The sequence below is a fragment of the Rickettsia hoogstraalii genome (assembly GCF_000825685.1).
Taxonomy (GTDB): Bacteria; Pseudomonadota; Alphaproteobacteria; order Rickettsiales; family Rickettsiaceae; genus Rickettsia; species Rickettsia hoogstraalii.
Map to the genome: position 1 here is coordinate 288,357 of NZ_CCXM01000001.1, position 57,671 is coordinate 346,027.

A 57,671-nucleotide genomic window follows, 5' to 3' on the forward strand; every position below is an offset into this window, starting at 1 on the left:
TATGATATATGAATATAGCTGCTTGTTACTAAGCAAGTATGTCAGGGAATAAATCGGCTCTATTTCTTTTGCAAATTTAGGATTCGTAATAAATTCAGGATGCGAAATCTACAAATAATGATCAAAAAATTGTACTTTACCGCTAATAATATGCTTTGTTCCGACTTTCAGCTTATTAAAAATAAACGGTGGAGGCTTATGAAAAAACACTAATAACAAAGAACCGGTATCATTACTAGCTGTAATTTTTAAAGGCTGATTACCTTTTTTTGGTAAATTAACACTCTCAATTATAATTTCCGTTTGGATTATTTCACCGTCCCTAACCTCAGTTAAATTAGGCGATAATATTTTATTTTGATATGTAACAGGTAGATAAAATAATAAATCACGAATATTATTAATACCGAGCCTCTTAAGAGCCGATACGGTATCTTCACGTATATTGATGAACGTTTTTACAGGAGCAAATAAAAATTTTTCTAGAATAGTTAGCATATATTTTAAAGAATCTAAAACATATATTCTAAATTATTTTGCTAAGAAAATTAATAAGAATTTTTAGTTTACATAATTATATTTGTTTGCTATTTTATAAAAAAAATTAAATATAGGTTAATATGTTAACTAATTAACAAGGAAATTCATATACTGTATTCATGCAGAATAAAGCTAAAGAATTAGGAAGTAAACTCCAAAAAACAATGAATGAAAATAATGTAGAAGATTTTAAAAAATTAATGTTTGAAATGACTAATTTTATCGATATGTTCGGTATACAGCCGGACTCCATAATATTAGATGAAAAAAGCCTTATAAAAATCGCTAAACTTGATCCTATCATCTCCCTAGCTTTTCTTACTAAGATATATATACCCTCAGAACAACCGCACTCCTCTATTATATACAAAGCTTTAACAGATTGTATCCAATCTCAAGAAATAACAGGGGCCGGCACTTTATTATCATTATTATTCCGCTTAACAAGTAATAACATTCAAGATGTTAATAAATACCTTTATGAAGGAATAAAAACAGGAAATATAGAAATAGTAGATAATCTTTTACGCTACGTTGATTTAAATCAAAATGCATTTAATATAGCTATGGAGAAAGGGGGAGAAATTAAAAATTTTATATGTCAAAGAGATAAAAAATTCTACCAGAGTGAACTTTCTAAGAATTATCTCGCCAGCGAAACACAAGTAGATATTACAGGGGATTCAGAAAGTCATCCGGAATAAATATAGTTGCATTGATACTAAAGTCGTCATTGCGAGGAAATTACAAAGTAATTGACAAAGCAATCCAGTAAAATGCATAGCATTTTTATTATTTTTACTGGATTGCCACGCTCCTTTTAGTCGCTCGCAATGACGGAGCGATATCCACGCGGGCAATGCCGCTTCGCAATGACGTTTTTTGCAATGCTTATAAATCTAATTTTAGTCCTGCTCTTAAGAATAGCGGAAGATTTTAAAGGCATACCTTCGATAAATCCCGCTGTTTTGTAACCACCTGAGCCGACTATCTTAAATGTTTCATTTTAAGCTAAGCTCAAAATTAACTGCCCCAAGACCGCCCTGTTTACAGCTCTCTTTTAAAGGAGTAGCAGTTAACATTTTAGGCTGATTCCAAAATGCCGATTCTAAACCTAAACCGACAAAATCGAATTCGATTAATTTATTTGCTTTAACTCCAACACCTTAAGACTTAAATTTCTGATTTTTGCCGTAATTAATATTAACTTGAATAATATTTATTATCAACAACAAAATGGTTAACTAAACCACGCTCTAAACCATATGGAGCAAGTATCGCTCTAGTCGCAGGTAAATATTATTTAACCGGTCCTAATTCAATCATCGGAATATTATTAAGATCTTGATTCATTACAAATGAATAACCTGAATAAACTAAAAACGGATCAAATAAATCTAAATAAGCATATGAACGAATTTTATTTTTAGTAATATAATTTTTACCGTATATAGAGTTAATCGCTTTTACATATGCATTTATATCATTACCGTCTTTATCTTTACCGTCGTACTAAAAATAACTTGCTTGATCTAGTCTTGTCCATAAATAACCTATACCGTAAGTAGGATTAATTTTGTTACTTGTCATATATCTATCTTTAATATTTTCAGATAACAAATAGCTTGCTTGAATCCCACCTGTATCTATAGCAATTTGCTTATGAACTTGCAAAGAATTAAAATCTTTAGCTTTAAAATATGTTGTACCCTCAAAAGGATCTACTTCATATTTTGTTACTTTTAAATCAAATTCTCTTGCTCTTGCTCCATGACCTCCTATTTCATGATTACCTACCATAATCCAAGATGTAGCAGTAAATCTTGTAATATAACTTAAGATTTTCATAGCTATATTATCTGAATCGGCAAACATAGCATCATCTAATTGACGGTAACCTTCAATCAATGACATAGCAGCATCGCTACTTGCTCTTGAGGACATATCTTTATCATAAGTAATTACATAGCTATAATTTTTTTAGAATTTTCTTGAATTGTCATATCGTCATCAATATTTGATGCAGTTGCTAATACTGATGATGAATATAAAAGACAAGCAGCAATAGTTAAATTTAGTTTATTTAATTTCATAGTATCGTTAATTTTTATTAATCATAAGTAGCTACGGTATATACTATTTTAAATTTGTAAAGTATTTTTTTAATATACCAAACTTGTGTATGTCCTTGACTTCTTTTGAAAATCCTCCTAATTTCTTAAATAATAGATATTAAATAATTTAAAATTTATGAATAAAATCTATCCTTCGGCTGAAGCTGCTCTTGAAGGACTTCTTTATGACGGCATGACTATAATGTCGGGCGGATTCGGTCTATGCGGTATTCCTGAAAATTTAATAAATGCACTTCTTAAAAGCAATGTTCAAAATTTAACGATTATAAGCAATAATTGCGGTGTTGATAATTTCGGACTTGGGCTTCTTCTTCAAACTAAACAAATAAAAAAAATGATTTCTTCGTATGTCGGAGAAAATAAGATTTTTGAGCAACAATATCTTGATAAAGTACTTGAGCTTGAATTAAACCCACAAGGAACTTTAGCTGAACGAATTAGAGCTGCTTGCATGGGAATTCCGGCTTTTTATACTAAAACAGGTATAGGTACAATAGTTGAAGAAGGCAAAGAAACAAAGGAGTTTAACAGCGAAAAATATATCATGGAAACGGCGTTGCAAGCCGATCTTGCTATTATTAAAGGCTTTAAAGCTGATAAAAGCGGCAACGTGATTTACAATAAAACTGCACGAAATTTTAATGCAGTCATGGCAGGTGCCGCTAAAGTTACAGTTTGTGAAGTAGAGGAAATAGTTGAGGTAGGAGAACTTGACCCTAACAATATTCACACACCTAATATTTTTATACAGCGATTAATAGTAGGTGAAAGATATGAGAAACGTATTGAGCAATTAACTGTCAGGGAAAAATAAGATATGGCTTGGAGCAAAGAAGAAATTTATCAAATAACCGCAGAGGAACTTAAAGACGGATTATATGTCAATCTTGGTATAGGTATGCCTACGCATGTAGCAAATTATATACCTAAAGGAGTGAATGTAATATTTCAAAGCGAGAACGGTATGCTTGGTATGGGACCGTTTCCTTACGCAGGAGAGGAAGATCCTGATTTAATTAACGCCGGTAAGCAAACTATTACTGCTATTCCTGAAAGCAGCTATTTCGACAGTAGCTTTTCATTTGGGATGATTAGAGGTTCGCATGTCGATTTAACTATTTTAGGTGCTATGCAAGTCTCACAAAAAGGTGATCTTGCCAACTGGACTATTCCGGGTAAAATGGTTAAAGGTATGGGCGGTGCTATGGATTTGGTTGCTAACACCAAAAGAGTAGTTATTATAATGGAACATAACGCAAAAGACGGTGGTGCTAAATTATTAAAAGAATGCAGCTTTCCGTTAACAGGTAAAAAAGTAGTTAACAGAATAATTACCGATCTTGGAATTTTTGATATTGATAAAGATGAAATGATATTAGTTAGAAAGGCTGACGATGTTACTATTGAGGAAATACAATCTAAAACTGAAGCCGAGTTTATTGTAGGCTTATAGGAGAGAGGAGTTGTTTCGTATATCAGTAGTTTAGCCGTCATTGCGAGCGACTAAAAGGAGCGTGGCAATCTCAAGAAGGTAGTGTAAAATTTCTGAGATTGCCACGTCGCTTCGCTCCTCGCAATGACGATTTAGTTGTAATATTTATATGGAGAATAAAATGGTTAAAGTAGCTATCGTATATTATAGCGGGTATGGTCATACTGCAAAAGTAGCTGAAGAACTACACAAGAGCGTAAAAGAAGCAGGAGCAAATGTTTCTTTAATAAAAATAAATTAAAGACAAGCCAGATAATATTGATTGGGATTTATTAGATAATGCCGATGCTATAATTTTTGGAACTCCAACTTATATGGGTAGTTTAGCCGGTCCGTTTTAAACCTTTATGGAGGCTACCTCAACTAGGTGGGCACAGCAAAATGGAAAGATAAAATAGCTGCAGCTTTTACTAATTCTGCTTCTTATTCAGGTGATAAGTTATGCAGCATCCAACAATTATTTCATTTTGCAATGCAGCATTGTATGATTTGGGTTGGGCAAACTGAAGCAGCCCCGAATTTTGCCGATCATGAGATGCCTGATCCCGACAAAATTAACCGCCTCGGTAGCTGGTCAGGACTTATGACTCAATCTAACCACAAATCTTCTCCTGATATTACTCCTACTAAAGGCGATTTAAAAACTGCTAATTTATTTGGTAAAAGAATAGTTGAAGTAACTAAGAAGTTTAAAGGGTAGACCCCGAATCGTCATTGCGAGGAAATTGTATAGCAATTGACGAAGCAATCCAGTAAAAAATTCTTATTTACAGAATTTTTTTAATTATTTTCTGGATTGCCACGTCGCCTACGGCTCCTCGCAATGACGGCTTAGGTATCCACACAACAAAGCATACTTAAAGATTAACTTCTAACAAATGATGGTTTTTGTGAACTCCTATTACTTAGAATCTTTTGAGCATGCGTAGTCGTTTTAGCATCTCGTTCTCCTCTAGTTTTTAGAGCCTTTGGTTTATTGCTATTAACACTAACATCACTCCAGTTACCACTATCGCTTTCACTGCCACTACTGCTACTACTAATCACTCATCTCCATAGCAACTCTTCGTGCTAAAATTGATGCAACTCCATTAGGTTTGTTAACATTCTGAGCAGGCTTACTATGCGAATGTGCAACCGGTTTTCCTGTATTAGGATCAAACTCAACTTTTCTTAGTTTGTGTTCACCTCTTATAGACTGCAGCAATAAGTCTCTAGAATCTCGTGTCTTAACATCCGTTTTTTCAACTTTTCTTAGATTTTTTGGTCCTGCTATTTCTCTCATTAAATCAGAAGTATCTATAGAAGGACGTGGTTGATTTTCCGGTTTTTTAACCGTAGTAACTCCTACAGGCTTAGATAATATCTCAGTCTGAGCCGGAGCCATAGTAGGCATAGGCGGTGGTGGCGGATTATTTTTCGATAAAGGAGGTGGCGGCGGTGGTGGTGATGGAATATTATTTTGTGATAAAGGAGGCGGCGGTGTTACACTATTTTCCAAAGGTTTAGCTAGGGACGAGTTTGCTAATATTGGTTCTTTTTTTGAAGCCATGTGATTTGTAAGGTTACTTACTATCTTTTGTAACTCCTCATTGTCAGGCAACTTTGCAATTATATTATTAATATTTCTTTCCTTATTTTCAATTAATTCCTCAAATTTATGCTTCGTTTTATATAATTGTTCATCAATCTTTCTAATTGTTCTAGTATTACTTTCTTTGTTTTTTGCTAAAACCTGCTCACTATTATTTACAAAAACATTTTTAACATTTTGCCAAATATTATTTAATTTTTCAAAAAATGTATAAGGTATTTCTTCTCTAATTTCAGCAACCTGTTTTTGTATTTCCTTAAGTTCTTTGATATTAGAATTCTCAGATATTAAATTTTGGATGTTTTGTTTTGTAGCATTTAAAGAATTATATTGTTTCTCTAGTTCTTCAGCCTTAATGAATTGTAAAGGATTTGTCATATGTAGAGCTGAGAATCTTTCAGGTTTACTCTTATAACTAAAATATACTTCCGACAATCTTTCTCTTTGTTCTTTAGATAAATCTTTCTTTGTTAAATCCTTAAAATTTTTTTCGATTTCTTCTTGTAATTCTTGCTTTAAAGGTGCAGATTTTTCCGCTATATTATATATCTTATTATTAATATCTTTTAATATTTTGTTATTATACTTTATTGCTTCATTTGTTAACTGTTCTTCACTTTTTACAAAAATATACTTTACATTAGAAACTGTTTTTACAAGTCTTTTAAACCAAGGCAACGATCTATTATGTTCTTTTTCTAGTTCTTTAGTTTCATTTTGTATTTCGATTAAACCTTGCAACTTCTTATTTTGTTCGCATAATTCATTTACTTGGCTTAATATAGTATTTAAAGCATTATTTTCTTATGCTAATAATTTATTTATATCTATTTCTTTAGCCACGTCATACACCTACTATAAATTAATGTCGGCATTATAGTAAATTTCTTGTACAAAAGCAAAAATAAAGTTAATTTATGTTAATATATTCTCAATAAATGAAAAGTAGATAGACGAGTATAGTTAACGTAATTTTAATGATGATAAGCCTATAAGAGCAAATATAACTGAAATAATCCAAAATCTTATTACGACTTTTGATTCTGCCCAGCCGTGTTTTTCAAAATGATGATGGAGCGGTGCCATTTTAAATATTCTTTTTCCTTTAGTAGCTTTAAAATAATATACTTGTAAAATAACAGATGCCGTTTCAATAACAAACAAGCCGCCGACTATAGCTAAAACTATTTCATGCTTAGTAATGACGCTAATAATCCCAAGTACACCGCCAAGGCTTAAACTACCGGTATCGCCCATAAAAACTTCTGCCGGTTGTGCGTTAAACCACAAAAATCCAAGGCAGCTACCGACGAGTCCTGCACATAACACCGTTAACTCTCCGGTATTCGGTATATAGGTTAGCTGTAAGTAGTTCGAGTAAATTAGATTTCCTACTAAATAACTTATTAAAGCAAAAGAACCAGCAGTAAAGGCAATAGGAACGGTAGCAAGACCATCAAGCCCATCCGTTAGATTCACGGCATTAGAAGAACCGACTATAACAAATATAGCAAAAACTATATAAAAATAACCAAGATCCAAACTTAAATTTTTAAAAAACGGTACGTTAAGTAAATGACTTGGATTTTTATCTAGATATTCTAGTAAAACACATATAATTAAGCTAATAATTCCTTGCAGTAAAAGCTTACTTTTTCCCCTTACCCCGTAATGGTTATTTTTAGTTACCTTAGCATAATCATCCATAAATCCTATAATACCGAAGCTAATAAAACCAAATAACGTAATCCAAATATATTTATTAGTTAAATCAGCAAGTAATAAAGTAGAAATACAACTAGACAAAATAATCATAATGCCTCCCATTGTCGGAGTACCTGCTTTTGTTTGATGCGATTCAGGTCCGTCTGAGCGTATAGGCTGACCGTTTTTTTGAAGAGATCGCAGAAATTTTATTAATATCGGACCCGTGATAAAGCTAAGGCTTAGAGTTATAATAATAGCAAGACCGCTACGAAAAGTAATATAGTGAAATAAATTAGCTATATGTGAATTATGGATGTGAGGAAGTAAAAGATTATATAACATTTGTAGATTTAAATTAAAAAGTGTGTTTTGATGTTGCTCATTGCACGCATGGATACCAAATCTTCATTGCGAGCGGGCATTGTTGCGTGGACCTGTTTATCCGTCATTGCGAGGAAATTGCATAGCAATTGACGAAGCAATCCAGTAAAAAATTCTTATTTACAGAATTTTTTTAATTATTTCCTGGATTGCCGCGTTGCTTCGCTCCTCGCAATGACGGAAAACCAAACCACACAACATTAAAAATATCTTAGTGTATTTATTTATAATAATCAACAATCTTATCAAGTTTTATACCTCTTGAACCTTTTATTAAGATAAGCTCATTACCTTCAAATAAATCCGTGATATGCGTAATTAATTCATCAACATTTTTAAAGTATTTTTTAGCTGTTTTGGGAGGTAGTAAATCATAAATATATTTAGTATTTACTCCTACTAAATAAACTTTAGAACAACCAGCATCTAGTATATAAGGTACTAGTTCTTCATGTAGCGGTTTAGAGCTTTCCCCCAGCTCTAGCATATCGCCTATTATAGCGGTTTTATTCTCGGCAGGTACTTGCTTTAAATATTCTAATGCAGCTTTCATTGACCCTGGACTTGCGTTATAGTAATCACAAATTACACGAGAATTTTGTATATTGATAATTTTCCCTCTTCCTTCGGTCGGAGAAATATTTGCTAAGTGATTTGCAGCTAACTCCATATCTTTACCTAATATATCGATAATTAAAAGTACACCGGTATAATTTTCGGCAAAATGCCTAGGAATGAACGGTATAGTTATCTCTAAGGATTTATTATTTATCTTATATTTTAAATGAACTTGCTCTCCTAGGTTCTCATATAAAACTAATTGTGCAGGTGTATTATGTGATATGCCGAAGTTATATACCCTATCAATAGAAAGGTTTTTTAATATCGATAATATTTTGCTATAACAATTAGTATCAGCATTAATAACGGCAATATCATTTTTGCTAAAATTTTCAAAAATCTCACATTTAGCTTCAGCTATCTCTTCAAGCGAATTAAAAAATTCTAAATGAGCCTCCGAAATATTAGTAATCATGGCAATATTCGGCTTTAATATTTGAACCAGTTCTCTTATCTCGCCTTTATGGTTCATGCCAAGCTCAAAAATGGCATATTCCGTATCATCAGCCATTGATGCAAGATTAATAAGCATACCGAGTTTGTTATTGAAATTACCTCTGCTAGCAAAAACTAGGGAATCATGTTGCAATAATATCTTCAGTGCTTCTTTAGTAGAGGTTTTACCGACACTACCGGTGATAGCTATGAATTTAGCTTTTGAATTCTCTCGTTTATATAAAGCCATTTTTTGTAGAGCCTCAAAACAATCATCAACTAGGATAATTTTATCTTTATCATTTATCTCTACTTGCTTACTAACAATTACGGCTGCCGCTCCTTTATCTATTGCATCCTGAACATAATCATGACCGTCTCTATTACCCTGAAGTGCTATAAATAAGTCACCTTTTTTAACATCTTTGGAGTTGAATTGCACCTCATTACAATTGATAGAATTAGAGATTGTTATACCGAGAGCAGCACTTAAAGTTTTAGAGTTCCAAATCATATATTTTTGTTATTTACGTGTTGTTGTATGGCTTGTTTATATCATTCCCGTATGGCATTGCCCACGTGGATGCTCAACCCGTCATTGCGAGCGACTGTAAGGAGCGTGGCAATCTCAGGATTTTGGCATGGGATTGCTGCGTCAAGGCTTTGCCTTTCCTTGCAATGACGTTAGTTTCCCTACAATTTCAGCATCATCAAAAGGTAATTTCTTATCGCCTATAATTTGGTAATTTTCATGACCTTTGCCGGCAATTAATAAGATATCGTCCTGTTTTAAATTATTTATACCATATTTAATAGCTTCTTTCCTATCAGCTATTTCGATATAATCCGCTTTCTCTATACCGCTTATGATTTCAGCTCTGATTAGCTTTGGGTCTTCATTGCGTGGGTTATCATCGGTAATTATGACGTTATCAGCAAGTTTTGCGGCTATTTGCCCCATAAGACTTCTCTTTGTCTTATCACGATTACCACCGCAACCAAAAACTACGCTTAGCTTACTATCACGTAATTTAATATTTTTCAGTTCCGTTAAAGCTTTTTCAAGAGCATCGGGAGTATGGGAATAATCAACAAAAATATTAGTGTTGCCTATTCGCTCCATTCTGCCTTTTACCGGTTTAACTTGGGTTAGAATTTCGATTATTTTATTAAAATCAAATCCGATATAATGAATGCTAAGAGCGGCAATTAACAAATTGCTAGCCTGAAAACTACCGATTATAGAGGTATTAAAACTACATTCTCTATTATTAAATGCAAAATTAATATTTTGTCCTTTTAAAGAACCATTAATTTTAGTTATTTGTACATCACCTTTTTTTCCAACAGTTATAAATTTAATATTATGGTTATGTAGGTAATCTTTAATAAACTCTATTTCTTCTATATCGGAATTTAATATTGCAAGACCGCCTTGTAATAAATGCTTGGTAAATAATTTCAGTTTGGCTAATAAATAATTTTCTTTTGTATAGTGATAATCTAGATGATCCTGACTAAAGCTAGTAAAACATGCGATATTTACTTTTATTTCCCCAAGTCTTGCTTGATTAAGACCATGACTAGAAGCTTCAAAAGCTAAATATTCTATATTGTTTTCAGCTAAATTATGGGCAATTTTTCTAAAGCTTAAATAATCAAGCGTGGTTAATTCCGGCACATCATTTATAAGATTATCGCAGCCAAAAATCTCTACACCTATCGTACCTACAGATGCGGCTTTTTTCCCAAGTAATGAATATGTTTGAGCTATATAGGACACTACCGAGCTTTTGCCGTTAGTACCGGTTACGGCTATCAAATTCTTTGGTTTTTTAGGATAAAAAATCTCTATAGCTTCATATAAAGCTGCTTGTACATCTTCTACATAGATTACTTTATCTATAGTAGCACTTTTTTCATTGTCCGTAATTACTAATACTGTACCTTTGTTTAAAGCCTCATTTATAAAATCATTTCCATCAACATTTTGTCCTTTAATCGCAAAAAAGACGTCTTTATCCTTAACGGTTTTAGAATTAATCGACAAACCTTTTACGTTATGTTTTTGGAATAATTGTTTTAAGTTATGGGGCATGTTTATTATGTTAAAAAAATGTTACCGTCATTGCAAGAATTGGTTTTCCCGTCATTGCGAGAAGAATTACGCAGTAATTCGACGAAGCAATCCAGTAAAAAATTCTGTAAATCAGAATTTTTTTAATTATTTTTCTGGATTGCCGCGTCGCTTCGCTCCTCGCAATGACGACCTAGGTATCCACACAGGCAACGCAGAGCTAGGAATGACATCGAGTCTACGCCTCCGATAAATTCCAAAGTAACTGATTTGCCTCGGTAATTATATTTTTATCTACTAATTTCTTAATATATACTAATTTATTATCCGGTTTGATTTTTGCCTGATTAGAGTAAGTACTAACGAATTTCAAAATTTTATCGGTCATATCGGCATTTTTATAAAATTTAATCACAAATCCGTTATCTCCTGAATCTAAATTCTCAATATTTAACTTAAAACATAATAGTTTTATTTTTACAATATCAAGTAAATTATTAAATTCAATCGGTAGTGAGCCGAATCTATCAATCATCTCATCTTTAAATTTCTCTACTTCTATCTCGTTGCTTAAATTACCTATTCTTCTATATAGCCCAAGTTTAAGGACTGAATCGGATATATAATTATCGGGAATAAAGACGGATAATCCTAAATTAATAGTCGGAATAAATAGCTGTTCCGAGACAATCGGTTCATCTTTAAAAATAGCTATTTGTTCTTCCAGCATTTCTTGATAGAGTTCCGTACCTACTTCTTTAATTTGGCCTGATTGTTCTTCACCTATCAAATTACCGAAGCCCCGTAAATCCATATCATGACTTGCAATAGTAAAACCTGAGCCTAAAGCACAACTATTTTGTATTATTTCTAAACGTCTTAAGGAGTGCGAGGTCATCTTTTTATGACTTGCTACCGTTAGATAGGCATAGCCCCGCACTTTACCTCGACCTATCCGACCACGCAATTGATATAGCTGGCTAAGCCCCAGCATATCGGCCTTATGTATGATCATGGTATTTGCTTCGGCTATATCAATTCCTGATTCTATAATAGTAGTTGAGACTAGTATATCGAATTTACCGGCATAAAACTCGCTCATAACCTCATCAATTTTACTCGGGGTCATTTTTCCGTGAGCTATTTTATAGCTTAATTCCGGCACGATTTGTTTTAATTGTTTTTCGATATCCTCTATATCTTTAATTCTTGGAACTACATAAAAGCTTCTTCCACCTCTAAAATGTTCGCGTAATAATGCATCTCTGATAATAACGGGATCAAGCGGCATAACCATCGTCCGAACTTCCAACCTGTTTAGAGGCGGCGTTGCAATAATGCTAAGTTCTTTTAAACCGGTCATTGACATTTGCAGCGTTCTAGGAATCGGTGTTGCCGACATTGCAAGTACATGGGAAGAGGATTTTAGCGATTTAAGAAATTCTTTTTGACCGACACCGAAATGTTGTTCTTCATCAATTATTAACAATTTCAAATTAAAGAATTTTGTATTTTTATGTAATAAAGAATGAGTGCCTACTATTATATTTATTTTACCGCTTTCAAGCTCTGATCTTATAATTTTTGCTTCTTTAGAACTAATAACACTAGATAATTGCTTAATATTTAAACCAAATCCCTTAAATCTTTCTATGAACCTTGAAAAATGTTGACTACATAAAATAGTTGTCGGTACAACTACGGCTACTTGAGGTAAATGTTCATTTAGAGATTTTGCTACCATAAAGACGGCACGCATTGCTACCTCTGTTTTACCAAACCCGACATCACCGCATATTAACCTATCCATTAACATACCGTTTCTTAGATCTTCTTTAATATCGTTTATAGCGGTTAACTGGTCTTCTGTTTCGCTGAAAGGAAAATTAGCACAAAATTTATCATATTCTTCAAGGTCAAATTCAACGGAAGCACTGCTATTAAGTTTCCTTTTAGCTGCTATTTGTATTAAATGCAGTGCTATCTCTTTTATACGGTTTTTAAGTTTCGCCTTACTTCTTTGCCATGAGACGCTGCCAAGCTTATCAAGCTCTGCATTATCATTACCGTATTTTTTTATTACCTCTATATTTTCAACCGGTATATATAACTTATCATTGCCGGCATATAAAATCTTTAAAAAATCATGCAGCTTGCCTTTGATTTCTAAAGCTTCTAGCTTTAAAAACTGCCCTATTCCATGATCTTTGTGAACAACAAATTCGCCCTCAACTAAATTATCAAGCTCCAGCAAAATATTTTTAAGTTTTTTGTTAGTGTTTGTAGGACTAGGTTTTTCTTCTAATAATTCGCTAGCGGTAATAAATAAATATTCTTTCGTATAAAAGCTTTGATTTAAAGGAATTATCCCGACATTTATTACTGAAGCCTTAGCCTCATCTAATTTATTTATCTTATTATATTTATATTCATAATTTTGAATTATGCTTTTAATTCTCTCAAGACCACTTAAAGAAGCTGCACCTATTACGGTTTTTTTAGAAGAATGAGCTTTAATAATCTCAAATAATTTATCAAAAACCGTTTTCTTTTCTATAAAACTTGTAGCGGCTATATTTTCAATTAAGCTAGCTTGCTCTGAGTTTTCAAAAGTAAGTAGTATATTATTTTTTTGTTCTAGTAATTCTGTTATTTCAGAAGCGGTAAAATATAAGCTAGTCGGTGAAAGGGTGGGATAGAAACTATTAAATTTAAGTTTATTTGCCTCTGATCTTGCGGAATAAAAATCATTATAACTATGCTCAAACTCTAAAATGGCTTGTTTTGATAAATTATCGAATATGAAAATAGGATCGTTTAGGTAATCTACTAAACTAGAGCAGGAATTATAAAATAGCGGGAGTAATTGTTCATATCCTGCGAATTTTCTTCCAGATATTACCGCCTCATATAAAGGATTATCGGTATGATTAACTCCAAAATTTCGTAAGTAATTATTCTTAAAATTACTGATTGTTTCAGAATTTAAAACTATCTCATTTGCAGGACTAATAACGAGTTCCGTACAAGATTTAGTTGAAATTTGTGTATCAATATCAAATTCTTTTATTGATTCAATATAATCCCAGCTAAAATTAATTCTATAAGCTTTAGGACCAGGCAATATTATATCAATGATTTCGCCTCTAACCGCAAATTCCCCGACATCGATGCTACTCGCATTTCTTGTAAAACTATTTTCTACTAGAAACATAGCAAGCTCATCCGTAGTAAATTTCATTTTAGGGGATAATTTCAAAAAATATTTAGAAAAAAAATCTTTCGGCGGTAATTTGTTTAATAAGTTTGCTGCATGAGTGATGAGTAATTTGCCGTTATTATTATTTGTTGTTAGCTTGGTTAATGTTTCTGCACGTCTAGATAAGATATTTGCATTTGGTGACGTATGGTCATAAGGGATGATATCATAGCTTGGAAAGTAATAGATATTTTCATTAGAAGAAAAAAATAAAGCTTGCTTGTATAATTGCAACGCCTCCTCTTCATTACTCGCACTCAAGATAAAATCTTGCTTAAGATTCTTAGTAAAATTATCGATTGCAAAGAAAGATTTGGCAGCCGCCGGAAATTTTTGTTGTAACATTCTACAGGAGTTTATATTTTTGCTATTTTGCGTAATTTATCAATTATTTCGGCATCTAGATAAGAAGGAGCAGAAGATTTATTATTAATCCAATTATAAAGATCATTATCATTTTGATCAAGTATTAAAGTATAGCCTTCAAGTTTTTTTTCATCCATTAAGGATAGGTACTTTTCGGCAAAGCTACCGAGTATATAATCCATTTCTTTGCAACCGCGGTTTTTACTACGGTAAAAAAGTTTCTTTTGTAAAGAGTTTTTATTTAATTTATTCATCTATAACATCTTGCAAAATTTTTTTATAATAATATTATTAAAATTATCAGATACCAAGATCATTTTAAAATGCTTTAATAATTAAGCACTCTAATAAATCCATTCTACATGGGTAAAATTCTATTAACTTTTATTATCAATAACAGCAAAAAAGCGTAAATATGTCGGTTCAAAATATCTGTTCTACAAAAGCTTATGATATATTAATTTCAAATGATAATGCTTTTCTTGTGGATGTTAGGAACTAAAGAAGAGTGGCAACAAGTTGGGATACCTCATTTAGATAATAAAAATAAGGTGGTCTTTCTAAGTTGGCAATTGAATAAAGATTTTGAAGATAATTTTTTATTTTTTATCTATAATTAAAGATAAAATAGAGGCAACAAACTTCTTACAAACGTCCACTAATAAGGAGGAATTTGAAGGAAACACGGCACGCAGCACCGCAGCGTACAAAAAAGTACGTGAGGATGCGAGTACCGGATTGACGTACAAATTACCCTTAGAAGCAAGTTATGCAAGAAGTTTGTTAATATTTTTTCTGTGCCGTTCAGGATATAGGTCATTTATCGCAGCAAATTTTATAACTAACATAGGTTATAAAAATTGTTATAATATTAGTGACGGCTTTGAAGGAAATAATCAAGACAAAGGCTGGAAACAAAATAACTTACCGTGGCAGTTTTAAGTGAGTACTAATCAAATAATTTTAACGGATCAAGGTGATAATTATGTAAATGTCTGGAGTCACGTGGCTCAAGATCTTTACAATCATTACGGTGAAACTCTATATAATAGCTGGTTTAGTAAAGTCAATTTTATAGAGTCTTCATTAAATACCGTTATTCTTTGTGCCCCTACTAACTTTGTTAGAGATTGGATAAAATCCAAGTACTCTATGGTCATATTGCAACTATTTCAACATTATAATAATACCATTAAGTCGATTGAAATAATTACTAAAGAGCTACCTGGAACAACCCAAACAGTTATAGAATTACCTACTAAGACTTTTGCCGATATCGGCAGTAGTGAGCTTAATTCGGAAAATATCTTTTCAACTCTTGACGTACGGTTTACTTTCGATAATTTTGTGGTTGGAGCCCCAAATGAACTAGCTTATGCAGCAGCAAGAGCGGTTGCGGAATCATCAGGTGCGGTTTCTGAGTCTAATCCGCTTTTTCTATATGGCGGCGTAGGGCTTGGTAAAACTCATTTAATGCATGCAATCGGTTGGTATATCAAGCAGAATAACCCAAGCCGCAAAGTGATATATATGTCTGCAGAGAAGTTTATGTATCAGTTTGTTAAAGCTCTGCGTAATAAAGAAGTAATCTCGTTTAAAGAGAAATTCCGCTCAGTTGACGTGTTGATGATTGATGATATTCAATTTATTTGCGGTAAAGATAGTACGCAGGAAGAATTTTTCCATACTTTTAATACATTGATTGATAATAACCGTCAAATGGTTATTTCTTGTGATAGGTCGCCTTCAGATTTAGATAATATTGAAGATCGGATAAAATCTCGTCTTGGATGGGGCTTAGTTGCCGACGTTCATAGTACTACTTATGAGCTGCGACTCGGTATTCTAGAATCTAAAATTGAACAGATGAACGTTAAAATACCGAAAGACGTAATTGATTTTTTAGCCTCTAAAATCGTTTCAAACGTTAGAGAACTTGAAGGAGCTTTAAATAAAGTGATAGCTCATTCTAATTTTACTTTAAAAGAAATTACACTCGAAAATACACAAAATATTTTAAGAGATTTATTACGTTCTAATGAAAGAATAATTACCGTTGAAGATATTCAGAAAAAGGTAGCTAGTCGTTATAATATTAAATTATCCGATATGTCTTCTTCTCGAAGATTACGAGAAGTTGCAAGACCGCGTCAAATAGCTATGTATCTTAGTAAAGCATTAACACCGAAAAGCCTTGCAGATATCGGTAAAAAATTCAGTAAAAAAGACCACACGACGGTTATGCATGCTATTAAGAAAGTAGAAGAATTACTGGAAAACGATATAGAATTACGCGAAGAGATTAATTTGCTAATGAAAATATTGCAGAATTAGCTGTGATTGCATGAGTTTTTCGTCATTGCGAGAAAAAACTGCAAGTTTTGACGAAGCAATCCAGTAAAAAATGCTAAATTTAGCATTTTTTTATTATTTTTTTTGGATTGCCACGCTCCTTACAGTCGCTCGCAATGACGATTGCGGTATTTTCTGCATAATACAACAAAACACCAAATGCCCTCAAAAAACGATTTAGTAAAAGAAATTTTTTTAAGATTATCCGGAAAATACCGAATTAACAGAATTATAGATAATTATGGTTACGGTGAGGGGATAGCATATTTCCTACTTAAAAGTTTAAATGAATTAATCTATAAAGAGGAATTGCAAATTCACTATAACGACTACGATCATCAAATCCTTGCTAATAAAGAATATAGATATATTTTAGAAAATAATAATATTGTAAAATATTTTGCCAAAGCAGAAAATAGCTTATTTCATCGTTTAGATTTTATAGATAACTCAAGAGCTACAGGTAGCCATTTACGCGGCAGCGATGAATATAATGCTACCTATATATTTTTAAATCCTGATTCTTTTACTCTTAACTACCAAGTTCTAGGACCTCAAAAAGACTATAATATTAATACTGTTTTTAATCGCATATAGTATTAGTATGTTCTCCCATTAGTTTAAAATATTCTTTCATACTATCGTCTATAGCAGTTGTTTCCACAGTTTGATTACTATAATCATCATTTTCATCATATATATCTTTTCTTTTAGAAAAAGAAAGTTTTAATCTCTTTTTAGACGAGGTAGGAGAAATAGTTTGATTAAATTTGGGGGTAATATCTTGTAATACATCTTTGGTATATTCAGGAGTATCAATATCATACCATTCTTTTATTTTAGCACATAAAATTTGTAGAATTTCAGGTAAGATTTTTTTAATTTCTTTCTTGAGAGATGCTTGTTTTTGAGCTAAAAACCCCTCAATATTTTTTAAGCTTTCAGTAAATTCCAAGTAGGTTATTTCAATTAAATCCTTTAAATCTTGAGAAAAATCCTTTTTTTCAAGCAGCTTAGTTTTTGTAAGCTTTAAATTGCGTTCTCCTATATTATTTACTTTAAGAATTAAAGCAGTTAAATTTTGGTCTAATGAATTTAACAAATCCGTAGGACAATGTTCTAATTTATTAACTTGTTCTAAAAAATGTTTGATATCATTGATTTTTATATTATCCATTTTTTTGTAAAATTGCATTGAAGATAAGATGTCAAATATTCGTGCTATATTTGCTAATTTATAATTATTTAATTTTTCACTAAGCCATTCTATTAATATATTACCTTCTTTGATAAGTAATAGATCACCGTTTTGTACATTTGTAATGTCATAATCCATAGAATAAGAATTTGGTAACACATATTTATAGTTTTTAATTATGCCTCTTGTTTGAGCAACGGCATGCTCGGTAGACATAGGAAAAAACTCCTTATTTGATAAAAATATACTATTTTTGTCAATAAGTTCTAGAAACATCGGAGCTGTAAATAAGGTTGCATTATTTCTATATATTTCAACTATAAACAATAAATATGTTAGCTTTTCAGCAAAATAGTTTAAATCACGCGGTAGCTCTTGTATAGTTTGTGAAGCTTCTTTATTTTTTATAACTTCAAATATACGTTCTATAATATTATTTTTATGTTCTAGCCTTTGATTAAATTTAGATAAGATTTCATCATATGTTCCAAAACCCGGTACATCTGTTTGTATATTACCGCTTTTATAATGCATAACATGATTAGCTGTAAATGTTTTTTTCATAGTATTAGGGATATTACATATAGTAGAAGAATTATCATCCATACCATCTAACATTACAGATTTTAGAGTAATTTTAGTTGTTTTAGTAAATGCTAACAACTCTTTAGAATTATGTATTGTAAAATTTAATAAGTTATTACTTATGCTTTTTAAGTTGATATTACTATTTTGCAATTCTTGTAATAATACTTTCTTTGCATACTCAGCAGTAAATACCACCTGCTAAAGTAAATATCTTAGGAATAGAGTAATTTGTATAAAATACACAGTGCAATAGCTTTTGATAATCCGTATCACTTATATTTTCTTTGTTATACTCTTTAAATAATTTATTAAGATGCTTATTAAAAGCAGTTTTTATAATTTGTAAGTTTTTTTGTAAAGACTCATTATCTACAGTTAATATTTCAGATTTAATTTTTTTATAAGTATTTCTAATAGCAGAATATTTAAAAAATCTATCGGCTAAATTATGTAATATTAAACCAAGTCTAAGTTTTAATCCTTTAGAGGTACTTATATAACTAATATCAAGTATATTTCTTAATAAAAAATCAAGATGTTGAGGTGAGGTGTAATTTTCTTTTGACTCTTCCTCAGAAGAGCTGTCTAAGATTTTGTATTTTTAGTGTCATTATTTATAGTAGTAAGGTTTAATTATTTAAAATATATTTTTATAAAGTCGTTTAAATTATCTACAGCATCAGCGAGAGGAATTGTTTCACCTATATAAGGCAGATAATCTACATTAGAAACATGATCATTTTCAGATATTAAATCTTTAACATTCAAAGTTACTCCAGTATTTCCTTCGAATAAATAAAAAAATGCCAAAGCTTTAACTATTTCACCTTTTATAAGATGCTTAGATAATTCTTTTTTTCCATAAGCAATTGTATCTTCAGTACTGTTTAACTCGTTAATTACTGAGGATTCCATTTTCTTTATTTCAGCTGCTAATAAATCGGGATTTACATCGCTATTACTAGGATTACTTAGCATATCTCATACCATTATAGTTATAATATTAGCTATATACTAAAATATTAATCATTAATCAAGCCTTCTTTACTAATAGTTACAATTTTATTTTATAAGTTAAATTTTGTTAAGTTTATACAGATAAATTTATTGACAATTATTAACTTTTGTTATATACTGCCGCACAATGTAAATCTTTGAGGTATTGTTATGGCAGAAAAAATTGATAATGCAAAAACTAATAGAGTACTTGCACTTTCCGGCGGTGGAATTAAAGGTATATCCGAGTTAATGGTGCTTATAGAAATCGAAGAGAGAACAGGAAAATCTATTACTGAACTATTTCCTATTATTTCCGGTACTAGTGTCGGTGGTCTTATCGCCGCATTATTAACAATTCCGAAAGAACCAGGTTCAAAAGAAGCAAAATATAGTGCTAGAGAAGCCCTTGAGATATTTAAGTCGAGTGCAAATGATATATTTCCTGATACTTTCTTAGGTTCAGTTAAGCAGTTATTTACTCATAAATATAGTCAGAAACCTTTAAAAGAATTAATAGAAAAATATTTAGGCGATAATAGAATGGATAATACTACTTCCCGCCTTGTTATTCCAGTAAATGATTTGACTACTAACGGTGGAGAATTGGAAATTTTTGACAGCTTTCACGGTTATAGCCCTCATGTTAGGGTAAAAGACGTATTGCTTGCAACAACAGCTGCACCTACATATTTTAAACCTATTATGGATAAAGCAGCCGTACAAGGATATGATTATGCTTCAGGTACTCCTTATGTATATGCAGATGGGGGACTCGATGCTAACAGACCGGCAAACGAAGTTTTAAAGTTGATCAAAAAAGGTTATATACATAAAGAGCAAAATCATATACGCGAAGAGAAAACCCTCACACGTGAAGAGCAGAAAGAGATATTAGACAATACTATGGTTTGTGCATTCAATTTCAGTAATGACATCGAACCTATGAGTTCCATACCTAAAATCGGCTTTGACGGAGTAATAGGTTGGCTTGTGAAAGGAAAATTAGTAAGCAGGCTTATGAACAATATGGAAAATTCTTCCACTATCGAGGTTAAAAATGATTTACCAGGAGAAGATGAATTTTTTGAAATAGGATTACCTATTACTAAAAAGACTGAAAGTTTAGATGATGCAAGTCCTAAAAATATTGAAAGATTAGAAGAAATAGGACGTAAATATGTGCAGGAGAATAACGAATTAATTCAAAAATTATGCGATAACTTGCTTGATAATTTAAACAAAGAACAAGCAACTAACCAAACTGTAGATCTAATAGATGAAGGCTTTGAAGAAGAGGATATAGCAAACAACGAGGATGCAGTTAATACACCGATAGCTCAAGCTCTAGATTCTAAAGATATAAAAGACATAGAACCTGGAAAAGAAGAATTATTAGCAGGTATCAAGGAGTTTTTTAATCCATTTATCGAAAAAAATCCAGAAGCAAAAGCAGATATAGAGAATTTTTTACACGAAATAAAAAATTGGACATTAGAAGAAATTGAAAATGGTATTGTTAGTTTTAAAGAAGCTAGCTTAAAATGGCAAGCCGAGCAGAATAGCCTTGATGTATTTAGTAGCTGTAGTATGGAAGCCTTAAAGGAAGAGATGGACCTTGAAGGGATAGACGATGAGGTCTCAAACCATGAGATTTTAGCGTAAAAGCAACACTTGTCATAAAGTTAGATTAGTTATAATAATATTCATACAATATTTCCACTTTATAACTTACACAAATTATATGACTACTCTACCGCATACTATATATAAAAAAAGTATCATTTATTTGGGTTCTATGGTTTGTTATAGTTAACAAATCATACATTATGTCTTCCCATTTTCTCTTTGATAAATCTATAAAATTATCAAATGGCGGACGCAGCTTATAATGAAGTTTTTCGGCATCGTGCTTTAAGTCAAAAAATATTAAATTTATTAATTTTCTTTTTTCTTCAGCAATCAAACCTATAAATTTCTGATGAGCTTCAGAAGCAATTTTTACTAAGGAAATCAGTTTTGTAATAAAGCTATCATCTGCTTTATTACATATTTCAATTTTGTTATTTATTTCTTGGTATTTTTGCGTATATTCTAATAGTTTCTCTTCATATTCTTCTTTACTGAGCGTATTATCAAAAAATAAATCTTTTAATCTATCTATACGCATTTTGAATTTGGCACTTTCTGCCTCTAATTCTTTCTTACGTGTTTTATAATATTCTTGCTCTATATCTGTCGAATTTTTTATATAGTCTATTAATTTTTCTAAAAATTCCGGTTCTAATTGCATTTGATGTTAAAACGCTTTCTATATCATCTAGTACTTTTTTTTCTGGTATATATATATATATTGACTTTTTGGGGTTATCCGCATCCCATATTCTTAAGTAGTTCCAAACTCCAACATTACCATTAGCATAAGTTTTTTGTTTAGTATCGGATGTTACAACTTTACCAGTATTAGCACATTTAATTAATCCCCTAAACACACAACCCTTATTACTCTCTTTAAATTTATTTCGTTCTTTTAAAACTATCACACATTGTCAAATAGTTCTTTTGAAATAATAGGTTCATATAAATGCGGATAATATTTATCAGCTTTTTTATAGTACATTACTCCATAATAAAAGGGATTTTGAATAATCTGCAAAAGATGGATTGTGCATAAATAACCTTTATTACCTCTTAAATTGGTTTAACCCCATTCCTTTGTTTTTTCTAATTATTTCAGGCAAAGTATATATGCCTTTAGCATATAATTCAAATATTCGCTTTATAAGCGGTGCTCTATTAGGATCAATAAATATTCTATCTCTGCCTCTTTTAGCTCTATCCCTACTATGTAAATAACCGATAGGAGAAGGAAGACTAATCCATTCACCATGGTGTAATTTATACTCAGTAATGTTATTTACGTTATTACGTGCATCATCAGAACGGTATTGTACGAGCTTTATACCTAAATCCCATTGCATTTTTTCTTGCGATGTTGAGTATTTATGTATAACAAGATTTTGACGACAGAAATGTAGCTCTATTTTTTCATCATCAATAAGTTTCTTAAGCATTTCTAATTCTTTAAAATTGCTACTTTGTAATATATTTACTTCACATTCTACTACTGCTACAATTTCTTTTTGGCTTGCAGCAAAATTGATCGCCTCCATAAATATTTTACGCTTTCCCGTTGTAGCAGATTCAGCCAATTCATAAATTTTTAAAATTTCTAAATTGTTATCTGCACAATATTCCTTTGAGTCTGACGTTTGACCTGTAAGTGAATAACCTGATTGCTGCTGACGTTTAGTTGATACTCTTGAGATTATTATTGCTTTTGCTGCTATTTTTCTTTTTTGCATATTAGGCTCTGCGTATGGAAAATTAATTTAATCTATTTTTGTTCTTTTTGGCTACAAAATTATAATATTCTTTTGAACTAAAAGCAACTTTTTATTGCAAAAATCTTATCAATTTTCACTCAAAAATATCTAGGGACATAAATAATTTAATTTTCCGTACGCAGAGCCTAATACTTAATTTTTGTGTTTTTTCTTATATAAAATCCAAATACAGTAAAATGCAGCAGCAGAGCTAATACTTAAAACGAAGCATAATAAAGCAAAATTGCTTATCGTTTTGCTGTGTATTTTAGAAACCAAATAAGTTACAGCAGCAATAACTACGTAGTATATTGCACCGAATATAGATCCCCTGCCGTACCTGTTACTTTAGCATAATCCTCCAGTGCATAACGAAGCGTCATAGGGATAAGTAGATTATGCCAACCATATGAATCATCATCGGTGCAAATACCATAGCGATTGCAAGACTATGACTCGCTGAAACCACTTCTAATATAAAAGCATTTACCGCAAATAATATACAACCGCACAAACTAAAAATAAATCCTAAACCCATAACTTTTTTATCGTGTACATGGCGTTTTTTTATTAAATACCCTCCTAAAAATCCTCCAAAGATAGCGGCAAAAGATAACAAAAACGCTAATTTACCGTAAAAAGATGGCGAAACTTTCATTTTATCAATAAAAAGGAGCTTCTATGAAAAAACCATAATATATGCCGTTAAATGCACCGATGATAAAAGCATATAACCAAAGAATTTTATCTTTAATAATTACCTGCAAAACCTCAAAATATTTACTGCTTTGTGAAAAATTTATATAAGAATTTGTTTCAGGTAAAACTTTATAATATAAAGCTAGTAATATAGTACCGGTAAGACTAAAAAATACAAAAACATAATGCCAGCTTGAATATTCTATAATATAGCCCCCTATAGATGAACCGAGAGAAGGGATAAATAACAGCCACGGAGATAAGCTAGCATAGACATATGATAACTCTGAGCCTTGATAGGAATCTCTAGCCATAGCCTGCCCAATAACAGAACCAACGCTTACACCGAAAGCTTGTACAAAACGAGCTATCATCAGCATTTCTATATTAACTGCAAAAATGCTAATAATTGAAGATACAACATAAATAAAAAGCCCAAGTAAAGCTATAGGTCTTCTGCCGTAAATATCCGATAATCTGCCAAGCGTTAATATACCGAGAGCAAATCCTAAAAAATATAATGTAGACGTAGTTTGAGTGACACCGCCGTCAATGCCGAAATATTTGGTTAAACTCGGTAATCCTGAAGTATAAATTGTTTCCGCGTAGTCGGTGATAAAATAAATAAGCATAGAAGCATCCATGCCGGGATTTTAGCGATTATTTTCATAAATGATTTTTTTATTTCGGTTCATCGAGTTTTATCGATTAATCCGCTCCAAACAAATTCGTTCCGTAATGTTTTTTAATTTTTCTACTCTCTCAATCAAGTAAAGTAACTGCTCTTTGCTAATTCTATAATTTTTATCATATCTTGCATCAACATATGCTTTTTTTAGTAATTCAAAACATTCTTTTTGTTCTTCATTTGCTTGCGGAAATACTTCCCATAATTCGCTATTATAATTTGCTGTTCTGCCGCCTAATTCCTCTATATCACTTTGGTTTATAATTAGAAAAAACTAATAAAATTGCTACTGTAAAAACTTTCCGTAGCTTGATGAAGATAAAAAGCTGATATAGGATTATCTTTTCTTTCTAGTGGATATTTGGAATCAATAAGAAATCCTTTACCTCTATTGAACCAATAATCATAATAATCTTTAGCAATTTCTTTCATCTCACCCCAAGGTAAATCTTTAGCTTCGCTTAAGGTAAATTCCTTACTATCGTATAAAAGGATGTCTTCTTTTTTAATATCTGTGTAAAAATAACGCCCTATCTCCAACTGTCTATTTACTTCATCAATTGACTCTAGAATTATCGATATTCGTGAATCATATGGGATAATCTGATCTTTTATTACTCCCATCTTTTTTAATCTTGTATATATTTTATCTTTTAATCTTAAAGCAGTGTACCCTTTATATTTACCTTTTTTCAGAATTATCAAAATATCAGTATCGCTATGGTAACCGTTAGGTAGATCACGTACCCAATCACCTCTTGCAAAAGAGCCATATAAGATAATCATAGCAATTTTATCTTGTGCAATATCTAAAATTTGGCTTACTATATAATTAAGCCTAGCTTGGATTTTTAGGGAGCGATCGGGCAAAATTGTTTTCATAATATTACTTTTTATTTCTATGTCGTTTCAGTGTTCTTTATGTCATTCCCGCGTGGATACTGAAGGTCGTCATTGCGAGGAGCGAAGCGACGCGGCAATCCAGGAAATAATTAAAAAAATTCTGTAAATCAGAATTTTTAACTGGATTGCTTCGTCAATTACTTCGTAATTTCCTCGCAATGACAGATAAACCGGTCCACGCAACAATGCCTACGCGGGAATGACATCGGCAGTCTATGGTTAATAAAACAAGTATACTCTGAGGTAAAATAAAAAGTATTATAGACGAAGATCAACTTCAAAAAGAGCAAGGAGTCTACAAGGCGAGGAGCGGAGCGTATACTTAATACGTGAGCACCGCAGAACTTATAAGACGACGTAGCCAATTTTTGAAGTTCATCGAGTATATTAAACGTTAAATCTAAAATGTACTATATCTCCGTCTTGCATTTTATATTCTTTACCCTCTAAACGCATTTTGCCTACCTCTTTGGCTTTTGCCTCACTACCGAGATTTATATAATCTTCATAGCCGATAACTTCCGCTCTAATAAAGCCTTTTTCAAAATCGGTATGAATAATGCCGGCAGCAGCCGGGGCAAGCGTGCCGTCTTTAAAAGTCCAACTATGGGCTTCTTTAGGACCTATGGTAAAAAAGCTTTTAAGGTTTAAGAGATTATACCCCTCTTTAATCACTTTACTAAGCCCCGTTTCCTCTAAACCTATAAATTTTAAGAACTCTTCTTTTTCTTCCATGCTTTCAAGTAAAGCAATTTCAGCTTCTATTTTTGAAGAAATTACGACGCTTTTAGCGTTTTCTTTCTTTGCTCTTTCTGCTACTAATTTCGTAAATTCATTACCTATAGCTGCATCTTTTTCAAGTACGTTATATATATAAAAAACGGGCTTAGAAGTAATTAACTGCAATTGTTTTAAATTATCAGCTCCTAAAATTTCATTTAACACTCTTGCAGGTTTACCGTCTGCCAACACTTTATAAACCTCTTTTAACAATTCTATCTGCTCCGACATTGTTTTATCGCCTGACTTTAAGCGTTTTTCACTTGTTGCTAAACGCTTTTCGACCGATTCTATATCAGCAAGTATTAACTCTGTTTCAATAACCTCAAGGTCATGGATTGGGTCGACTTTGTTATGTACGTGCGTTATATCCTCATCTTCAAAGCAACGCAGTACGTGCAGTATTGCATCGACTTCCCTGATATGAGATAAAAACTTATTACCAAGCCCCTCCCCTTTACTTGCTCCTTTAACAAGTCCTGCAATATCGACAAACTCAATATAAGACGGAATAATTTTTCCGCTTCCTGCTAAGCTTGCGAGTCGTTGCAAACGCTCATCCGGTACTAAAACTTTGCTGCTATTAGGCTCAATAGTACAAAACGGATAATTAGCGGCATCTGCAGCCTGACTTGCCGTTAAGGCATTAAATAACGTCGACTTACCGACATTCGGTAACCCAACAATTCCGAGTTTTAGTGTCATAAATTTTTCCGTAAATAATACATTATAGAATCTTTTTCGTAACCGTGCATAGCAAATTCAATTTTATACCCCAGTTTCTCATAAAACGTTTTTGCTTGGAAGTCCATAGTAACAAGATGAATAAAATTACAGCCTCGTTCACGTGCTAAATCCTCAGCTTTTTGCATTAGTAAAGTACCGTAATTTTGGTTTCTTATATTTTCATTAACAAAAAGTGAATCAATATAAAACCCTCCCCAAGAACTCATACCGCTAATTCCTGCAACAAAATTTTTATCCTGATCTAAACAGGAAAATGAAAAAGATTCAATATCTCCTACTAACCCCTTTTTTTCTCTAGCATCTTTGTTCAAAGCCTCAATAATTATAGTTCTATGAGTTTTATCCATTTCTTCGGCATAAACAATTTCAAAATCTTGTATCATAAATTTTTTCTGTTTAGTTTTAATATATCAAGCTATCTTATTCTTAAATTCTTCTAACTTATTCTCTAATATTAAACCAAAATTATTAACTATTCTATCTATAGCTTGCAACGCTGTTTCATACTCCGGTTTAGAGAAGTTATTAAGTACGTAATCTGCTACATCCTGATTATTTTGCGGTCTACCTACCCCAACCCTAATGCGATTATAATTATTGCCTATAACACCGTCAATTGATTTTAAACCGTTATGCCCGCCGTTACCGCTACCGGTTTTAAATTTTATTCTACCTGTTTCTAAATCAATATCATCATGAATAACAAAGATTTTTGCGGGGTGGATATTATAATATGTTTTCACCGATATCACTGACTTACCGGACAAGTTCATATAGGTAGTGGGCTTTATAAAAATTATCTTTTGCCCATCACTAATAGTTTCAGCAATCTCGCAATTGAATTTTTTCTTTGTACTAAATGATGAATTATATTGGTTTGCTATTTTCTCTATAGCAATAAAGCCGATATTATGCCTCGTATATTGATACTCTTTTCCTGGATTACCAAGACCAATAACAAGAATCATAATAATTTACCTAATAAATAGTAATGGAAAATTTTTGAAGAAATATTAATTTGGAAGAAGTATATGAACATTTAGAATGTCATTCTCGTTTCTAGCGGTATTGCCCGCGTGGGATCGGTTTTCTGTCATACGTAATTCTTCTCGCAATGACAGAAAATCGATACACACAATAAAACCACCGCACAATGACGAAAAAACTAATTGATGCAATGTCCTGTCTAAGCAGCTTACTTCCCTGCTTCAGCGGCTTGTTGTTCACCTTCAGCTTCGGTCTTTGCTCCTCTACGTCCTATAATAGTTGCAAGAACAAATTCTTTTTTAGTAGTAAAACTGCATCCTTTCGGTAATTCTATTTTTGAAGATTTTAGAGAAGTAGCAATAGGCATATTAGTAACGTCGATAGTTACGTTTCTTGGGATATTATTAACATCACATAATAAAGTAACTCTTCTTTTTACTATATTAAAATATCCGCCTCTTTTAACGCCTAAAGCTCTTTCCTTCCCTTCATATACTACAGGTACTTCCATTTTTTGAGTTTTCTCTTCTAAAAAGACAAAATCAACATGGCGTACTATATCCGTAACAGGATGTAACTCCACGGCTTTCGGCAATACTTTATATTTCTTCTTATCAATTGTTAAATTAATTAACTGAGAGATAAAAGCCGGCTTTCTATAATATTTAGTTATTTCCTTTTCTTCCAAAGAAATACTAACAGGGGTTTTACCCGCTCCGTAAATAATAGCCGGAACACGCCCTTCTCTTCTTAATGCTCTTGCTGCTCCTGTCCCGAATTCATTACGGGATTTAGCTTCAAGTTCTAATATTTCACTCATTATTTCAACACTTTAAACTTAAAAAAGATTATAATAGCTTCAATTAATATAAAATTCAAGTATTTTTAAAATACCTGTGCTGGCTTAACGCTTCGATGTCATTCCCGCGGAAGCGGGAATCCAGTACTTAAAAGGTATAAGTAAGGTAAATTTAAAAACTAAAAACTCAATTTACTTTGCTTTTTCCTGGATTCCCGCTTCCGCGAGAAGGCGTTGTTGCGTGGACCGAAAAATCCGTTCGGTGTCATACCGTGGCTTGACCACGGTATCCAAAAAACAATAAAAATATTAGTAATTTTAGTATTTTTAACTGGATCCCGCGATCAAGTCGCGGGATGACAGAGGTGAAATGAGTCCACGCGGGAATGACACAAAACGATCATGATATTATACACTCTCAAATAAAACGAGTATCTTATTCTATACCTAAAAACTTATGAGTTTGCAGAGATAATCTAGCACCGCTTTCTAGTGCTAATTTTACTGCTAACTCATTATTTTCGTCATTAAGTCTTTGATCGTTTTGATCCATAGGTTGAATAAAAACCGGTATATTATAAGAAGTTTGTCCTACTTCCGGTATAATGCTATATTCTGCAATATTTTTAGCAACGATAAATTTCACCGCACTAATTTTAGGCAATAAATCTTCTCTTATTTTACTATAACCGGTTTTACCGGCTTTCGGCGAACAAATTATAGATACCCCTTTTGGCAAAGAGCGATATAACGTACCGTTAGTCTCTATTTGGACTTTTAAATTTTGATCTAGTAACTTCTGACATAATAGCTCTATAGGTTGACGCATCGGCTCACCGCCGGTTATTACTACTAAATTAATCGATTTTTCATTTTTAGAATTTAATGCTAAGCTTTCTACTTTATTTAAAATCTCAGCTATATCTACTAACTCAAAATCTTCAAACTCCGTATCACAAAAATTACAAGCAAGATTACATCCCCCAAGCCTAATAAAAATAGCAGGGCAACCTACAAAAATACCTTCACCTTGTATAGTCTTAAAAATAGACTGCACCTCTAAACTAGTACCGTCACCACTTAATATGCTTCTTTTAGGATTTTGTCCAAACATTATCAATATTAATATGTATTTAGCATTCCCATTATAGCAAATAGCTTAAAAAAATAATAGAGTTGTTTGCTTAATAAAAATTTAATCGAGTTCTGCAATATTATTCATAGGTACATCACCTAAAGGAGTTACCTCTAACTCATCATTCAGCATAAAAGACTGATAACTCTTGCCTGGTTCTAATATTACTGCTTTGGAATTTTTATCACATGTAAATTTAATATAAGGCCTATTTTCAAGCAAACCAAGCATTTCATCATTTACTGTAACGCTACTACCTATAGGGATACGAATTTAATCGGTACTCCATGTGGTATACAGAGATTGAAGTCAGCATCATCAGGAGTCTTAAAAGAATTAGTATTTTTCATAGAATTTTAATTTTAGATTGAATTTATAATAATAAAAATATGAGTTTTTCTTAAAAAATCAATAATTAATTTAAATTTAATTAAAAATTTATTTACAGACGGTCTCTTAAAAAAAAATCTTGCAATAACTAATAAAAAAACTATTATCTAGTTTTCTATCTGTACATGGCTTTGGTATGCCTAATTACAGTTTAAGTCTAGTAAATACCAATTTAAAGGAATAATCATGCCTAAATTAAAAACAAAATCCGCTGTAAAAAAGCGTTTTAAACTTACTGCTAGCGGTAAAGTTATCGCATCCCAAGCAGGTAAAAAACATTTTATGCGTCGTCGTACTAAAGCTCAAATCCGTAACCTTAGAGGAACTACAATACTTTGTCCTCAAGACGGATATAATATTAAAAAATATTTTTTACCGTATGGTATAAATTAATTAATCAGGAGCTACAGCAATGACACGTGCAAAATCAGGAAAAATTTCTAAAAATCGACATAAAAAAATCCTCAAATTAGCCAAAGGCTATAGAGGTAGAGCTAATAGCTGTTTTAGAGTAGCTATTGAAAAAGTAGAAAAAGCTCTTCAATATGCTTACAGAGACCGTAGAAATCGTAAGCGTGATTTCAGAGGCTTATGGATTCAAAGAATAAATGCAGCAGTAAGAGAGCATGGGCTTGTTTACTCTCAATTTATGGGAGCTCTTAAAAAAGCAGAAATCGATATAGATCGTAAAGTACTTGCAGAACTTGCCGTCAATAACAGTGATGGATTCGCAAGTATCGTAGAAAAAGCAAAAGCACATATTTAAGTATTTAATATTCCCGCTTAATGATGTCATTCCCGCGGAAGCGGGAATCCAATAACAATTAATTTTTATTTTCGTTCGGTATAAATATTATGAAACGTACATTTCAACCTAGCAATTTAGTTAGAAAAAGAAGACATGGTTTTAGATCTAGAATGGCTACTCCAACCGGAAGAGCAATCTTAAGAAAACGTCGTGCGAAAGGTAGACATAAATTATCTGCTTAAAATAATCTGACTTATCAAATTGTCTATTACCTCTTTAAAAAATCAAAAAGAATTTGAGCTTATAAATAAGCTTGGAAAGAAGTTCTATGAGAGATATTTTATTTTGGTAATAGCCAAAAAACTTCCTAAAATCTTCTTTGAATCAAAATATAATACTTTTTTAGGGATCAAAGTTAGCAGAAAGCTAAATAAAAAAGCTGTGGTTCGCAATAAAATTAAAAGACGTATAAGACATCTAATTAGAATTATTGTTAGTGATTCTAAGCTTAAAGCTATAAAATTCGCAATGATTATTATTCCAAGAAAAGGATTTGAAGAGATAAACTTCTCACACTTGAATTGTGAATTAAGTAAAATAATTCTAAGAAATATTTAGATTTTATTGAATGGCTTAACATTGCCCGACGTGGAGCGGTTTTTCTGTCATTGCGAGTAGGTATTGCCGCGTGGATACCATACCACCCCGTCATTGCGAGCAGTCGTAGTACTTGCGTGACAATCCAGAAAAATAATAAAAAAAATTCTGTAAATCAGAATTTTTTACTAGATTGCTTCGTCAATTACTACGTAATTTCCTCGCAATGACGACTTGGATATTCATGCAACAATGTCGAGTTTGTAGAGCTTTGTGATATTGTTTATTAAATCTCCGGATCAGTATTTCCTAATATTGTTATATCTGAATTACTATCCGTATTTTCTTCCGTAAAATTTAAATTGAGTGCAATAGTCTTATTTAAAGGAATTTCAGGAGTTATTCCTTTATAATTTATATTTTCTATTATATTTTTTGAAACAATATTTGATCCTAGAGTTAGTGTACCCTCACCTGATATATTTAAAGTGCTTCCTGATCCTATAGTTAGTAGACCGGCGATATTCAAAGATTTTCCTGTTTCTATAATTACGGTAGTATCAGAATTGAATGAGATATTACCAAGAATCACATCTGATGCTATAATAAGTTTAAGAGTATTCATATTCATAGAATCTAAATGAATATCTAAACAATCTTCAATTTTTATTTCTTTTAAATAATTTTCTTGTGCCTCTTGCGACATTTCAAGTAACTCATTTTTAGAAATAGTCATTTTTTCTGCTAATTTATATAGATTTTTATCTTTTAAGAGATCTAATAAAAATTTTTTACTAGGTAACAACTGCAATAGTTCCTTATAAGTTATAGAATCAGAAAACCATTTTATTAACTTCCAATTTTCAAAAAGAATTTTTTATCATTTTCCTCTGTTAGTGTTCTATAGAATTTTATTCGCTCATCATTTACCGTAAAATCATCAGCTAACTTTTTGAGAGTTTCTTCTAACCTACCTAATATTGCTAAATCAAAAAAATCATTACTGCTATGTATTTGGTCATTATTAAGAGTAAGGATTGCACTATTTCCTGCTATTAACTCACATAATTTATCTAACTCATTACCAACTACGTAATCAATATCTTTAAAACTAAGTTGCTTTTGTATAGTTTATTGCTCCAAGTTCATTTATGCCTTTTTGCTTATCATCTTCATAATAATTACGAGCAATTTCAAATAATTTTGTTACTGCATTTGCACTAGCCGTATCATTATAACTATCTAATGTATTTAACAATTCATGATTTGAAATAATAGTTTTCATTTCTTCTGCACTTAATATTTTCTCTTTAACTAAAAAATGATCTTCCATCTTTTCTATTGATGATTTAGCTCTTAACGCTTGTACCTTTGCACCTAATTGTTTAAAACTGTCTATACTTTCCTTATCTTGTTTTTTCTTATAAGCATTTTCTATTTCTTTTTGCCTTAATTCGTTACTCTTACTCCAGTTATAAGCCTCTTTTTCTTCTTCATTTTCAGCTTGACCGTTTTTAATACGCTCTATTTTGTTCTCTATTTCTACAATTTTTTCTTTTATAAATTTAGAAGACTCTATATATATTAACTTCAAAAATTCCTTATCTACATTCCTAACTTTATCTTTAATATATTTTCTAAATTCTGATTTTAATCTGAAAAACTCTTTCATAACCTCAGCATTCTCAATAGGCATTGATTGGTTAAGGTACTTTAAATTATTGTAAATATACTGGAAATTTTCTTTTTGCTTTTCATAGTTAAATAAAAATTCTGCTTTTATATACTCTTCAATAGCATCAATAACACTTACTACAAAACTTGTCTTTTCTACTTCAAAATCTAATTCGCTCATATTCAAATCCTAATTATTATTAATTAAGATAGTGTCAATGTCATATAGTCAATTCAATTGGATTTTTATACAAGGAGCAAGGAGCGAAGCCTATAACTAGTAGGCGAGTCCAAATCAATTGACTATAAAATACGGTCATTGATTTTTATGTAAAATTCTATCAAACTATTATCAATAAAAACTTACAACCACTTCCGTTTCTTAAAATATTTATAGGTAATAATTGTAGATAATAGCATTAAGAATAAGGCTATAGGATAACCATACGGTGATTTAAGCTCAGGCATTACGGTAAAATTCATGCCGTAAATACTAGCTATTAAAGTGGGTGGGAGAAAAAATATAGTAACCAACGAGAAAATTTTAATAATATTATTTTGGCAATCATACCTAGTGCTGCGTCTAGAGTTCTTGCAATCTCACTAGATATAAATTGTGAAAAATTAATTATTGAGTCTACGTCTCGAAGCAATGTATCTAATAGATCCTTAGATGCTTTATTTTGAGTTATTTGTGGAGATTTTAAAATATATTGAATAGCCATAGTTAAAGAAAATAAACACTCACGACTTTTAGAAAGTAAATCACCTTTTCGACCTATTTTCTTTAATACATTGGTATGATCTATACGCAAATCATTAATGTTATTATCAAGTATTAAACGTCCATAATCATCAATATCCATACTAATCGAAATACTATAGAATGTGTTTCAGGAAATTCTTACTCTTTATTAACGAGTTCCGTAATAGTTAGATATAACGCCTCATTTTCAACATATAACCTCTCGGAAATCTCAATTTGTGATATATCCTTTAAAGTCGGTATTTCTATATTTAATGTATTTTTTACTATTACTTTTTCTTCATCGGTTATATTGAATAAATCAATCCATAATGTGGATTCATTAATAATATATTCTTCATTTTTTACTATAGAATTATTTTCCTTTAAATATGTAGTTATCATATAATCTCAAATATGTTTTTGTAGAGATTAACAAACTTCACTCTTTAAAGCAACTTAAAGCTTTTATTCTTGCAGATGATTCCTATTATTAGACTTCTTACATAACCTATCTTAGAAAGAAACACGAAAGCACTTGCCACCGCAGCGTATATAAATACGTTAGGATGCGAGTAGGTATGTTGCGTGGACCGATAAAACTCACTGTGTCACCTAATTCGCTTGCTAACTAGGTCTATAAAAACAATAAAAAATACTAATAATTTTAGTATTTTTAACTGGATCCTGTGGCGGGGCCACGGGATGACAGAGGTGAAATTGATCCACGCGGGCAATGCCTTGTGAGTACCGGATTAACGTACAAATTTACCTTTAGAAAGAGATTATGCAAGAAGTCTATTTTCTAAATAACAAATAATATACAATATAAAACCATCCAAAAAATCCATGAATGATAGCCCATAATATTGATTTATTCACATTAAACGATATTACTATTGCAAGTATTGTTCTAAGAGAAATACCACCATATCCTAAGTAATTCATATATTTTACCCTTAATATTTTTTAATATTATTGTAGGATATTTATTATGTTTTATTAAGATATTTTATGAATTAAAAATAATTAATTTACATATCATTGCTTAAAAACTACTTTATGGAACTGTTAACAAAATAGATTTAATTGATAATATTTTTGAGAGGATATACCCTATTTCAAAAAAACCTTATAATTTGCAGCTAAAAAAAGCAAAGAGTCCACAAGACGAAGAATGACAACAGTTATTAAATGTTCAGCATTCGAGAACTTAAAAAGACATTACCGCCAATTTTTTAAGTTCTATCTGAATATATACGTTCCTTATAAAAGCAGAACTTTATATATTAATTATTTTTTTGCAGTAAGATTCCAAATTTTCTCTGCTTTGCTTCCAAGCCACCAAAAGCTTATTCCTAGAATTGTAAAAAATACTGCTTTATGAGTTGTATTCCAAAAATATTCAAAAAATCTTGTATATAAATTAATAAATAAAAAAGTAACTCCAAATCCTTTAGTTATCGAATTATCTTGTTTTAAACCGTGATAAATAGCTGCTCCGGACATTAAAGCAAATAATAAAGACCAATGAAATAATTCTATCAGCTTTATCGACTTTAAGTAATAATCTTCAGGGTCATAATTTCCAAATATTGATAATAACCACATTGCAATAAATGAATATAATAAACCAATTACAAGAGTTACTTGAGTAAAATGATTGAATTTTTTATTTTCTTCTAAAATAAGAGCAGCTCCTGTTAATACTCCTCCAAATAACACAAAACATAATGGATAATTCATACCTAAGTAATATGCTCCCCATCCTGACATATACCCGGTTTCTGCTCCCATCAAACTACCTAGTGAAATTAAAGCAAAGCACCAAATTAAATTTGATTTAAAGAAATATCCTAATATGGCATAAACAATAAAAGATAAAAGCAATAAAATGGAAAAATGTCCACTCCCTGAATCAAATGCTTTTCCTAGTTGATAAATAGCACAAGCAGTAGTTAAGACCCCTAAAAATAATATTGCCCCATTGCTAAAAATTTTCTCTGGTTTTTGTTGCTGTCTTTTAAAACCAACAAAATAAATTATTCCCGATAAAGTTGATAAGGTAATAAATTTCAGCAGATACGGGGCATTAAAAATATATTCTAATAATTCGCGTAGATACCGATCAGACAAAATAGCACTAATGGCAATAACTATACACATTAGAGAAATCCAAAAAGAATATCTAGCTAATTTCTTCCAGTCGAAACTTAATATTTCTATATTATCTTTAAGTAATATAGTTGTATTATCATCAAGTAAACCGGTGTTATTCCATTCATCTAATGCTGAAAAAAGTATCTATGCCTGTGATTTAGCAACTTTCATAAATTAACCTAAATATCTCCCAAATTTTAATAGAAAGATATTATTAATATAAAAATATGTCAAGAATTACTAGGTTCTGTTGATAGGTATTGCTACTATCAACAGATATCACTATTAGCGAACGAACGTAAGCGTTGTTGTATGATTTATTTATGTCGTTCTCGCTTTCGCAGGAATGACATAAAACGCATTTTTCGATCCATGCAACAACACCGCAAACGTAGAGAGCATGGTAATCCAGAAAAACAATTCAAAAATGCTAGAAATTAGCATTTTAATTAGATTGCTTCATCAAAATTTTCAATTTTTCCTTGCAATTATTTAAAATATAAATAATTTCTTATTTCGCACAAGGAGCAATATTCTCCATTGCTACTAAATAATGAGAAGGATATTTTTTATATGATCCACTTAATGCATCTACAATAAACCCTGGCCAAAACAACACGTTAATAAGAGTTACACTATTAAAATTATCTCCAACAGCAATATTAAGTTGTTTATATCCTTCTTTTTTGCAATCAACTAACACTGCCCCTGAAGTTCTACGTACCTTTACTATCCCTGGATTATTTTGTAAGACATAACTTCCTCCAGTTCCATCGGTAACAGTACATACTACATTTTCTAAAGTAGCGTTATTCTTATTATCTATAACCTTAACATGAATATCTTGAGTCGTACCGGAAAAAATTGTAGCACAACTGCTCAAAGTTATGGTACTTATTAATATAGTAACAAGTTTATAAAGTTTCTACCTTCAAATTAATTATAAAGATTTTTAAGACCTGTAGAAGAAACTGCTTAGTAGTTAAAAGTAAACAATTAGTTAAAGATAGTGACAGTAAATATTTGGACTGAGTAATTACTTATATAAATATAAGCAATATACTAATTTAGTCTTTAAGGAGGTAATCCAGCCGCAGGTTCCCCTACGGCTACCTTGTTACGACTTCACCCCAGTCGCTAATTTTACCGTGGTTGGCTGCCTCTTGCGTTAGCTCACCACCTTCAGGTAAAACCAACTCCCATGGCGTGACGGGCAGTGTGTACAAGGCCCGAGAACGTATTCACCGCGGCATGCTGATCCGCGATTACTAGCGATTCCAACTTCATGCTCTCGAGTTGCAGAGAACAATCCGAACTGAGATGTCTTTTAGGGATTTGCTCCACGTCGCCGTCTTGCTTCCTTCTGTAAACACCATTGTAGCACGCGTGTAGCCCAACCTGTAAGGGCCATGATGACTTGACGTCGTCCCCACCTTCCTCCGGCTTATCACCGGCAGTTTTCTTATAGTTCCCGGCATTACCCGCTGGCAAATAAGAATGAGGGTTGCGCTCGTTGCGGGACTTAACCCAACATCTCACGACACGAGCTGACGACAGCCATGCAACACCTGTGTGTGGTCCAGCCGAGCTGAAGGAAAGCATCTCTGCGATCCGCGACCACCATGTCAAGGGTTGGTAAGGTTTTTCGCGTAACATCGAATTAAACCGCATGCTCCACCGCTTGTGCGAGCCCCCGTCAATTCCTTTGAGTTTTAATCTTGCGACCGTACTCCCCAGGCGGAGTGCTTAATGCGTTAGCTGCGAAACCGAAAGAGAATCTTCCGATATCTAGCACTCATCGTTTACGGCGTGGACTACCAGGGTATCTAATCCTGTTTGCTCCCCACGCTTTCGTGCATCAGCGTCAGTTGTAGCCCAGATGACCGCCTTCGCCACCGGTGTTCCTCCTAATATCTAAGAATTTCACCTCTACACTAGGAATTCCATCATCCCCTACTACACTCTAGATTAGTAGTTTTGAAAGCAATTCCGAGGTTAAGCCTCGGGCTTTCACTTCCAACTTACTAAACCGCCTACGCACTCTTTACGCCCAGTAATTCCGAACAACGCTAGCCCCCTCCGTCTTACCGCGGCTGCTGGCACGGAGTTAGCCGGGGCTTTTTCTGCAAGTAACGTCATTATCTTCCTTGCTAAAAGAGCTTTACAACCCTAAGGCCTTCATCACTCACTCGGTATTGCTGGATCAGGCTTTCGCCCATTGTCCAATATTCCCCACTGCTGCCTCCCGTAGGAGTCTGGGCCGTGTCTCAGTCCCAGTGTGGCTGATCATCCTCTCAGACCAGCTACAGATCGTCGGCTTGGTGAGCCGTTACCTCACCAACTACCTAATCTGACGCGGGCTCATCTATCAGCGATAAATCTTTCCTCCGTAGAGAATATACGGTATTAGCTTTTATTTCTAAAAGTTATTCCGTACTGATAGGCAGATTCCCACGTGTTACTCACCCGTCTGCCACTAACTAATTGGAGCAAGCCCCAATTAGTCCGTCCGACTTGCATGTGTTAAGCATACCGATAGCGTTCGTTCTGAGCCAGGATCAAACTCTCAAGTTTGATTCTGTCAGTTTTACTTTAAAAAATTGACAGGTTTAATTATCACTTTTGTGATATGTACATGTTTACTGTCACTATCTATATCTAATTATTTACTTTTAAAAACAGCTGCGACTTTTCTTCATTTATCGCTTTGGGTAGGTGTAATTATATGCAATATAATCAGCCCTGTCAACTACAATTTTGAAATTATTTTATTTTTGTTCTATATATCTAATTTAGATCTTTCTTTTGCAGCTTATAATCATTACAAAACTTTAGTTAAAATCTAATCACCACTAATGGCTAATATTCTTTAACTGTATTATATACTGTGCAGATATCTATTACTCATTGATATAGTATTTAATAAATACCTATCTCAATCATAACTTTTCATGCTTATATAAAATATCATGATTCATAACTTTTTGCCTATTAGGTAAGTGATCAAGTCGGCGTTGTTGCGTGGATCGATTTTTCCGTCATTGCAAGGAAATTACGTAAGTAATTGACGAAGCAAGGAAGAAAAAAAAATTCTGTAAATCAGAATTTTTTTTAATTATTTTCTAGATTGCCACGCAGCCTGCGGCTGCTCGCAAGGTCTTGTTGCGTGGATACCTATGTCATTCCTGCGAAAGCAGGAATCCAAAAAAAATAGTCTTAATATTTACTAAATAAACCTAAAAAACAAGTTTTTTGTAGATTTTACTGGATTCCCGCTTTTAGCTAAGAATGACATAAAGAACATTTACCGGTCCACGCAACAATTGTATAATTCTAACCTCCGGAACGTTCGACTTTCAAATCCAGCTCTTTTAAATCAAATTTTATATCGATTATTGCCCCCTCTTCTTCTCTGTTCGCTATATCTAGAATGCCGCAATGTTCTTCGACTATTCTTTTAACTATAGCAAGCCCTACCCCCATACCTTTACTGCTGGTCGTAACATAGCTTTCGGTAGCTTTGCCTATTAGCTCAGGCGGGAATCCTTTACCGTTATCTATTACAATAACGCTAATAAAATCGTCTTTAGCATCTATAGTAACTTCTATTTTTCCGGATTCTCGCCCTTCTATTGACTCTTCTGCGTTTTTCAACAAATTGATCATAACTTGATTTATTTGTGTAGCATCACACATAAAATCAAATTGATCTACGTTAGACTCAAATTTATATAAAATATTATCATTAAGTAATTTACGTGCTTCAACAATATGCTTAACTAAATAAACTAATTCACTTTTCGTAAATTTAGGAGCAGGAAGACGTGCAAAAAGAACAAATTCGGACACTATATTTTTAATATCGTTAGTATGACGAATAATCATTTTTAAATAATTTTCAAATTCTGCCTTTTCCTTAATTTCAGGACTAAATTTCTTAAGCAATCTTTCAGAAGCAAGTAAAATAGGAGTTAACGGGTTCTTGATTTCATGTGCTACTTTTTTTGCAACATCCGACCAAGCCATAGCCCTCTGTGCTATAACTAAATCACGTTGCTGGCGGGAAAGCTGCTTAATCATTCTATTAAATGCCGCATAAAGCGTACCTATTTCGTCTTTATCTACTTCATTTTCAGGCACTTGTACCGTTAAATCACCGTCTTTAACTTTGTCAGTTGCAGTAACTAATTTTTTAATAGGCTTTACTATTTTAGCGGTAAATATAACCCCAAAACTTATAGCTACAAAAAGAAGTAATAAGGCAATAAAGATAAACATTATAGAGAACTTAATCTGTATATTATCTATTTCATTTTTAAGGCTATTATACTCGGCAGCTGCTCCGTTAGTTGCATCTATATGGTCGATAATTTTATTATCTACTAGTCTACCGACTAATAAATACACATCATTATATTCTTTTAATTTAATCAGCATCCTTATTTTAGTCGGATCGGATTTTACTTCCACCGGTTCCCCTAAATCCGCTTTTTTAATTAAATGTGCAGGGATAGTTGCAAATGATAATGAAAAACTTAAATAACTATTAGCTACTATAGTATTAGTAGATTTGTTTAAAACTATAGCTTCATCAAGCGAACGCATCTCTGCTTCGGTATTAAGTGTTTTAGTAAATAAAGCAGGATTATGAATTAAATCATAATACATATCGCTTAAATCTTCAGCAACGGCTAGAGCCGTTTCTTTTAGCTGTAATTTATGCTCGGCAATATAAGATTCCGCAACTATTACGGATTGATCAAGAACCGTAGAAATCTTCTTATCAAACCAAGCTTGAACACTAAGATTAAAAAAATAAACAGAAAATACTGAGACAATTATAGTTGGAATAGCTGCAACTAAACTAAAGGCAATTACAATACGATTTTGTAATTTAGAACTATCGTTATTACTATTTTGAGTAAAAAATTTTTGAGTTAGTAAAACGCCTAAAATTAAAAAAATTGCTAAATCAACTAATAAAAATCCAATAATCGTACTAAAATTCTTTGATTCTAAAGATATCACATAAAAAGTAGCACAGGCAAAAATAATAGCTGCTATTGCTAAAGTAAAAATTAGTACTCTACTAGAAAAATAAGAACGTAAATTTTGTTTAAGATAACTAAGCATAGATACGGTTTATATGGCTATAACAGTTCTTTATAACATAAAAAAAAGCTAATTGGGAATATTTTGTACTTTAATGTCATTCCTGCGGGGGCGTTGCTGCGTGGACACCTAATCGTCATTGCGAGGAGCGAAGCGACGTGGCAATCTCATCAAATATCCTGAGATTGCGGACGTACAATTGCTATGCAATTTCCTCGCAATGACGAAAAATTACGAAGCAATCTACATAACAAAAAAGCTAGAAATATTAATATTTCTAGCTTTTTATTTAGTATTAAAATTGTTTGAAATTTTATTCATCAAACATTTTTTTACGAGCAAATTTTCTCTGTCTTCTTGCTGCTTCTTGTGCTTTACGAACACGCTTCGCTGAAGGTGTTTCATAATAACGCTGTTCTTTCATCTTACGAAAATAAAGCTCTCTTTGTAGCTTTTTCTTAAAATTCTTAAGCGTATTGTCACAATTACCGGCGTGAACATTTACTAGTATCACTAAAATTACTCTCCTTAAAAGATATTGTGGTTTATTGAACTATACCCTATAATTAAGTTATATGTCAAGGTTAAAAAATATGAGCATTAAAGAAGAACACCATATCAAAAAAATAAGTTTCGTGCAATCTTTATTAGAATTATTACCGTTTAATGAATGGAATAATAAGCTACTTGAAGAAGCAGAAGAAAAATGCGGCTTTGCAAAAGGTTATGCTTTAATAGTTTTTCCGGAAGGTTTATCTGAAATAATAGAATTCTTTGAAAGCTACTTAGATAATATTATGCTAGAAAGCTTAAAGACAATAGAAGAGCCGGCAAAAATAAGAGATAAAATATCTTTAGCGGTAAAGATTAGGATCAAAACCGTACTCCCTATTATTCATAGTAAGAATGCCGCTTATTTTGCGTTAAACCCAATGCAAGGAACTGAAGTTGCATTCCGTAGTTGTGATGCTATTTGGCGTTATACCGGCGATAAATCTCTTGATTTTAACTATTATACTAAAAAAGGTTTATTGCTATCGGTTTATGTCTCCTCTATTCTTTTTTATATTCAAGACGAATCGGAGAATTATATCGAAACCGATAAATTTATTGAGACTTCCGTAGAAAATATAGTAAAAACTTTCTCGCAGATGAAAAAACTACTCGACCCCTCAAATATACCCATAGTTAGAATGTTTACTTAACGTAACTTGTTGCATTACTCTCGATGTCATTCCCGCGAAGCGTTGTTACGTGGATCAATTTCACCTCTGTCATCCCGCGACTTAGATCGCGGGATCCAGTTAAAAATACTAATATTATTAGTATTTTTATTGTTTTTTGGATACCGTGGTCAAGCCACGGTATGACACCGAACGGATTTTTCGGTCCACGCAATAAAGCCTCGCAGGAATGACATCGATATCCACACTAACAATCCCCTTCACAATGACGATATCAATCTATTATTTTACAATACCAAATAGTTTAGTACAAATTATGTATTTATCTCTGTGTCATTATCTATTATTATAGACCAAACTATTATAATAATTTCTAAAATAATGACAAATACTAAATATTACCCTGAAGTTAGCTCGAATGCTGATTTTGCAGGCTTAGAGCGAGAGATACTAAAATTTTGGCAAGAGAATAATATATTCCAAAAATCTATTGATGATAGGAATGGAGAGTCGGAATTTATTTTTTATGACGGACCACCTTTTGCAAACGGTTTGCCGCATTACGGTCACTTGCTTACCGGTTTTATTAAAGACGTATATGCTAGATACCAAACGGTTAAAGGCAAAAAAGTTGAGCGTCGCTTTGGCTGGGACTGTCACGGTCTTCCTGCTGAAATGCAATCAGAAAAAGAACTTGGCATTTCAGGACGTCTTGCAATAACTAATTTCGGTATAGAGAAGTTTAATGCACATTGCAGAGCTTCGGTAATGAAATATGCGAGCGACTGGGAAGAATATGTAACTCGTCAAGCAAGATGGGTAGATTTTAAAAATTCTTATAAAACGGTGGATAAGAATTTTATGGAATCCGTACTTTGGGCATTTAAGGAGTTATATAATAAGGGGTTATTGTATGAATCTATGCGGGTAATGCCTTATTCTTGGGCATGCGAAACACCGCTTTCTAATTTTGAAACAAGACTTGATAATTCTTATCGTGAGCGAGCAGATAAAGCTGTAACGGTGAGTTTTGTACTATGTCATCCTAAAAACATAACCGATGTCATTCCCGCGAAAGCGGGAATCCAGGAAAAAATGGAACAATCTCAACTTAACACTAACTATAAAGTACTGGATCCCCGCCTTCGCGGGGATAACATAGAATACAGAATCCTTGCTTGGACAACTACTCCCTGGACATTACCGTCAAATCTAGCCTTAGTCGTCGGTAGTGATATCGATTATGCATTAGTCCCTAAAGAAAATATTTGTTATATAATAGCTGCCTCGTCAGTTTCTAAATATGCTAAAGAATTAGGGCTTAGCGGTGAAGAAAATTTTGAGATAATTAAAGGCTCAGAGCTTCAAGGATTGAGCTATAAGCCTTTATTCGACTATTTCAAGAATCATCCAAACAGCTTCAAGATATTTGCAGGTGATTTCGTAGTTGAGGGTGATGGCACGGGTGTTGTACATATGGCTCCGGGCTTTGGTGAAGATGACCAAATACTTTGCGAATCGAAAGGTATTGAGCTTGTTTGTCCTGTTGATAATAGCGGTAAATTCACTAAAGAAATTCCTGATTTAGAGGGCTTACAGGTATTTGATGCAAATGACGAAATAATAATCAAACTGAAAGAGCAAGGAAATTGGCTAAAAACTGAGCAGTATATTCATAATTATCCTCATTGCTGGCGAACAGATACGCCTCTTATATATAAGGCCGTTCCATCGTGGTATGTAAAGGTTACGCAGTTTAAAGATAGGATGGTAGAATTAAATCAGCAAATAAATTGGATTCCACATCACGTTAAAGATAATTTATTCGGTAAGTGGCTTGAAAATGCCCGTGATTGGTCAATAAGCCGTAATAGATTTTGGGGAACACCCTTACCTGTTTGGAAGTCCGATGATCCAAAATATCCACGTATAGATGTTTACGGTTCTATAGAGGAATTAGAGAAAGATTTCGGCGTTAAAGTTACTGATTTACATCGTCCGTTTATCGATGAACTTACTAGGGTCAATCCTGATGATCCAACAGGTAAATCAACAATGCGTAGAATCGAAGACGTGTTTGACTGCTGGTTTGAAAGCGGCTCGATGCCATACGGACAAGCCCACTACCCTTTTGAAAATAAAGAATGGTTTGAGGATCATTTTCCGGCTGATTTTATAGTTGAATATTCAGCTCAAACACGTGGTTGGTTTTATACTTTAATGGTGCTATCTACCGCTTTATTTGATCGTCCGCCGTTTTTAAATTGTATATGCCACGGTGTGATTTTAGACGCTACCGGTCAAAAACTCTCAAAGCGTCTTAATAACTACGCCGATCCGCTGGAGCTATTTGATAAATACGGCTCTGACGCATTAAGAGTTACGATGCTATCTTCAAACGTTGTTAAAGGTCAGGAGCTATTAATCGATAAAGACGGTAAGATGGTATTTGATACGCTTCGTTTATTTATCAAACCTATTTGGAATGCTTACCATTTCTTTACGATGTATGCTAATGCCGATTCGCTTAAAGGTGAGGTTAGTTTTGCTTCTGAAAACGTGCTTGATGTTTATATATTATCCAAGCTTAAAATAGCAGTACAAAAAATTGAAGAGAGCTTAGATAATTTCGATACGCAAACGGCTTATCACGCAGTTTCAGAATTTTTTGAAGTATTGAATAACTGGTATATAAGACGAAGTAGAGCCAGATTTTGGAAAAGCGAAAAAGATGCAGATAAACAAAATGCTTATAATACTCTATATTCATGTTTAGAGACCATGGCTATTGCGATGTCGGCATTAGTGCCTATGATTTCGGAGGCGATATATAAGGGGCTATGTCATAAACAACCAAACGTCATTGCGAGGAAAGACGCAAGTCTTGACGAAGCAATCTCAGGACATTCTCATGAGATTGCCACGGCACTTTCAGTGCCTCGCAATGACGGTTTGGTATCCACACAGGCAACATCGCCTCGCAATGACGGTTCTATTTCCGTCCATCTATGCAACTATCCTGACCTCTCAAGCTTTGAGGTAAATCACGAGCTAGTTGCTACTATGGATAACGTGCTTGATATTTGTAGTAATAGCCTGTTTATTAGAAGTACTGAAAATATCAGGGTAAGGCAGCCGCTTGCTAGCATAATTATTATCAGTAAACATAATAACGATCTCAAAGATTTTGAAGATTTGATCAAGGATGAGATTAATGTTAAATCAGTAATTTATCGTGACGATCTAGAGAATTACGCAAGCAAAAAACTATCGATTAATTTCCCAATGCTTGGTAAACGTCTTCCCGCTAAAATGAAAGAGATTATAGCCGCCTCCAAAAAAGGTGAGTGGGAAGCTATCGCAGGCGGTTTAGCTATATGCAGTGAAACCTTAAATAATGAGGAATATAAGCTAATTTTAGAGCCATATTCACATATAAAAGGAGCAGCAAGTTTTGAGAATAATAGTAGCTTGTTAATACTTGATTTAGAGCTAACAGCTGAGTTAATAGAAGAAGGATACGCAAGAGACATTGTACGCTTCATACAACAGGCTCGAAAAGATGCCGATTTCTCTATAATCGACAGGATTTTAATTGAGATAATAAGCGAGTTTGATTTATCTAAGATAATTGATAATTATGGAGACTTTATTAAAGAACAAACTTTAGGCGAGTTTTCTAAAAATTTCACACCTGATTATGTAAGTAAAGTAGAATTAGAGAACCATCAAATACAACTTAAAGTTAAGAGATTGTAAATTATTTTACTATCAATTAAGATATTGATAATTTACTTAGATTAATCTATAGTACGCACGCTATAAATTAATTTAAGGTAAATTATCATGAAAAAATCCTCTTTAGCTCCGGGGAAAGGTTCTAAGATTAAAAACCGTTTAGGAACTAATACCACGGCAACTACAAACACAGAAATTGTAATAACTATATTTAAAACAATATTTTAATGCGTTTCATCCTCAAGAAGGAACAGCATTAAATATTGTAACTAGCTTAGATAATCCAGATTTAAATAAAATAAATCTCATAGAAGGCCTTATATCGCAAGGTGCAAATCATTAGAATTTGCATTTAAAAACAACTATGAACAAGCTGAATATCTACTTAATCATCTTACGTTTGAACCTAATTCTAGCCTAATACAAGCAATACAAAACCAAAGTTTAACGTTAGTAAAGTATTTTGTAGAAAAACAAGAAGCGGATGTCAATTTTAGTAATTTTGGTTTTAACCCATTAAGACTTGCTGCTGGCTTAGCAGAACCTTATAAAACAGATATTACATGTTATCTTTTAATAAAGGGAGCAACTTATTTAAATACAACCTTAGAAGAAGCAGCACAAGGCGGTCAAAATGTAAACGATCTTCATAAGCAAATCTTTTTTAAAGCAATAAACGAAAATAAACTTGAAGTAATTAAAAAATTTGTTGAAATATACAGTTTTGATGTTAATACTGAATATTGTTTTAATACACCGTTAAGTACCGCAAATTTAAAAAATAGAAAAGAAATTGCAAAATATCTTTTATCTAAAAATGCTAATTTGGATATAGCTCTAGAAATAGCAATAATAGACGGTAAGTTAGAAGGGGTAAAAACATTATTAAAGGCAGGAGCAAAAATTAACGGCAATAAAGATGCATCACCTTTAATGCTTGCATCAGAGCATGGGCAGACCATAATAGTAAAAATTTACTTAAACACGGCGCTAACTATAATGTTAAAGGATGGGAAAAAGATAACTTACATAGCGATATATCGTTTCAACTAACTCAAATCACTGAAATTTCTACATTATGTAAAAAAGCTAATAATCCTAACCACAAATATATATTAGATAGGATATTAAAAACAAGTGTCTCATCACATTATGACGAATACAAGAATTTATCATTAGAACAAATAAAGCAAAAATTTTCTAAATTCAAAAAACAACTAAAACAAGATTTACAAAATTTCACAGAAATTAAAGCACTGCTAGAAGATTATTCTAGCGGGAAGAAAATTCCAATAAATACACATACTATAGTAGAAGACGAGGGCTATGTTTCTGATTTTAAGTTTGAAACTGAAAAACCTAAAACAGGTTCTAGGTTAGGAGATATTCCTTCTTCTAACTCTGTATTCTTTTCTATTCAAGACCTTAATCAGCTTGGTGAAAATCAAACTTCTTTAGGCGGTGATACAAAAAAGCTATTTGATGCTAAGTTTGAAGGTTAGTTCAATGTGATTTCTTCATAGGCGTTGCCTACGTGGACCAGTTTTACCTATGTCATTCCGTGATTTATTCGGCGTTGTTGCATGGATCGGTTTTCCGTCATTGCGAGAAGAATTACGCAGTAATTCGACGAAGCAATCCAGTAAAAAATTCTGATTTACAGAATTTTTTTAATTATTTTTCTGGATTGCCACGTCGCTTCGCTCCTCGCAATGACGATTCGGGTATCCATGCAACAACACCGATTTATTCACGGAATCCAGTTAAAAATACTAATAAAGTTAGTATTTTTAGTTGTTTTTCTGGATTACTGATTTTAGTTAGAAATAACATCAAATAAAAAACCTCTTGCACATTTATTAGATACATATATATTACCATGAAATATGATTCCCATATTTCATGGTAATATATACTTTTTTATAAAAAAATCTAATTAAAATACGGAGGAACCATGGCTAATCCAAATCTTACGAAAGGAAATAATTATTTTGGGAATGAGCAATATAAAGAAGCTATAGAAGCTTATAGCAAAATAGATAAAAATAGCACATCTTATCCTTATGCTCTGTTTAATATAGAAGAGTGTTACTTTCAACAAGGAAAATTTATAGAAGCCATAAAATATTATAGTCAGATCTCTGATAACCATTTCTCACTCTATCAAAGTGCTTTATTTAATTGCGGTAGTTCTTTTTACAATCTAGATAAATACGCTGAAGCTATAGAAATGGCTGATAAGGTAAACAAATCAAAGATTTCAGGTATTGAAGAAAGTTTTAACTTAATGGAACATATTCTCGAAGAAGAAACTAGCTTTAATATTTTATGTCTTGAGAAAGATACTAACTTTAGTATTTTAGAAGAAAATTTTGACTTAATGGATATACCTGAATAAATAAATATAGTAAAGTGCTTTCTATTGTTGCATGGATAGGCTTTTCCGTCATTGCGAGGAGCGAAGCGACGCGGCAATCCAGAAAAAATAATAAAAAAATTCTGTAAATCAGAATTTTACTGGATTGCTTCGTCGAATTACTACGTAATTCTTCTCGCAATGACGGAAAAGCAGGTCCACGCAACAATGCCCACTCGCAATAGCGATAGCAGAGTATATCAAGCAAATTCTAATAATACCTGTCCTCTTACAACATTATCCTTTTCATTAACAAAAATTTTAACTATTTTTCCGTCTCTTTCGGCTAAAATAAGATTTTCCATTTTCATAGCAGTTAAAATCATAATTTCTTGCCCTGCCGTCACTTCCTGCCCTTCTTTCACCTTTATTGCAGCAATTTGACCGCTTAGAGGAGCTTGTAGTTCGGAGCTTTCTTCCACCACTACTTTTGAGACCATTAACGCTTCAAGTTCTGATATACGAGGAGAGCGAACAAAGGCTTTTACGCTAATACCGGCATGCGATAATAAATAACCGGTTCTGATATTCTCAATTTTTACATTTGTCTTTTTACCGTTAATTATAGCAGTAAAAAGTTCATTACCTAAATTCCAGTTACTACGAATATATATTCTATCGCTTTCGTGACGTATATTATAGCCGTTTTCAACAGGTGTAATTAATACGGGGAATAATTTATCATCGATAGTTACCACCCATCTTGTACCTATTTTGTTAGCTTGATTGTTAATATTGCCGGAAATTAAAGAAGCACGTCTTTGCTCTGATATATAAATAAAAATAGCCGTTGCTAAAAATACGGTAGTTACTTCTGAAGTTAGACTAGCTCCGGAAAAACCGTCAGGATATTCTTCTTGAATAAAGGCAGTAGAAATATCGCCGCTAACAAAGCGTGGATGTAGCATTACAGCTTCTAAGAAACTGATATTATGAGCAATACCATTAATTATATAAGAACTCAAAGCAGAACGCATTACCTCAATCGCCTGCTCTCTTGTTTCACCGTAAGTACATAATTTTGCAATCATCGAATCATAAAACATACTTACTTCACCGCCAAGCCCAATTCCTGTATCTATACGGATATTAGGACTCTTTGCAGGTTCGGAATAAGCTATAATTCTACCGCTAGAAGGTAAGAAACCTCGGCTTGGGTTTTCGGCACAAATTCGTGATTCAAATGCCCAACCTTTTAATTTTACGTCATCTTGCGTAAATGATAATTTCTCACCGGCTGCAATTTTTATCATCTCTTCAACGATATCTATACCAGTAATTAGCTCAGTAACAGGATGCTCGACTTGCAACCTAGTATTCATTTCTAAAAAATAGAAATTTTTATTGCTATCTACTATAAACTCAACGGTACCGGCCGAATAATATCCCACTTTTTGAGATAAGGATATTACCTGCCGATACATTTCTTGCCTTATATCTTCGGTAATAAAAGAACTTGGTGCTTCTTCGATTACTTTTTGATGGTGACGCTGTATTGAACATTCACGCTCTCCGAGACATACACTATTGCCGTATTGATCGGCAATTAGCTGAATTTCGATATGACGGGGAATTTGAATTAACTTCTCAATAAATAATCTATCGTCACTAAAACTATTGGCTGCTTCAAGCTTTGCCGACTCAAAAGCATTTGCCATTTCAGCGGGATTATTCACTACTCTCATACCACGTCCACCGCCGCCGGCAGCCGCTTTTACTATTACCGGAAAACCAATCTCTTTAGCAATATCCACCGCTTGCTTAACATCGTTTATAGTTCCCATATAACCCGGAACGGTGCTAACTCCGGCTTCTATCGCTATCTTTTTTGCTTCGATTTTATCGCCCATTTTTTTAATAGTTCCGGCACTCGGTCCTATTAAAACCACACCTTCTCTTTTAAGAATATTAGCAAAATTCGGATTTTCCGATAAAAAACCATAACCTGGATGTACTGCACTTGCTCCACTTTCACGAATCGCTGAAATAATATTTTTAATAGATAAATAACTTTCCGTTGCAGGGGAATCACCTATATAATAAGCCTCATCTGCATGCTGCACATACATTGAGTTTGTATCTGCTTCAGAATATACTGCAACCGACTTTATTCCCATCTTTTTTAAGGTACGTATTATCCTAACGGCGATTTCGCTACGATTAGCAATTAAAATTTTATCAAATAATGGTTTATTCATAGTTTTTTGTTATAATTTTAGTTTTTGTCATTGTGCGAGGAAATTACGAGGTAATTGACGAAGCAATCTCAGGACTTTGGCACGAGATTGCCACGTCGCTTCGCTCCTCGCAATGACGATTTATCCACACAGGAATAACAATTACAACGGCAAATTATCATGCTTCTTCCAAGGTAATTCTACTTTTTTAGTACGCAGGAAATTTAACGCCTTACATATTCGCCATCTAGTATTTTGCGGTCTTATAATATCATCCAAATATCCCCTAGATGCCGCAACAAAAGGCGAAGTTACTACTTTTCTATATTCATCGATTTTTTGTTTTTTAGCTTCAGGGTCTTTACATTCTTCCTTAAATATTATCTCGGCTGCTCCCTCTGCACCCATAACAGCGATTTCCGAATTAAACCAAGCATAGTTTATATCGCCTCTAAGATGCTTGGAATTCATAACTATATAAGCACCTCCATAAGCCTTACGGGTAATTACGGTAATCTTCGGCACTGTAGCTTCCGCATACGCGTATAACAGCTTAGCCCCGTGTTTAATAATACCGTCATGCTCTTGGGATGTACCAGGCAGAAATCCAGGTACATCAACAAGGCTTACTATAGGAATATTGAAAGCATCACAAAATCTAATAAATCTTGCTGCTTTTCTTGAGGCGTTTATATCTAAACATCCTGCTAAATGCAAAGGCTGATTAGCCACAAATCCTACCGGATAACCTTCCATATAACCAAAGCCAATAATGATATTCTTAGCAAAATCAGGTTGTAGTTCAAAAAATTCTCCCTCATCAACGATACGCTCAACAAGCTCTTTCATATCATAAGGCTTATTAGGAGTGTTAGGTATTAACGTGCTAAGAGACATATCGACTCTATCGGCAGGATCAATAGTCGAACGAACAGGAAGAGGACTACGATTAGATGACGGAAGGAAGTTAAAGAACTTACGAATTTCGAGCAATGCTTCTATATCATTATTGAATGCAAGATCGGCAACACCGCTTTTAGTGGTATGCATTCTAGCACCGCCGAGCTTTTCTTGGCTTACTTCTTCACCCGTAACGGTTTTTACTACATCGGGACCGGTTACGAACATATAAGAACTATTCTTAACCATGAATATAAAATCGGTTAAGGCAGGGGAATATACCGCACCACCGGCACAAGGTCCCATAATTAAGGTAATTTGAGGGATAACACCCGACGCTAAAACATTACGCTGAAATAATTCACCGTATCCGGCAAGAGCATCAACCCCTTCTTGAATTCTTGCTCCCCCTGAGTCGTTAATACCGATTACGGGAGCACCGGTTGCTATAGCTTGATCGATAATATCGCAGATTTTCTTAGCATGATATTCGCCGAGAGAGCCACCTAGTACGGTAAAATCTTGGCTATAAATAAATACCAACCTACCGTTTATCGTACCATGTCCCGTTACAACGCCGTCACCTAAAAACTTTTTATCCTGCATCCCAAAATTATCGCATCTATGGGATACAAACATACCTGTTTCGGTAAAGCTATTCGGATCTAATAATACTTCTATGCGTTCTCGTGCAGTTAACTTACCTTTTTGATGTTGTGCGTTGATCCTAGCTTCACCGCCCCCTTGCCTTGCAATATTTTTTCTCTCATCCAGTAACTCAGGAGAGATTATATTACTTTGATTCATAGATTATTTATATTTATTTATCCATAATATAATATAATAATGCTAATGTGAAAAGATAATTATTTATGTCATCTACCGAAGATACCAAAGAAGCACCGAAAAAAGCCAAACCGACAACTAAATTTAATAACTTATCAACTGCTTTAAAAAAGAATTTACAAAGAAGAAAGAAAGCTAAAACAAAAGATACTACAAGCCAAGCTTTATCTGAATTACAAACAATGGTAAAAAATTACACTGATTCTACAAAAGAAAATATATCTCTTACTGATGAATTAATAAAATTAAGACGTTTAGAGGCAGCTCATGAATAAGCATTAAATTTGACATATTAATATAAATTGCTAATATTTGGGGAGTTTAGATTTTGTTGCATGGATTGGTTTTTCCGTCATTGCGAGGAGACGTTGTTGCGTGGAGGGACATAGTCCTGACGTGGCAATCTTGTCAAGCATCCTGAGATTGCTTCGTCAAAATTTTCAATTTTTCCTCGCAATGACGATTTGAATCCAACAAAATTGGTATTTAAAATATTTTACATCATGGACACAAACAAATTATATCTTTTCAAAGATAGACGATTTTTACCAAATTTTATAGTACAGTTATGTGGTTGTCTTAATGATAATATATTAAAAAATACTCTAGTAATTCTTATAACTTACGGCATTACTGGTTCTTTAAGTAAATATAATAATCTACTCGTTTTAATTGCTAATGCTACTTTTGTACTACCTTTCATAATATTCGCAAGCATAGCAGGACAAATTGCCGATAAATACGAACGTGCAAATCTTATTAAAATTATTAAGATTTGTGAAATCGGTATAATTGCCTTTGCAATTTATGGATTTCATCATAATAATCTGCTAATTCTGTTCTGTTCTATTTGCTTAATGGGTATACACTCTACTTTTTTCGGTCCAATAAAATATAGCGTATTACCTGATCACCTAACTAAAGACGAACTACTTGGAGCTAACGGCTTTGTTGAAGCCGGAACTTTTATCGGTATTTTTATCGGTACTATAATCGGCAGCTATTATACAATCAGCAATAATTTTATAATTTATTCCTTAATCACCATCGCCTTTCTCGGCTTCATTACAAGCCTTTTCTCTCCAAAATCTAAAAATGCAAATCGTGATATTAAAATAAATTTTAATATTATAGATGAAAGCATAAATATGATTAAATATGCCAAAGCAAAAAAACAGATATATTTAGCTATACTTGGTATTTCATGGTTTTGGTTTATCGGAGCTGCTATAATTTCACAAATACCTTTACTTGCTAAGATAACTTTTAAAGCTGATGAGAATGTTGCTAACTTATTTTTAGCGGTTTTCTCGCTTGGTGTTGGGGCCGGTTCGTTTTTATGTAGCAAAATATTTGAAGATGAGATTACCGTAAAATATCTATTTATTTCAGCCCTAGGCATTAGTATTTTCGGTATTGATTTATTCTTCGCAAGTAGAATTAGCTCAGTTAACTATGAACCTACTCAGCTAAAAAGTATTTTGGTATTTTTATCAAAAAGACATAATTGGCGAATAGTTATAGATTTATTTTTCTTAGCAGCAATAGGCGGTTTATATATCGTTCCCCTTTTTGCTATATTACAGCATTATGCAAACCCTGCTCATCGTAGCCGAATTATTGCCGTTAATAACCTCATTAATTCTATTTTCATGGTGGGATCAACAATTATTTTATCTTTATTATTTTACCTAAATTTCACTATACCCTGGATTATATTATTTATTAGCCTAGCTAATATAATCGTTACTATACATATTTACCGCTTAATACCTGAAGTTAAAATTATTCCGTTTAAGCTATTGCGAAGAATATTCCAAATCTGTTTTGATCTTACGTATAAGGTTGAAGTTAAAGGATTTGAAAATTTCCAAAAAGCCGGTAAAAAAGTAGTAGTTGTCGCTAATCATATTTCATATCTCGATCCACCGCTAATTGCTACTTACTTACGAGAAGAAATGACTTTTGCAATTAGTCCCGATATACAAAAAATATGGTGGATTAAGCCGTTTTTACGTATGGCAAGAACTTTACCGGTTGATCCAAGTAACCCAATGGCAATAAAGACTTTAGTAAAAGAAGTACAAAAAGATCAGAAAGTAGCAATTTTCCCTGAAGGTAGAATAAGCGTTACCGGCTCTTTAATGAAAATATACGAAGGACCGGGAATGATTGCCGATAAAGCCGGTGCTACCGTTTTACCGGTTAGAATAGACGGTACTCAATTTACTCATTTATCAAAATTAAAAAACATATTAAAAAGAAAAATATTTCCTAAAATTACTATAACCGTTTTACCGCCGGTAAAATTCGCTAATATGGATGCTGCAAGTAATCAAGAACGACGCAGTTATATATCTAGGACTCTTTATGATATCATGGCTGACATGATGTTTGAGAGTTCAGACTATAAAAATACTTTATTCTCATCTCTTATAGAAGCAGCTAAAATTCATGGATTTAAGAAAAAAATAGTTGATGATTTTGAAAATAATGCAGTTACTTATCGAGATTTAATATTAAAATCTTTTATCCTAGGTGATTTAATCAAAAAGAATAATATCTTTGGCAGAAATTTAGGCTTAATGTTGCCTAATACCACGAATACGTTAATTACTTTTTATGCCATGCAATCTAGCGGTTATGTTCCTGCTATAATTAACTGGAGCAGCGGCATAAGTACTATTATTAACTCCTGTAAACTTGCACAAATTAAAGTAGTTTACACTTCAAAACAATTTATTGAGAAAGCAAATTTACATGAATTAATAACTAACTTATTAGATTTCGGTATTAAAATAATATATTTAGAAGATTTTAAAAATCAGATTGGTACAGCTCTAAAACTAAAAGCAAAAATAGGAAGTTATTTTGCCCAAACTTATTACAATTATTTTTGTCGTAATCGTGATGACGAAAAACCGGCAGTGATAATTTTTACTTCAGGTACTGAAGGAGAACCTAAAGCCGTATTACTATCTCACAAAAATTTACAAACTAATAGATATCAAATAACTGCTAAAGTACCTTTTAGTCCTGAAGATATAGTATTTAACTCATTACCTTTATTTCATTGCTTTGGTCTTGGTGGTGCAATTATCACAACTTTAAACGGTATTAAGCTGTTTCTATATCCTTCTCCACTAAATTATCGCAGCATTCCTGAAGTTATATACGATATCGGAGCAACTATATTAATTTCTACCGATACTTTTTTAAACGGTTATGCTAATTATGCTCACCCATATGATTTTTACTCATTACGCTATATATTTGCCGGTAGCGAGAAATTAAAAGAATCTACAAGACAATTCTGGCTTAATAAGTACGGCATACGTATTTTTGAAGGATATGGGATTACAGAAGCATCACCTATTATAGCTTGCAATACCCCTATGCATAATAAAGCAGGCACGGTAGGAAGATTATTACCGAAAATTGATTATAAGCTTGAGAAAGTAGAGGGAATAAATGAAGGGGGACGTTTATTCATTAGGGGGCCTAACATCATGCTTGGTTACTTAGACTTAGAAAGCAACCATACTTATAAAGAATGGTATGACACCGGCGATATAGTCAAAATAGATTCTGAAGGATATATAACAATTTTAGGACGTTTAAAACGCTTTGCTAAAATAGCGGGGGAAATGATATCTCTTACAAAAATTGAAGAACTTGCAAGCGAAATTGATCCTGATTCCTTGCACGCTGCTATTTCCATCGCCGATAAAACGCACGGAGAAAAAATTATTTTACTTACTACCGGTTCCGATATAAATAGAGAAAATTTTGCAGATACAGTATCTAAAACTCAAATTTCTTTACTACATTTACCGAAAGTAATTATTACCGATTCAGAAATACCTCTGCTTGCAAGTGGTAAGATAGACTATCTTGAGATTATGAAGAATGTGGATAGATTCTAACATCATTGCGAGCGACTGCAAGCCTTGTTGCATGGATTGTTTTATGTCATTCCCGCGTAGCATTGTTGCGTAGACCGGTAAAACCTACTGTGTCACCCCGTGGCTTGCTAACTAGGTCCATAAAAACAATAAAAAATACTAATAATTTTAGTATTTTTAACTGGATCCCGTGGTCAAGCCACGGGATGACAGAGGTAAAACTGATCCACGCAACAACACCTTCACGCGTAGGCGGGAATGACATCAAGTAGGTTTTTTAATCCATGCAACAAGGTCGGAGCCGTAGGCAACATGGCAATCCAGAAAAATAATAAAAAAAATTCTGTAAATCAGAATTTTTAACTGGATTGCTTCGTCAAAACTTACAGTTTTTCCTCGCAATGACGAAAAAAAACACCACACACAACAACACCGGTCAAGCAACGGGGGTAACATTTATTTTTTCTTTTGACTATTAATAGCAGCATTCAACGCTAATTTAAACCACTTGCCTAATAACTCTTGATCCTCCATAATTTCAGATAACACCTTCCAATATGATAAAGTTACAAGTTTACCTTTACTTTGATATACAAATGGCTCAGAACCGAAAGATTGAAAATATTCATAAGTGCTTAGGTCTGACTTAAAATATAATTCATTGCTCTTAATAATTCCTACCATAACACCACCCTTATATATACTATATCCACCAAACATTGCACGAACGGCTACTGAACCATATGGTTCTAACAATTCTTTGACATATTCAGTAAATTCATTTTTGTTCATAATAATCGCTTTAAATACAACAAACCATAAATAAACGTGCCTAATATAATAAACAATGGAGTTAAAGGTAGGTCAAAATAGAAAGAGCTAAGGGCGGCACAAAAATTAATAAATAAAGAGATAAGAATTGATATTATAATCATCTGGGAGGGACTATATGCTACAAACCGTGCAATCATAGCAGGAATAAGTAAAACAGCGGTTACCATCAATGCACCGACAATCTTTATAGCAGAAAATACCGATAATGAGAGAAGAAGTAAAAATATTAGCTCAATAATATTAACCTTTAAGCCTTTTATGACTGCAATATCTCTATTGATGATTATAAGAAGAATTTGATTATAAAAATATACTATAAAGCTTATAATAGTTATTAGCACTACCCCTAGTATAATCAAATCATTAAAAGACACGGATAA

At 32.8% G+C, this 57,671-nt stretch carries 53 protein-coding genes, 1 rRNA gene and 8 pseudogenes (2 of these 62 cut by a window edge); 26 read left to right on the forward strand and 36 right to left on the reverse strand.

Going from position 1 to position 57,671, the window contains the following annotated elements; all coding sequences use genetic code 11:
• Window positions 1-498, reverse strand: a pseudogene (locus BN1174_RS01505) (DEAD/DEAH box helicase); its annotated part reaches 1,015 nt to the left of the window's first position; the annotation flags it as partial.
• Between the two features lie 161 nt (window positions 499-659).
• Here BN1174_RS01505 and BN1174_RS01510 point away from each other — a divergent pair.
• Window positions 660-1,244, forward strand: a complete 585-nt coding sequence (locus BN1174_RS01510) for a hypothetical protein (RefSeq protein ID WP_040255969.1) — start codon at window positions 660-662, stop codon at window positions 1,242-1,244.
• An 808-nt stretch (window positions 1,245-2,052) separates the two neighbouring features.
• Here the strand turns inward: BN1174_RS01510 and BN1174_RS11370 are convergent.
• Window positions 2,053-2,484, reverse strand: a complete 432-nt coding sequence (locus BN1174_RS11370; protein ID WP_231555729.1) for a hypothetical protein — start codon at window positions 2,482-2,484, stop codon at window positions 2,053-2,055.
• Window positions 2,485-2,790: 306 nt separating this feature from the next.
• On the opposite strand from BN1174_RS11370, the gene BN1174_RS01530 reads away from it, so the two are divergent.
• The 4 genes from BN1174_RS01530 (at window position 2,791) to BN1174_RS01540 (ending at window position 4,867) form a co-directional block, all read left to right on the forward strand.
• Window positions 2,791-3,489 (forward strand): CoA transferase subunit A, encoded by a 699-nt coding sequence (locus tag BN1174_RS01530; protein ID WP_040255971.1) that lies wholly within the window; start codon window positions 2,791-2,793, stop codon window positions 3,487-3,489.
• A gap of 3 nt (window positions 3,490-3,492) precedes the next feature.
• Entirely contained in the window at window positions 3,493-4,128 is a 636-nt protein-coding gene (locus BN1174_RS01535) for a 3-oxoacid CoA-transferase subunit B (RefSeq protein ID WP_040255973.1), read from the forward strand.
• A gap of 160 nt (window positions 4,129-4,288) precedes the next feature.
• Window positions 4,289-4,408 carry a flavodoxin family protein gene (locus BN1174_RS11375; RefSeq protein ID WP_231555730.1) on the forward strand — a complete coding sequence of 40 codons (120 nt, stop codon included), beginning with the start codon at window positions 4,289-4,291 and terminating at the stop codon, window positions 4,406-4,408.
• Between the two features lie 243 nt (window positions 4,409-4,651).
• On the forward strand, window positions 4,652-4,867 hold the full coding sequence (locus BN1174_RS01540; protein WP_040257857.1) for a hypothetical protein: 216 nt from the start codon (window positions 4,652-4,654) through the stop codon (window positions 4,865-4,867).
• 164 nt (window positions 4,868-5,031) lie between these two features.
• Here the strand turns inward: BN1174_RS01540 and rickA are convergent.
• From rickA to BN1174_RS01560, 4 genes and pseudogenes are all read right to left on the reverse strand, one after another.
• A pseudogene (gene rickA, locus BN1174_RS01545) lies at window positions 5,032-6,544 on the reverse strand (Arp2/3 complex-activating protein RickA).
• Between the two features lie 180 nt (window positions 6,545-6,724).
• Window positions 6,725-7,810, reverse strand: a complete 1,086-nt coding sequence (gene mraY / locus BN1174_RS01550; RefSeq protein ID WP_040255975.1) for a phospho-N-acetylmuramoyl-pentapeptide-transferase — start codon at window positions 7,808-7,810, stop codon at window positions 6,725-6,727.
• Window positions 7,811-8,069: 259 nt separating this feature from the next.
• Complete coding sequence (locus BN1174_RS01555; RefSeq protein ID WP_040255977.1) at window positions 8,070-9,419, reverse strand: UDP-N-acetylmuramoyl-tripeptide--D-alanyl-D-alanine ligase; 1,350 nt, start codon at window positions 9,417-9,419, stop codon at window positions 8,070-8,072.
• A 141-nt stretch (window positions 9,420-9,560) separates the two neighbouring features.
• Window positions 9,561-11,003: a UDP-N-acetylmuramoyl-L-alanyl-D-glutamate--2,6-diaminopimelate ligase gene (locus BN1174_RS01560; protein WP_040255979.1), complete on the reverse strand. Its 1,443-nt coding sequence runs from the start codon at window positions 11,001-11,003 to the stop codon at window positions 9,561-9,563.
• Between BN1174_RS01560 and BN1174_RS12195 the strand changes: the two genes are divergently transcribed.
• Entirely contained in the window at window positions 10,995-11,129 is a 135-nt protein-coding gene (locus BN1174_RS12195) for a hypothetical protein (protein ID WP_266264307.1), read from the forward strand. The genes BN1174_RS01560 and BN1174_RS12195 overlap by 9 nt on opposite strands.
• Window positions 11,130-11,220: 91 nt before the next feature.
• On the opposite strand, the gene mfd is transcribed toward BN1174_RS12195, so the two are convergent.
• The gene (gene mfd, locus BN1174_RS01565; RefSeq protein ID WP_040255981.1) at window positions 11,221-14,586 is read right to left on the reverse strand and encodes a transcription-repair coupling factor; all 3,366 of its coding nucleotides are present in this window, start codon (window positions 14,584-14,586) and stop codon (window positions 11,221-11,223) included.
• An 11-nt stretch (window positions 14,587-14,597) separates the two neighbouring features.
• A complete protein-coding gene (locus tag BN1174_RS01570) occupies window positions 14,598-14,861 on the reverse strand; it encodes an FAD assembly factor SdhE (RefSeq protein ID WP_014412533.1) in 264 nt (87 codons plus the stop codon).
• 161 nt (window positions 14,862-15,022) lie between these two features.
• Here BN1174_RS01570 and BN1174_RS10580 point away from each other — a divergent pair.
• The 5 genes and pseudogenes from BN1174_RS10580 to BN1174_RS09610 all read left to right on the forward strand — a co-directional run.
• Window positions 15,023-15,243 (forward strand): annotated as a pseudogene (locus tag BN1174_RS10580) (rhodanese-like domain-containing protein); the annotation flags it as partial.
• Window positions 15,235-15,549 (forward strand): palindromic element RPE1 domain-containing protein, encoded by a 315-nt coding sequence (locus BN1174_RS12575; RefSeq protein ID WP_331370586.1) that lies wholly within the window; start codon window positions 15,235-15,237, stop codon window positions 15,547-15,549. The pseudogene BN1174_RS10580 and the gene BN1174_RS12575, both read left to right, overlap by 9 nt.
• Window positions 15,550-16,941, forward strand: coding sequence for a chromosomal replication initiator protein DnaA (gene dnaA, locus BN1174_RS01590; protein WP_040255985.1), 1,392 nt, complete (start codon window positions 15,550-15,552; stop codon window positions 16,939-16,941). It begins immediately after the preceding gene.
• 70 nt (window positions 16,942-17,011) lie between these two features.
• Complete coding sequence (locus tag BN1174_RS12200; RefSeq protein WP_269379112.1) at window positions 17,012-17,140, forward strand: hypothetical protein; 129 nt, start codon at window positions 17,012-17,014, stop codon at window positions 17,138-17,140.
• Complete coding sequence (locus BN1174_RS09610; RefSeq protein ID WP_040255987.1) at window positions 17,119-17,556, forward strand: DUF6314 family protein; 438 nt, start codon at window positions 17,119-17,121, stop codon at window positions 17,554-17,556. Before BN1174_RS12200 ends, BN1174_RS09610 begins: the two co-directional genes overlap by 22 nt.
• Here the strand turns inward: BN1174_RS09610 and BN1174_RS11390 are convergent.
• Both BN1174_RS11390 and BN1174_RS10585 read right to left on the reverse strand, forming a co-directional pair.
• Window positions 17,543-18,940 (reverse strand): hypothetical protein, encoded by a 1,398-nt coding sequence (locus tag BN1174_RS11390; RefSeq protein WP_231555731.1) that lies wholly within the window; start codon window positions 18,938-18,940, stop codon window positions 17,543-17,545. The genes BN1174_RS09610 and BN1174_RS11390 overlap by 14 nt on opposite strands.
• A 438-nt stretch (window positions 18,941-19,378) precedes the next feature.
• Window positions 19,379-19,723, reverse strand: a complete 345-nt coding sequence (locus BN1174_RS10585) for a hypothetical protein (protein ID WP_052454715.1) — start codon at window positions 19,721-19,723, stop codon at window positions 19,379-19,381.
• 189 nt (window positions 19,724-19,912) lie between these two features.
• Between BN1174_RS10585 and BN1174_RS01620 the strand changes: the two genes are divergently transcribed.
• The gene (locus tag BN1174_RS01620) at window positions 19,913-21,406 is read left to right on the forward strand and encodes a patatin-like phospholipase family protein (RefSeq protein ID WP_040255989.1); all 1,494 of its coding nucleotides are present in this window, start codon (window positions 19,913-19,915) and stop codon (window positions 21,404-21,406) included.
• 88 nt (window positions 21,407-21,494) lie between these two features.
• Here BN1174_RS01620 and BN1174_RS07725 read toward each other — a convergent pair whose 3' ends face one another.
• The 13 genes and pseudogenes from BN1174_RS07725 to BN1174_RS07730 all read right to left on the reverse strand — a co-directional run bounded on the left by BN1174_RS07725 (window position 21,495) and on the right by BN1174_RS07730 (window position 30,087).
• Complete coding sequence (locus BN1174_RS07725) at window positions 21,495-22,034, reverse strand: hypothetical protein (protein ID WP_052454716.1); 540 nt, start codon at window positions 22,032-22,034, stop codon at window positions 21,495-21,497.
• Window positions 21,955-22,284, reverse strand: a complete 330-nt coding sequence (locus BN1174_RS10590; RefSeq protein ID WP_040255991.1) for a hypothetical protein — start codon at window positions 22,282-22,284, stop codon at window positions 21,955-21,957. Before BN1174_RS10590 ends, BN1174_RS07725 begins: the two co-directional genes overlap by 80 nt.
• Window positions 22,281-22,361: a hypothetical protein gene (locus tag BN1174_RS09620; RefSeq protein ID WP_082022256.1), complete on the reverse strand. Its 81-nt coding sequence runs from the start codon at window positions 22,359-22,361 to the stop codon at window positions 22,281-22,283. Before BN1174_RS09620 ends, BN1174_RS10590 begins: the two co-directional genes overlap by 4 nt.
• A gap of 64 nt (window positions 22,362-22,425) precedes the next feature.
• Entirely contained in the window at window positions 22,426-23,106 is a 681-nt protein-coding gene (locus BN1174_RS01635) for a recombinase family protein (RefSeq protein WP_040255993.1), read from the reverse strand.
• Window positions 23,107-23,280: 174 nt separating this feature from the next.
• Window positions 23,281-24,496 (reverse strand): annotated as a pseudogene (locus tag BN1174_RS01640) (Bcr/CflA family efflux MFS transporter).
• 31 nt (window positions 24,497-24,527) lie between these two features.
• Window positions 24,528-24,779 carry a HEPN domain-containing protein gene (locus tag BN1174_RS08335; protein ID WP_331370587.1) on the reverse strand — a complete coding sequence of 84 codons (252 nt, stop codon included), beginning with the start codon at window positions 24,777-24,779 and terminating at the stop codon, window positions 24,528-24,530.
• Complete coding sequence (locus tag BN1174_RS11395) at window positions 24,779-25,396, reverse strand: nucleotidyltransferase domain-containing protein (protein ID WP_082022257.1); 618 nt, start codon at window positions 25,394-25,396, stop codon at window positions 24,779-24,781. Before BN1174_RS11395 ends, BN1174_RS08335 begins: the two co-directional genes overlap by 1 nt.
• Before the next feature lie 408 nt (window positions 25,397-25,804).
• A complete protein-coding gene (gene ychF, locus BN1174_RS01650; protein WP_040255995.1) occupies window positions 25,805-26,902 on the reverse strand; it encodes a redox-regulated ATPase YchF in 1,098 nt (365 codons plus the stop codon).
• A complete protein-coding gene (locus BN1174_RS08345; RefSeq protein WP_331370574.1) occupies window positions 26,899-27,327 on the reverse strand; it encodes a GNAT family N-acetyltransferase in 429 nt (142 codons plus the stop codon). Before BN1174_RS08345 ends, ychF begins: the two co-directional genes overlap by 4 nt.
• Before the next feature lie 27 nt (window positions 27,328-27,354).
• Window positions 27,355-27,912, reverse strand: a complete 558-nt coding sequence (pth, locus tag BN1174_RS01665; protein WP_040255997.1) for an aminoacyl-tRNA hydrolase — start codon at window positions 27,910-27,912, stop codon at window positions 27,355-27,357.
• 227 nt (window positions 27,913-28,139) lie between these two features.
• The gene (locus BN1174_RS01670) at window positions 28,140-28,751 is read right to left on the reverse strand and encodes a 50S ribosomal protein L25/general stress protein Ctc (RefSeq protein WP_040255999.1); all 612 of its coding nucleotides are present in this window, start codon (window positions 28,749-28,751) and stop codon (window positions 28,140-28,142) included.
• A 415-nt stretch (window positions 28,752-29,166) separates the two neighbouring features.
• On the reverse strand, window positions 29,167-29,844 hold the full coding sequence (locus BN1174_RS01675) for a 7-carboxy-7-deazaguanine synthase QueE (protein ID WP_040256001.1): 678 nt from the start codon (window positions 29,842-29,844) through the stop codon (window positions 29,167-29,169).
• Between the two features lie 81 nt (window positions 29,845-29,925).
• A complete protein-coding gene (locus tag BN1174_RS07730; RefSeq protein ID WP_231555733.1) occupies window positions 29,926-30,087 on the reverse strand; it encodes a hypothetical protein in 162 nt (53 codons plus the stop codon).
• Window positions 30,088-30,441: 354 nt separating this feature from the next.
• Between BN1174_RS07730 and rpmI the strand changes: the two genes are divergently transcribed.
• From rpmI to rnpA, 4 genes are all read left to right on the forward strand, one after another.
• The gene (rpmI, locus tag BN1174_RS01680) at window positions 30,442-30,648 is read left to right on the forward strand and encodes a 50S ribosomal protein L35 (RefSeq protein ID WP_004997924.1); all 207 of its coding nucleotides are present in this window, start codon (window positions 30,442-30,444) and stop codon (window positions 30,646-30,648) included.
• Between the two features lie 19 nt (window positions 30,649-30,667).
• Complete coding sequence (rplT, locus tag BN1174_RS01685) at window positions 30,668-31,021, forward strand: 50S ribosomal protein L20 (protein ID WP_040256020.1); 354 nt, start codon at window positions 30,668-30,670, stop codon at window positions 31,019-31,021.
• An 89-nt stretch (window positions 31,022-31,110) separates the two neighbouring features.
• A complete protein-coding gene (gene rpmH / locus BN1174_RS01690) occupies window positions 31,111-31,245 on the forward strand; it encodes a 50S ribosomal protein L34 (protein WP_011270688.1) in 135 nt (44 codons plus the stop codon).
• A 19-nt stretch (window positions 31,246-31,264) separates the two neighbouring features.
• The gene (gene rnpA, locus BN1174_RS01695; protein WP_040256029.1) at window positions 31,265-31,621 is read left to right on the forward strand and encodes a ribonuclease P protein component; all 357 of its coding nucleotides are present in this window, start codon (window positions 31,265-31,267) and stop codon (window positions 31,619-31,621) included.
• Window positions 31,622-32,012: 391 nt separating this feature from the next.
• On the opposite strand, the pseudogene BN1174_RS12580 reads toward rnpA, so the two are convergent.
• The 4 genes and pseudogenes from BN1174_RS12580 to BN1174_RS10605 all read right to left on the reverse strand — a co-directional run.
• Window positions 32,013-32,231: pseudogene (locus tag BN1174_RS12580) on the reverse strand (hypothetical protein); the annotation flags it as partial.
• A 480-nt stretch (window positions 32,232-32,711) separates the two neighbouring features.
• Window positions 32,712-32,933, reverse strand: coding sequence for a hypothetical protein (locus BN1174_RS12585; protein ID WP_040257870.1), 222 nt, complete (start codon window positions 32,931-32,933; stop codon window positions 32,712-32,714).
• Between the two features lie 704 nt (window positions 32,934-33,637).
• Window positions 33,638-34,424: pseudogene (locus BN1174_RS01715) on the reverse strand (CorA family divalent cation transporter).
• Window positions 34,425-35,312: 888 nt separating this feature from the next.
• Window positions 35,313-36,155, reverse strand: coding sequence for a hypothetical protein (locus BN1174_RS10605; protein ID WP_231555736.1), 843 nt, complete (start codon window positions 36,153-36,155; stop codon window positions 35,313-35,315).
• Between the two features lie 10 nt (window positions 36,156-36,165).
• Here BN1174_RS10605 and BN1174_RS11415 point away from each other — a divergent pair, with 10 nt between their 5' ends.
• On the forward strand, window positions 36,166-36,357 hold the full coding sequence (locus BN1174_RS11415; protein ID WP_156138438.1) for a hypothetical protein: 192 nt from the start codon (window positions 36,166-36,168) through the stop codon (window positions 36,355-36,357).
• 333 nt (window positions 36,358-36,690) lie between these two features.
• On the opposite strand, the gene BN1174_RS01725 is transcribed toward BN1174_RS11415, so the two are convergent.
• The 3 genes from BN1174_RS01725 to BN1174_RS01735 all read right to left on the reverse strand — a co-directional run bounded on the left by BN1174_RS01725 (window position 36,691) and on the right by BN1174_RS01735 (window position 41,312).
• Window positions 36,691-37,062 (reverse strand): hypothetical protein, encoded by a 372-nt coding sequence (locus BN1174_RS01725; RefSeq protein WP_231555737.1) that lies wholly within the window; start codon window positions 37,060-37,062, stop codon window positions 36,691-36,693.
• A 192-nt stretch (window positions 37,063-37,254) separates the two neighbouring features.
• A 16S ribosomal RNA gene (locus tag BN1174_RS01730) occupies window positions 37,255-38,753 on the reverse strand.
• 759 nt (window positions 38,754-39,512) lie between these two features.
• Window positions 39,513-41,312 carry a sensor histidine kinase NtrY-like gene (locus BN1174_RS01735; protein ID WP_040256033.1) on the reverse strand — a complete coding sequence of 600 codons (1,800 nt, stop codon included), beginning with the start codon at window positions 41,310-41,312 and terminating at the stop codon, window positions 39,513-39,515.
• Between the two features lie 92 nt (window positions 41,313-41,404).
• On the opposite strand from BN1174_RS01735, the pseudogene BN1174_RS13320 reads away from it, so the two are divergent.
• Window positions 41,405-41,538: pseudogene (locus BN1174_RS13320) on the forward strand (polysaccharide polymerase); the annotation flags it as partial.
• 66 nt (window positions 41,539-41,604) lie between these two features.
• On the opposite strand, the gene rpsU reads toward BN1174_RS13320, so the two are convergent.
• Window positions 41,605-41,805, reverse strand: coding sequence for a 30S ribosomal protein S21 (gene rpsU, locus BN1174_RS01740; protein ID WP_012148483.1), 201 nt, complete (start codon window positions 41,803-41,805; stop codon window positions 41,605-41,607).
• A gap of 79 nt (window positions 41,806-41,884) precedes the next feature.
• Between rpsU and BN1174_RS01745 the strand changes: the two genes are divergently transcribed.
• The 5 genes from BN1174_RS01745 to BN1174_RS01760 all read left to right on the forward strand — a co-directional run bounded on the left by BN1174_RS01745 (window position 41,885) and on the right by BN1174_RS01760 (window position 48,611).
• The gene (locus tag BN1174_RS01745; RefSeq protein WP_040257873.1) at window positions 41,885-42,496 is read left to right on the forward strand and encodes a COQ9 family protein; all 612 of its coding nucleotides are present in this window, start codon (window positions 41,885-41,887) and stop codon (window positions 42,494-42,496) included.
• A 360-nt stretch (window positions 42,497-42,856) separates the two neighbouring features.
• Window positions 42,857-46,234: an isoleucine--tRNA ligase gene (gene ileS, locus BN1174_RS01750; RefSeq protein ID WP_040257875.1), complete on the forward strand. Its 3,378-nt coding sequence runs from the start codon at window positions 42,857-42,859 to the stop codon at window positions 46,232-46,234.
• A 408-nt stretch (window positions 46,235-46,642) separates the two neighbouring features.
• Complete coding sequence (locus BN1174_RS12590) at window positions 46,643-47,266, forward strand: ankyrin repeat domain-containing protein (protein WP_331370588.1); 624 nt, start codon at window positions 46,643-46,645, stop codon at window positions 47,264-47,266.
• A gap of 481 nt (window positions 47,267-47,747) precedes the next feature.
• Window positions 47,748-48,053 carry a hypothetical protein gene (locus tag BN1174_RS11425; RefSeq protein WP_231555738.1) on the forward strand — a complete coding sequence of 102 codons (306 nt, stop codon included), beginning with the start codon at window positions 47,748-47,750 and terminating at the stop codon, window positions 48,051-48,053.
• A gap of 114 nt (window positions 48,054-48,167) precedes the next feature.
• On the forward strand, window positions 48,168-48,611 hold the full coding sequence (locus BN1174_RS01760; RefSeq protein WP_040256043.1) for a tetratricopeptide repeat protein: 444 nt from the start codon (window positions 48,168-48,170) through the stop codon (window positions 48,609-48,611).
• Here the strand turns inward: BN1174_RS01760 and BN1174_RS09655 are convergent.
• The 3 genes from BN1174_RS09655 to BN1174_RS01770 all read right to left on the reverse strand — a co-directional run bounded on the left by BN1174_RS09655 (window position 48,565) and on the right by BN1174_RS01770 (window position 52,513).
• Entirely contained in the window at window positions 48,565-48,837 is a 273-nt protein-coding gene (locus BN1174_RS09655) for a hypothetical protein (RefSeq protein WP_156138439.1), read from the reverse strand. The genes BN1174_RS01760 and BN1174_RS09655 overlap by 47 nt on opposite strands.
• On the reverse strand, window positions 48,830-50,827 hold the full coding sequence (locus BN1174_RS01765) for an acetyl-CoA carboxylase biotin carboxylase subunit (protein ID WP_040256045.1): 1,998 nt from the start codon (window positions 50,825-50,827) through the stop codon (window positions 48,830-48,832). Before BN1174_RS01765 ends, BN1174_RS09655 begins: the two co-directional genes overlap by 8 nt.
• A 141-nt stretch (window positions 50,828-50,968) precedes the next feature.
• Complete coding sequence (locus BN1174_RS01770; protein WP_040256047.1) at window positions 50,969-52,513, reverse strand: acyl-CoA carboxylase subunit beta; 1,545 nt, start codon at window positions 52,511-52,513, stop codon at window positions 50,969-50,971.
• Between the two features lie 65 nt (window positions 52,514-52,578).
• Here BN1174_RS01770 and BN1174_RS01775 point away from each other — a divergent pair, with 65 nt between their 5' ends.
• From BN1174_RS01775 to BN1174_RS10620, 3 genes and pseudogenes are all read left to right on the forward strand, one after another.
• A complete protein-coding gene (locus BN1174_RS01775) occupies window positions 52,579-52,827 on the forward strand; it encodes a hypothetical protein (protein ID WP_040256049.1) in 249 nt (82 codons plus the stop codon).
• A 228-nt stretch (window positions 52,828-53,055) separates the two neighbouring features.
• Window positions 53,056-56,478, forward strand: a complete 3,423-nt coding sequence (locus tag BN1174_RS01780; RefSeq protein WP_040256051.1) for an acyl-[ACP]--phospholipid O-acyltransferase — start codon at window positions 53,056-53,058, stop codon at window positions 56,476-56,478.
• Window positions 56,479-56,537: 59 nt separating this feature from the next.
• A pseudogene (locus BN1174_RS10620) lies at window positions 56,538-56,699 on the forward strand (tRNA lysidine(34) synthetase TilS); the annotation flags it as partial.
• Window positions 56,700-56,913: 214 nt separating this feature from the next.
• Here BN1174_RS10620 and BN1174_RS01790 read toward each other — a convergent pair.
• Complete coding sequence (locus tag BN1174_RS01790; protein ID WP_040256053.1) at window positions 56,914-57,249, reverse strand: TfoX/Sxy family protein; 336 nt, start codon at window positions 57,247-57,249, stop codon at window positions 56,914-56,916.
• A protein-coding gene (locus BN1174_RS01795) for a metal ABC transporter permease (RefSeq protein ID WP_040256055.1) crosses the window boundary here: on the reverse strand, window positions 57,246-57,671 show its 3' portion. 336 nt of this gene lie beyond the right edge of the window; 426 of the gene's 762 nt are visible here — the last part of the coding sequence; its start codon lies beyond the right edge, outside the window — the gene reads right to left on this strand; the stop codon is at window positions 57,246-57,248. The genes BN1174_RS01790 and BN1174_RS01795 overlap by 4 nt, the downstream gene beginning before the upstream one ends.

Bases quoted from the DNA above. Each gene is read 5' to 3' on its own strand.
- BN1174_RS01510 (WP_040255969.1), top strand. From the start codon at position 660: ATGCAGAATAAAGCTAAAGAATTAGGAAGTAAACTCCAAAAAACAATG.
- BN1174_RS11370 (WP_231555729.1), bottom strand. From the start codon at position 2,484: ATGTCCTCAAGAGCAAGTAGCGATGCTGCTATGTCATTGATTGAAGGT.
- BN1174_RS01530 (WP_040255971.1), top strand. From the start codon at position 2,791: ATGAATAAAATCTATCCTTCGGCTGAAGCTGCTCTTGAAGGACTTCTT.
- BN1174_RS01535 (WP_040255973.1), top strand. From the start codon at position 3,493: ATGGCTTGGAGCAAAGAAGAAATTTATCAAATAACCGCAGAGGAACTT.
- BN1174_RS11375 (WP_231555730.1), top strand. From the start codon at position 4,289: ATGGTTAAAGTAGCTATCGTATATTATAGCGGGTATGGTCATACTGCA.
- BN1174_RS01540 (WP_040257857.1), top strand. From the start codon at position 4,652: ATGATTTGGGTTGGGCAAACTGAAGCAGCCCCGAATTTTGCCGATCAT.
- mraY (WP_040255975.1), bottom strand. From the start codon at position 7,810: ATGTTATATAATCTTTTACTTCCTCACATCCATAATTCACATATAGCT.
- BN1174_RS01555 (WP_040255977.1), bottom strand. From the start codon at position 9,419: ATGATTTGGAACTCTAAAACTTTAAGTGCTGCTCTCGGTATAACAATC.
- BN1174_RS12195 (WP_266264307.1), top strand. From the start codon at position 10,995: ATGGGGCATGTTTATTATGTTAAAAAAATGTTACCGTCATTGCAAGAA.
- BN1174_RS01560 (WP_040255979.1), bottom strand. From the start codon at position 11,003: ATGCCCCATAACTTAAAACAATTATTCCAAAAACATAACGTAAAAGGT.
- mfd (WP_040255981.1), bottom strand. From the start codon at position 14,586: ATGTTACAACAAAAATTTCCGGCGGCTGCCAAATCTTTCTTTGCAATC.
- BN1174_RS01570 (WP_014412533.1), bottom strand. From the start codon at position 14,861: ATGAATAAATTAAATAAAAACTCTTTACAAAAGAAACTTTTTTACCGT.
- BN1174_RS12200 (WP_269379112.1), top strand. From the start codon at position 17,012: ATGCTAAATTTAGCATTTTTTTATTATTTTTTTTGGATTGCCACGCTC.
- BN1174_RS09610 (WP_040255987.1), top strand. From the start codon at position 17,119: ATGCCCTCAAAAAACGATTTAGTAAAAGAAATTTTTTTAAGATTATCC.
- BN1174_RS10585 (WP_052454715.1), bottom strand. From the start codon at position 19,723: ATGCTAAGTAATCCTAGTAATAGCGATGTAAATCCCGATTTATTAGCA.
- BN1174_RS01620 (WP_040255989.1), top strand. From the start codon at position 19,913: ATGGCAGAAAAAATTGATAATGCAAAAACTAATAGAGTACTTGCACTT.
- BN1174_RS07725 (WP_052454716.1), bottom strand. From the start codon at position 22,034: ATGCAATTAGAACCGGAATTTTTAGAAAAATTAATAGACTATATAAAA.
- BN1174_RS09620 (WP_082022256.1), bottom strand. From the start codon at position 22,361: ATGTACTATAAAAAAGCTGATAAATATTATCCGCATTTATATGAACCT.
- BN1174_RS01635 (WP_040255993.1), bottom strand. From the start codon at position 23,106: ATGCAAAAAAGAAAAATAGCAGCAAAAGCAATAATAATCTCAAGAGTA.
- BN1174_RS11395 (WP_082022257.1), bottom strand. From the start codon at position 25,396: ATGAAAACAATTTTGCCCGATCGCTCCCTAAAAATCCAAGCTAGGCTT.
- ychF (WP_040255995.1), bottom strand. From the start codon at position 26,902: ATGACACTAAAACTCGGAATTGTTGGGTTACCGAATGTCGGTAAGTCG.
- BN1174_RS08345 (WP_331370574.1), bottom strand. From the start codon at position 27,327: ATGATACAAGATTTTGAAATTGTTTATGCCGAAGAAATGGATAAAACT.
- pth (WP_040255997.1), bottom strand. From the start codon at position 27,912: ATGATTCTTGTTATTGGTCTTGGTAATCCAGGAAAAGAGTATCAATAT.
- BN1174_RS01670 (WP_040255999.1), bottom strand. From the start codon at position 28,751: ATGAGTGAAATATTAGAACTTGAAGCTAAATCCCGTAATGAATTCGGG.
- BN1174_RS01675 (WP_040256001.1), bottom strand. From the start codon at position 29,844: ATGTTTGGACAAAATCCTAAAAGAAGCATATTAAGTGGTGACGGTACT.
- rpmI (WP_004997924.1), top strand. From the start codon at position 30,442: ATGCCTAAATTAAAAACAAAATCCGCTGTAAAAAAGCGTTTTAAACTT.
- rplT (WP_040256020.1), top strand. From the start codon at position 30,668: ATGACACGTGCAAAATCAGGAAAAATTTCTAAAAATCGACATAAAAAA.
- rpmH (WP_011270688.1), top strand. From the start codon at position 31,111: ATGAAACGTACATTTCAACCTAGCAATTTAGTTAGAAAAAGAAGACAT.
- BN1174_RS12585 (WP_040257870.1), bottom strand. From the start codon at position 32,933: ATGGAAGATCATTTTTTAGTTAAAGAGAAAATATTAAGTGCAGAAGAA.
- BN1174_RS11415 (WP_156138438.1), top strand. From the start codon at position 36,166: ATGGCAATAACTATACACATTAGAGAAATCCAAAAAGAATATCTAGCT.
- BN1174_RS01735 (WP_040256033.1), bottom strand. From the start codon at position 41,312: ATGCTTAGTTATCTTAAACAAAATTTACGTTCTTATTTTTCTAGTAGA.
- BN1174_RS01745 (WP_040257873.1), top strand. From the start codon at position 41,885: ATGAGCATTAAAGAAGAACACCATATCAAAAAAATAAGTTTCGTGCAA.
- ileS (WP_040257875.1), top strand. From the start codon at position 42,857: ATGACAAATACTAAATATTACCCTGAAGTTAGCTCGAATGCTGATTTT.
- BN1174_RS01760 (WP_040256043.1), top strand. From the start codon at position 48,168: ATGGCTAATCCAAATCTTACGAAAGGAAATAATTATTTTGGGAATGAG.
- BN1174_RS01765 (WP_040256045.1), bottom strand. From the start codon at position 50,827: ATGAATAAACCATTATTTGATAAAATTTTAATTGCTAATCGTAGCGAA.
- BN1174_RS01770 (WP_040256047.1), bottom strand. From the start codon at position 52,513: ATGAATCAAAGTAATATAATCTCTCCTGAGTTACTGGATGAGAGAAAA.
- BN1174_RS01775 (WP_040256049.1), top strand. From the start codon at position 52,579: ATGTCATCTACCGAAGATACCAAAGAAGCACCGAAAAAAGCCAAACCG.
- BN1174_RS01780 (WP_040256051.1), top strand. From the start codon at position 53,056: ATGGACACAAACAAATTATATCTTTTCAAAGATAGACGATTTTTACCA.
- BN1174_RS01790 (WP_040256053.1), bottom strand. From the start codon at position 57,249: ATGAACAAAAATGAATTTACTGAATATGTCAAAGAATTGTTAGAACCA.